Origin of the sequence: Streptomyces sp. NPDC088733 (assembly GCF_044751185.1) — a bacterium.
GTDB lineage: Bacteria > Actinomycetota > Actinomycetes > Streptomycetales > Streptomycetaceae > Actinacidiphila.
In genome coordinates, this window is record NZ_JBIVLH010000030.1 from 1 (window position 1) to 56,912 (window position 56,912).

Sequence of the window (56,912 nt, forward strand, 5' to 3'; positions counted from 1 at the left end):
CCCCAGTGGCCGAGCAGCCGGGGCTTGATGTGCTCGGGGCGCAGGGGTTCGGTCAGCAGGGGATTGGCCATCAGGTAGATCTGGCCGACGGCCAGATAGTTCGCGGCACGCCAGTGGGCGTCCAAGGCTGCGAGTTCTGCTGCGGGAATCTCGTGCGACGACATGGCTCCTCCGGAACGTCACGGTCGTTCCCTGCAGCCTGTCTCCGCCCGGGGCCCGTTGGGTAGGGCCGGCCGGGCGACCGCCGGGGCCGGACGGCCCCCCGTGGCCCCCTGCGACGGTACTCCCGGGGCCGCTCCTGCCCCGTTCCCGCCCGGACGCCGGGCCCGACGTCCGAGCCGGCAGCCGGAGAGCCGTGAGGGTGGCGCGGCACGACGGCCGCCGGGGCTCCCGCCCGGCCCCAGTGCCCACGGGAAGGTGCCTTCTCCAGTCGTCCGGACGGGTACCGACATGCCTGCTCGTCGCAATATCTGCGCCGGCTCGCATTCCCGGGGCCAGGATGGGCGCATGCGGAAGTCGCGGACGTGGCGCAGGACGCTGCCGGGGGTCGCGGTCGTGACCGGGTACAGCAGGTCGTGGCTGCGCGGTGACCTCCTCGCCGGGCTGACGGTCGCCGCCTACCTTGTGCCGCAGGTCATGGCGTACGCGGGGCTCGCCGGGCTGCCGCCGGTCGCTGGACTGTGGGCGGCGCTGGCACCCCTGGTGCTCTACGCGGTGCTGGGATCGTCCCGGCAGATGTCCGTCGGTCCGGAGTCGACAACCGCGCTCATGACGGCGACCGCGGTCGGGCCACTGGCCGCGGGCGACCCCGGGCGGTACGCGGTCCTGGCCGCGGCGCTGGCGGTGGTGGTCGGCCTGCTGGCCGTGGTCGCCTGGGCCGCGCGGGTGGGATTCGTCGCGGACCTGCTGTCACGGCCGGTACTGGTCGGCTACCTGGCGGGTGTGGCGATGATCATGATCGTTGATCAGCTGCCGAAGCTGACGGGTGTACCCGTGACGGGTGCCGCGTTCTTCCCCCAGGCAGCGTCTTTCGTCGCGCACCTGCCGCAGGCGCAGCCGCCCACCGTGCTCATGGGCGCCTGCGCCCTCGTCTTCCTTTTCCTGGTGAGGCGCTGGGCTCCGATGGCCCCCGGCCCACTGCTGGCGGTGGTGTTCGGCACGGTCGCGGTGTCCGTCCTCGGACTGCGCGGGCACGGTGTCGCCGTCATCGGGGAGGTGCCCTCGGGCCTGCCCAGCGCGTCGCTGCCGGAGCCCGACGACCTGCCGAGCCTGGTCCTGCCGGCAGTCGGTGTGCTGCTGGTCGGCTACACCGATGTCATCCTGACGGCCCGGGCCTTCGCGGCACGTGCCGGACACGGCCTCGATCCCAATCAGGAACTGCTGGCGCTCGGCGCCTCCAATCTCGGAGCGGGTGTGCTGCACGGCTTCCCAGTGAGCAGCAGCGCCAGCCGGACCGCGCTCGGGGATCAGGCAGGCAGCCGCAGCCAGGTGTACTCCCTGGTGGCCTTCGTGGCCGTGGTGAGCGTGCTGCTCTTCCTGGGCCCGCTGCTGTCCGGCCTGCCGGACGCGGTGCTCGCCGCGATCGTCGTCTTCGCCGCCTGCCGGCTGATCGACCTGCCCGGTTTCCGGCGGCTGGCCGGCTTCCGACGCCGTGAGTTGCTGCTTGCCCTCGCGTGCCTGCTCGGTGTGCTCGTCCTCGACATCCTGTACGGCGTACTGGTGGCCGTGGCGCTGTCGGTCGCCGAGATGCTGTCCCGGGTGGCCCGTCCGCACGATGCGATCGAGGGCCTCGTCCCCGGACTCGCCGGGATGCACGACGTGGACGACTATCCGCGGGCCCGCACGATTCCCGGCCTGCTGGTCTACCGCTACGACTCGCCGTTGTTCTTCGCCAACGCCGAGGACTTCCGTCGCAGGGCCCTCGACGCGGTCGACGCCCAGGACAAGCCAGTCCGCTGGTTCGTGCTCAACACCGAGGCCAACGTCGAGGTCGACATCACCGCACTGGACGCGGTGGACGCTCTCCGTCGCGAACTGATCGACCGGGACATCGTGTTCGCGCTCGCCCGGGTCAAGCAGGACCTGATGGACGACCTGGACGCCTACGGCCTGACCCAGGCGGTAGGGCGGGACCGCGTCTTCCCGACACTGCCGACCGCCCTGTCGGCGTACGCCGCCTGGGTGCGAGGACGGCAGGACAGCGCCTGAAAGCGCGGCTGCGTTCGCGGTCCCGGGCCGAACCGTTTGACCGGGAAAGCCGGTCGGCCGTCCGCTGCGACGGGACCACCCCTGACCCCGCATGTATCCCCGGCGACTGCCACTACCTGACCGGAAGAGCGTTCGATACCTTCCCGATGCCGCTATGTTGAGAAGCGGAGAGACCCCCCTCCCGTGCCTGATGGAGGAATCCATGGGGATGGAGCCCGACAAGGGTGAGCAGCGCCTGCCGCGGCTGCAGCTGGACGAATTGCTGGACGAGTTGCAGGTCCGTATCGATGCCGTGCGCGGGACGCGGGACCGTGTGCACAGCCTGCTGCAGGCCGTGCTGTCTGTGGGGCGCGAGCTGGATCTGTCGCAGGTGCTGCGCCGGATCGTGGAAGCCGCAGTCGTGCTCGTGGACGCGGAGTACGGCGCGCTCGGCGTGATCGGTGAAGACGCGACGCTGTCGCAGTTTCTCACGGTGGGGATCCCGGGCGATCAGGTCGAGTCGATCGGCCCACTGCCTTCCGGTCACGGGATCCTGGGCGAGCTCATCCGCCACCCCGAGCCTCTGCGGCTGGCGGAGATCTCCGAGCACCCGGCCTCGTACGGCTTCCCGGCGGACCACCCGCCGATGCACTCCTTCCTGGGCGTCCCGATCCGGGTCCGCAACGAGGTGTTCGGGAACCTCTACCTGACCGAGAAGCGCGGCGGAAAGGAGTTCGACGGCGAGGACGAGGCCGTGCTGTCGACGCTCGCGGTCGCGGCAGGTGTCGCGATCGACAACGCCCGGCTGTACGAGGAGGCCCGGTCCCGGCAGCGCTGGCTGGAGGCCAACGCGGAGATCACCGCCAGTCTGCTGTCCGGCGCCGAGGAGTCGCGGGTGCTGGAGCTGATCGTCGAGCACGGCCGGCGCATCCTGGGCGCGGACCTCGGCGCGGTGGCCCTGCCGGTCGAGGGGACGGGCGACGTCCGGATGGCCATCGCCACCGGCATCGACGCCGCCACGCATCGAGGACTCGTTCTGCCGCGTGAGGGGTCGTTCGTAGGGGCCGCGATGGCGCAAGGCGAACTGATCACCAGCTGTGAGGTGGGGCGGGACCCCCGCGTCACAGCGGGGCCGCCCCGGTTCGACGGCCTGGGGCCCGCGGTGGCCGTTCCCATGAGCACCCCCCACGGCGTTCGTGGGGCGCTGCTGCTGGCCCGCGCTCAGGGCGAACCGAACTTCACCGAGATCGAGACGGCCCCGCTGACGGACTTCGCGGGATCCGCCGCGCTGGCCATGGAACTGGCGGAGCGACGCCGCTCCGCCGAGCAGCTGGCCCGGCTGGAGGACCGCGACCGCATCGCCCGCGACCTGCACGACCTGGCCATCCAGCGGCTGTTCGCGACGGGGATGACGCTCCAGAGCGCGGTCCGCTTCGTCGACCACCCGCAGGCCAGCGAACGGCTGCTGCGCGCGGTGGACGACCTGGACGAGACCATCAAGATCATCCGATCCACGATCTTCGGGCTACGCGCCCACGACGCCGGGCCCGGGCGCAAGGGCCTGCGCGTGCGGGTCGCGGGCGAGGTGGAACGGGCCGTGCCCACGCTCGGCTTCACCCCGGCCCTGCGTATGGAGGGCCTGATCGACACCGACGTACCGGCCCCCGTCGCCGAAAACGTCGTCGCCGTACTGGGCGAAGCGCTGTCGAACACCGCCCGGCACGCCGAAGCCAGCTCCGCGGAGGTGTCCCTGGTCGTCGCCGACGGCGACGTCACCCTGACCGTGACGGACGACGGCATGGGCATCCCCGACCGCGGACGCCGCAGCGGTCTGGACAACCTCGCTGAGCGGGCCCGCGCACTGGGCGGATCGTTCACCGCCGGCACAGGCGCCGGCGGCGGAGCGCTCCTGCGGTGGCGGGTACCGCTCGACAGGTAGGCGTCACCGCAGCCCCTCCAGGACCTCCGCCGCCGGCCTGCGGGGACTCGCCGCTCCCTCGGGACCGTAGCCGAGCCTGATGAGCATCTGGACGTGGACCGGTCCGCTGCCGGTACTGCGCAGCTCCCAGCGTAGGTCCGGCCACTCCAACGCCTGGTGCAGCAGCGACGCCCGCAGCCGGTGCGTCGTGGCGACCAGCAGTACGCGTTCCAGTGCCTGACCGGCCCGAAGCCAGTCTGCGGGCCGGTCGTCGGCAGTGGACAGGACGGCGATGAGCGGGCGCTGTTCGAAGGCGGCGGCGGGCACATGGTTCTCGGGTCGAAGCCCGGAGAAGTCGCGGACGGGCAGCCGACCCGAGGAGTCCAGCGGGCCGAGGACTGCGGTCGGCAACCCGTCCCGCGCGCCGTCGCGGATCCAGCCGCGGCTCTCGGTCCGGCGCGCGGCGTCGGAGGCGTCTCGTCGTTCGGCTTCCGCGGTCAGCTCGAGCAGCCTCTCCGTCTCGTCCGCGTCCGGCAGGTGCAGCGCCGCGCCTTCGGTGCGCGCGGAGTCCGTCAGCTCGGCGAGGACGGGTCCCGGTGGCCGGTGGGCCGAGAACGGGGAGCGGCTGCTGTGCCGGCGCCACAGCGCCTGATACAGGTCCCCGCGGTGCTCCGCAGCGGCGCGGGGTGGACCGGCCAGGCGTACGGAGGCCAAAAGGTCCGGCTGTGCCGGCACCGGCAGCAGCCGGACGACCGGTTCCCAGCCGAGGTGTGCGCTCGCGACGCGCAGATTGAACACCGCGGCGCCGACGGACAGATGCACGGCCCGGCCCATCGGGTCGGCCTCCCTCAGTCCCCGCTCACCCGCGGCCCGCACAAAAAGCGTGGCGGTCTCCGGCTCCAGCCGGAAACGCCACGGCTGACTGTTGTGGAACGACGGTGCCGCAACCGCGGCGGAGATCAGCTTCTCCAGGACCACCGCGTCGAGAACCGAAGTCGCCATGGCACTCTCCCTCCACCCGGAACCTGTCTCAAGGTTCCGGCCGGGCCGTGCCGGACGGTAGGGGCCGACCGGACCGGAGCGAGGGGCCACGTGGCCCGATCTCAAGGACGGGGCTCGGTGCCCCCCGTGCCCGTACCCTGGTGCTGAGTGGCGAGGACGGCGGCCTGAATGCGGCGTTCGACGCCCAGTTTCGCGAGCAGCCGGGAGATGTGGTTCTTCACGGTCTTCTCCGACAGGAACAGCCGGCTGCCGATCTGGCGGTTCGTCAGGCCCTCACCGATGAGTTCGAGAATCTCCCGTTCCCGCGGGGACAGTGCGGCCAGCGTCACGTCCTCCTGGCTGGTGTCGGGGTCCTCCTGGTGGCGCAGACTGCTCATCAAGCGAGCGGTGGTGGCCGGGTCGAGCATCGACTGGCCGGAAGCCACCGTCCGCACGGCGGAAATCAGGTCGGCCCCCTTGATCTGCTTGAGGACATAGCCCGCCGCACCGGCCATGATGGCATCCAGCAGCGCGTCGTCGTCGTCGAACGACGTCAGCATCAGACAGGCCAGTCCCGGCAGGCGGGAACGCAGTTCGCGGCAGACCGCGATACCGTCCCCGTCCGGGAGACGCACATCGAGGACCGCCACATCGGGGCGCAGGGCCGGACCCCGCGCCAGCGCGTGGTCCACCGACCCCGCCTCCCCGACCACTTCGATGTCCGGCTCCGCGTCGAGCAGGTCGTGCAGACCACGCCGCACCACCTCGTGGTCGTCGACCAGGAACACCCTGATCGGCGTCTGCGGTGTGAACTCCCCTGCACCGGTCATCCCGGCCCCCTGCCCTGTGTGGCGTTCCGTCCCGACGATCGTCGCCCATGAGCCGTACGCGCACCAGGGCCGAACGGACCCAAGAAGTCAGGGGGATCGGCCCGCACGGCCCCTGCGGTCTGCCATTTCGGCCCCTGCCGCGTTCGGCCGGCCCCGTGCGATCGTCGCGGTACGAGACAAGGGGGCGTGGCCATGGACGCGACGACGGTGCTCTGGCGTCAGCGGCGGAATCCGCTCCGGCGCCGATCGGACGTTCTCGCAGCGTGGACGGGGGTCGCGGCAGCCTTTCTGATAGCCGTCGGAGCACCGGCGGTGGGCGCAGTCACCGCATTCCGCGCGGAGGATTCCGCACTCCGGCAGGGACAGGACATGCGTCGGGTCGCCGCCGTGGTGACCAAGGACGCCCCCCATTCCGTGCCGAACGCGTACACGGGCTCCCGCGGCAAGGTCGAAGCACCCGTGCGATGGGCCGCTCCGGATGGCTCGGTGCACACCGGAAGCGCCCGGGTGGACTCGGACAGCCCGGCAGGTTCGATCACCGTTGTCTGGGTCGACCGGGGCGGTCGGATCCAGCAGGTGGCCCCGCCGACTCCCGGGCAGGCGCGGGTACAGGCGGTGGTGTCGGGAATCTACGGGGCCGTCGGAACGAGTGCGTTGCTCCTGGCGGGCCGTTGGGCAGTGCGGCTGCGAATCGACAGGCGTCGCGCCGATGCCTGGGACCGGGAGTGGTCAGAGGTCGAACCTTCCTGGGCACACCGCCGGGCCTGAACGCTCCTGCCGGTGTGCCACCGGTAGCGGCATTCAGTCGATCGGAATGAGAACCACGGGGCAGTGCGCGTGATGGAGCACCGCGTGTGTCACGGGGCCCATGCGCATTCCCAGTGGGTCGCCTTGCCGGCGCCGGGCGCCGACGACCAGCACGTCCGCCGACCGGCTCGCCTCGACCAGAGCGGCGGCGGCCGGGCCGGGGACGGTGTGTACCCGCACCGCGACGTCGGGGAACTGCTCGGCCTGCTTGGCCGTCGCGAACCGGGCGAGGTCCTCGTGCTGACGGGCCTGGGCCGGCACGTCCTGCCGCGGTGAGACCGGCCACTGACCCATCCGTACCAGCGGGCGGGTCCATGTGTGCAGCACCCTCAGGCGGGAGCCGCGCCGCGTGGCCTCTTCGAAGGCGAAACGGACGGCCCCGGCATCACCGTCGTCCTTGAGTCCGAGCAGCACCTTGTCGTGCCGCAGCCCGCGTCGCGCGGCCGCATCCTCACTGCGGACCACCAGCAGGGGGCCCGCCGTACGGGCGGCCACCCGAAGTCCGACCGAACCCAGGAGCAGTCCGGCGAATCCACCGAGACCACGCGTGCCGATGACCGTCAGCGACGCGGTCCGGCTCAAACGGGCCAGCGCCGTCGCCGCCGGTTCGGCCGACAGCTCTCGCGCGATCGGCACGCCGGGGCGACGGTCGGTCACGCGCAGGGCGGCCAACTCCAGGAGGCTGCGGGCCGCCTCGACGGGCGGACGGTCGCGGTCGGCCTGCAGACCGAAGCCGACCGTGGCCGGATCGACCCACGGCAACCCGTGCACGATGCGGAGAGCCGCCGACCGCAGATCGGCTTCGTCCGCGGCCCGGTCGAGAGCCCTGGTCGCCGAATCCGAGCCGTCGACGCCGACCACAACCTCCTCGGGAGACTGGTGGGCCTGCTGGTGTTCGGCATGGGGTCCGGTCATCTCGGCCTCCTGTGACGGACGTTCTCACCTGTTCTGTGCCGCACTCGAGGACCTGCTGCCCGGTGCCGGTCCCTCAGCCGATCACGATGCGCCGCCCGGACACCGTGCCCGGAGTGATCGTGAGCCACAGGTTGCGGCCGCTCCCGGCCCACGGGCCGGTGCGGGCCCGTTCAGCCAGACGTCGCACGCCTGCCGGGTCGGTGACCGTTCGGGCGACACCGCGGATCAGCACGCTCCAGCCCTGGCCGAGCCTGTCGTCCACGTGGTCGGCCTCGAACGCGCACCTGGTTCCCGACACCGCCGCGGGGGTGGCCCCCGGGTGGGTGCGAAACGCGATGGTGCCGTCGACGACCGTGTAGTTGACCGGCAGGATCGTGAGTCCCTCGGGCATGAGCAGGCCCACCCTGCCCACCCCGTGTGTGGACAGCAACTCCCAGCACTCCTGACGGCTCAGATCGACCAGCTCGGCGCCCCCGGCCGCCTGCCCGCGGCCGAGCGGCGGATCGGCACTCCCGCTCAACGCGGCAACGCTGGTGTCCAGCGCCGCGGCGAGATCCCGGAGCTCCGCGCCGTGCGGGGCAGCGGTGGGTTCGAGCTCCACGTACCGAAGGTGGTCGGGAGCCATCCTGGCGCGCGCGGCCGTCTCCTCCCGCGATAGGCCGAGTTCGTGACGGCGCAATGCGATCCGCCGCCCGATGTCACCGGCACCCGCCGGCGGTGTGGTGGAGTGCTCCGCCATGACCGATCACGTCCTTCCTCGGTGCTCGGTGGGCCTCGGCTCCCGACGGCCGGGGCGGAATGCCGCGGCCCACCGAGCACACCCTTGAGTGGCTCCCTCGGTGCTTGCCAGGACACACTCCACGTACCCCGGACCGCAGGTGCGGGAGACCGGACTCACGGCGGCGGGCCGCTTCCATCGCTCTGTCAGTGGAAGCAGGGGTTCCCTCTGCCAGGATCACGGGCGGCAGTCGTGCGCCGCATGGGCCTACCGGGTCCGTTTCCGAGGCTGTCCGGGCCTGCCGGCACCCCGTTCCCGGCACATGGCGACCGGTGGCTTCGAAGTCGCCGCACTCGATGCAAACCAACCGGACACGAGCTTCGGCGGGAAAACACGGCAGCCAAGCGCCGGCCACGTACCGGTGCTGTGCGCGTACAAGGACAGAGGCCACAGCCCCCGCGAGCTGCCGGGCGGGCCGGTCCTGGGCATCCGCCCGAGTACCGCGAGGAGACGCTCACTCCGAACGAGAGCAGCACCCGGTCATGGTCACCGATGGAGGCCAGAGGATCGGTCGCATCATCGGGTGACCGCAGCGGTTGATCCGCCGCCGGCCACCGGCGCCGGTGGCCGGCTCGGTCGCGCGCCGGACACCCGTACGGGCACAGGGTCGCAGCTGGACGAGGGCGGGCCTGCCGGAACCACTCCGGATCGCCGTGCGCACCCGCCACTGGGCTCGACGGCCGGCCGGCGTGCGCCTGACCTGTCCCGCCGGCCGGGCGCGGAAGACCCCAACAGAGGACGGGCCTGGACCGGTCGACGCCCGTCCGTGGAGCGCTCGGAATCATCCGGTCGACGAGCTTCTGCCTGCGCACTCGCGTGCGACCGGCGACGCAATGGGCAGCGGCCCGCGGCGGGGCGACGTCGTTCGGCCCGGCCCGGCCCGGCCCGCTGCTCCGTCCGCGGCACCTGCCGCATGGGCCACCCGGTCCCACGAACAGGACCAATCGCCCCTCCCGGCGTCCGGACGGAACGCGGTGTGCTGGATAGCAGGGCATGGCGTCCTGGGAGGCACGAGACGCGGCGGCACCGATCCTGCCTCCGCATCCGAGCGTGCCGCCCTTCACGCGGTGCAGTGCCGCTGCATCCCCGACGCCTGGACGGCACCACCCAAGGCCATCCAGGTCCTCGATCCTCGTCAGGGAAGGCATCATGAAGATCTCCGCATTCATGAACGCGCCCGTGGCCACGGTGTCTCGCGGCGCAACCGCCCGGCAGGCCGCCCTGCGGATGCGGGACGCGGCGGTCGGCTCGGTCCTCGTCACCGAGGCGGACCAGGTGCTCGGCGTCGTCACCGATCGCGATCTCGCGGTGCGGTGCCTCGCAAGCGGCGGTGACCCGGACACACCGGTCTCGGAGCTGATGTCGGCTCCCGCCGTGACGGTGGACATCACCGACGACGTCTCCGCCGCCTATCGGGCCTTCCGCAGGTCCGGCGTGCGGCGACTGCCGGTGGTGGACGGCCACCGGCTTGTCGGAATGGTCACCGTCGACAACCTCTTCCTCGACGTCTTCCAGCGCCTGAGCGACCTGCTGGCACCGACGGCCCGTACGGTGCTGAAGGACCCGCCCGACCCCGAAGGCATGCAACCGGCAGCTGCCGCGGCACTGGCATGCCACGGTTGACCCGCCGGACAGGGAGCGACGCCGTGCACGGCGGCACCACCGAAGGAGCCACCGCCACAGGGCACCGTGGACTGTCCCAGCGGGAGGCAAACGAGCTGCTGGCCCTGCACGGCCCGAACCAGGTTTCTCCGAAGCCGCCGCCCGCGCTGTGGCGGCGGGCCTTCCAACAGCTGCGGGATCCGCTCATCGTCGTCCTGCTGGCGGCCGCGGCCCTGACCCTCGCCACGGGCGACCTTCCCGACGCCGGGGTCATCCTGCTCGTCATCACCGTCAACACCACCGTCGGAGTCGCTCAGGAGGTCAGGGCCGAGCATGCCGTAGCCGCCCTCACCGCGCTCAGCGCGCCCTCCGCCCGCGTCGTACGCGACGGCACGGAGCTGCGAATTCCCTCCGCGGATGTGGTGCCCGGCGATGCCGTGCTGCTCGGCGAGGGGGACATCGTGCCCGCGGACGGCGAGGTGACCGAGGCCGCCGCGCTGCTCGTCGACGAGTCGTCCCTCACCGGGGAGTCCGTCCCCGTGGAGAAGGGGCCGGGGCAAGAAGGCGGCACGGCACGAGCGGGGACCGTTGTGGTGCGGGGCCGCGGCCGGATGCTGGTCACCGCCACCGGCGAGGCAAGCGCGATCGGCAGGATCGCCTCTCTGCTCGCTGCCACTCCCGGCTTGACGCCGTTGCAGCGCCGGCTCGCCGGCTTCGGCCGTGCACTGGCCGCTGTCATCGTCGTTCTGTGCGCGGTGGTCCTCGCTCTCGGACTGCTGCGCGGGCAGCCCGTGGAACTGATGGTCGTGGCCGCGATCAGCCTGGCGGTGGCGGCGGTCCCTGAGTCCCTCCCTGCCGTGGTCACCCTGGGATTGGGCCTCGGCGCACGTCGGATGGCCGCCCGCCGAGCCATCGTGCGTCATCTGCCCGCCGTCGAGACCCTCGGATCCGTCACGGTGCTCGCCACCGACAAGACCGGCACCCTCACCGAGGGCAGCATGGGCGTCGAACGGCTGTGGACCCCGGTCGGGGAGGCCGAGGTACGGGGCAGCGGCTACGACCCGGCCGGACAGGTACTGCGCGACGGCAATCCCGTCGGCCCGGACGAGGCTCCCGATCTGGCGAACCTGCTGCGCGCGGCGATGCTCTGCAACGACGCGTCCCTGGAACCTCCGTGCGGCCGGGACGAGGACATCGCTTGGCACGCCCTGGGCGATCCCACCGAAGCCGCACTGCTGGTGGCCGGTGGCCGGCTCGGCCTCGACCGCTCCGACCTCGGCCGGTGGTCCCCGCGGGTCGCGGAGGTGCCCTTCGACAGCTCCCGCAAGAGGATGACGACCGTGCACGGCAGGTCGGAGGGCGGTCTGCTGGTCGTATCCAAAGGAGCGCCCGAGGTCATGATCCGGCCGGAGGTCCTGCACGACGGTGCCCGGCTGCGGGACACGGCGGCCGAGCGTGCGGAGCAGTTGGCCCGTGACGGCTACCGGGTACTCGCCGTCGCCACGGCCGTCCGGCCCCGTACCGGGGGCACCACGACGGCGGTGTGGGAGGACGACTCGATGTCCCTGCTCGGACTGGTCGCCATCCTCGACCCGCCCCGCCCAGGAGCCGCCGCTGCCGTCGCCGCCTGCCGTGACGCCGGTATCAAGCCGATCCTCATCACCGGCGACCATCCCCTGACCGCGCGAGCGGTCGCCACCCGGCTCGGCATCACCGGCCCGGCGGCCGGAGACGAGGCCACCTCGGGTGAGCACCGCGGGGCGGCCATGACGGACCTCACCGCCGCGCGCGTCCATGCCCGGACGACCCCGGAGCAGAAACTCGGAATCATCCAGGCCTGGCAGGCGGCAGGCCACGTCGTCGCCATGACCGGAGACGGCGTCAACGACGGTCCCGCGCTGCGCCAGGCCGACATCGGTGTGGCGATGGGGCGGCGCGGCACCGAGGTCGCTCGTCAGGCCGCTGACCTCGTGCTGTCCGACGACGACTTGGGAACTGTCGTCGCGGCCGTCGAGGAGGGTCGCAGGGTGTACGCGAACGTGCGGCGCTTCCTGCTCTACGGGCTGTGCGGGGCAGTGCCGAGATCCTCGTGATGCTGCTCGGTCCCTTCGTGGGCATGGCGTTGCCCCTGCTGCCCGCTCAGATCCTCTGGATCAACCTGCTCACGCACGGACTCTCCGGCGTGGCTCTCGGCGCCGAACCAGCGGACCCGGCCGCCATGCACCGGCCTCCCCGCCCACCGGGCGAGAGCGTGCTCGGGGCGGGACTCTGGCCGCGAATCCTGCTGCTGGGGTGCTTCGTCACGGCTGTGACCCTGCTCACCGGAATCTGGGCCCGCGAGACCGGGCGGCCCTGGCAGTCCATGGTCTTCCTCGTTCTCGGCGCCACCCAGCTGGGTATCGCCCTGGCGTCCCGAGCTCGTCACGGTTCGCTGGACAACCCCTTCCTGCTGGTGGCCGTCACCACCGCGCTCGGGTTGCAGATCGCCGGTGTCTGCCTGCCTCCGCTGCCTGTGCTGCTGGGCACGGAACCCGTCTCGGCGGGGGACCTCGCCATCGCCTGCAGCCTGTCCGTCCTGGGATACCTGGCGATGCGCCTCCAAACGCGGCTGTTTCCGGCCCGCTGAATGAACCCGGGCCCCGCGGGGCCTGTGGCGAGCGGCCGCTGTGCCGCCGTGCGGCCGGGACCCGGGCGGACTGCCCGCGGCAGAGCCGCTCAGGAGGCGAGCCTGTCGAATCCCGAGGTGCGCCAGGTACGGCCGTCGGGCAGGACGGCGAGTGCCTCGTACCCTTCCAGCGATTCCAGCCAGTCGCGGGATTCCTCACCCCGTGCGAAGGCCGCGGTCGCGTAGGCGTCGGTCATCGTCAGGCGGGATCCGACGACGGTGACCGAGGCGAGCCCCGCGGCGGCAGAGCCGTCATGGGGATCGAGGATGTGGGCGCCGCGTTCCGCGGTGCCCGAGGTGGCGACGGCCAGGTCTCCGTTCGCGATCACGACTGTGGCCAGCTCCGCGGGACTCAGCGGATGGGCGACACCGATGCGCCACGGTGTTCCGGAGGCGGCCTGGCCGCGGACCTGGATGTCACCGCCGCCGTTGACACAGGTGTGGCGTGCGCCGGCCTCGTGGAGCAGCCGGGAGGCGTTCTCGGTGGCCCAGCCCTTAACGATGCCGGAAGGGTCGAGGGTGCCGTCCGCCACGGCACTGAACCAGCCCTCGGTGTCGCGGTTCGCCCGGGCGCACAGCGAGAGCACCTCGTGAACCTCGGACGGGCAGTCGGCCAGGCGGATCTCGTCGCGGCCGAGCCTGCTGACGGCGCTGTCGTGCCGGTACGTGGAGAACACCGCGTCCACGGTGTGCAGGTGGCGGACGGCCTCGCCGAGGGCACGGTGGATCGCGGTGGTGGGCCTGTCCCGGATGTCGAAGGAGAAGACGGTGCCCATGACGTGCTCGACGTGTCGCAGACCCTGCTCAGTGTCACGCACGGGCCTGGTCCAGAGCGCTCTGCAGGGACTGGATGTAACCCTGGCTGGTGTAGCTGGCGCCGGACACCGCGTCGATGTGGGCGCTTTGGGCGCCCAGTGCCTCCTGGGTCAGGCGCGGCAGGGCGTAGAAGGCGATCTGCTGGTCGCGGCCGTTCTCGTCGGGTGCCTGGAGGACCCGGACAGCGGTGATCTTCCCTCCGGTGAGGGTGGCAGCCACCTGGACCGTCCCGTATCGCGTGTCGATGGGAGCACCGGTGAAGGTGCCACTGGTGGCAGCGGTCCCGCCCGAGGCCGCCTGTTGTCCGGCCGGCGGTGCGGAAGAGGTCGGCAAGGGGGCCGCCGGAGCGTCGGCCAGAGGAGCCGGATGATGGGGTTTGAGGGAGAGCAGCGCAACGATCAGGGCGCTGGTCCCGGTCGTGGTGAGGACGGCTCGGCGCACGGCGGTTCTCCTCAGAACGCGAACGACTCGTGGTGGATGCGGCGCGCCGGCACGCCGGCCTCGCGCAGGGCCCGGACAGCGGCTTCCGCCATGGGCGGGGGGCCGCAGAGGTAGACGTCGTGGTCGGCCAGGTCGGGAACGAGACCGGTCAGCCCCTGTGCCGTCAGGGGTGAGGAGTACCGTTCCGGGGTGTCGACGACGTAGTGGACGGTCGCGCGACGGCGCTCGGCTATCGCATCGAGTTCGCCGCGCAGCGCGAGGTCTTCGGGGCGGCGTGCCCGGTAGACCAGTGTCACCTGGCCCGGCAGGGTCTCGAACAGGGCCCGCAGAGGTGTGATGCCGACGCCGCCCGCCAGCAGCAGCACCTTGGCCGCGGTGCGGCGGTTCGCGGTGAAGCCGCCGTAGGGGCCTTCCGCCCAGACACGGGTGCCGGGGGTCAGCCGGGCCAGCGCCCGGCTGTGGCCGCCTGCCGCCTTCACGGTGATGCGCAGGTGCCGCGGGTGGGCGGGGGCGGACAGGGAGTACGGGTTTGCGGTCCACCACAGGCCGCGGGCGAGGAAGCGCCAGCGCAGGAACTGCCCCGGGACGCCACCGAGTTCGTCCAGGTGCTCACCGCCGAGGTGGACGGACACGACGCCCGGCGCCTCCGGCCGGACGGCGACGACCTTGAGCCTGTGGCGCAGCCCGCGCCGGACGGGGACGGCGAAGCGGTACCAGGCGACCAGGGCGGCGACACAGAGGTACAGCGCGTACCAGGCGGCCTGGGCGGCCCGGTTGCCGACGAAGTCGGCGCCGTTGGAGAGCTGGTGGCCGAAGGAGAGGAAAACCGCCAGGTAGGTGAGGAAATGCAGGTAGTGCCAGGTCTCGTAGCTCATCCTCCGGCGGGCCGCACGGGCAGAGAGGACCGCTGTGGCGAGGAACAGCAGAAAACCGGCCGTGCCCTTGAGCAGGTCGGGATAGTCCAGGACCAGGGTCGTGGTCTGCCCCACGAGGGAGCTGTGCGAGGCCAGGGAGTAGCCCCAGATGATCAGCAGGGTGTGGGCCAGGGCCAGCGACACGGTGCAGCGTCCGCCCCACGCGTGCCAGCGGGCGAGCCGGTCGGTACCGACACCGTGGTCCACGAGTGGGACCCGGGCCATCAGGGCGAGCAGGACCGCGCATGCGTAGCCGGCGAGGAGCCCGGTGATGCGGCCGGCACCGGTCAGCCAGCCCACCGCGCCGACGACGGAAGTGGTGTCGCTCCACCACAGCATCAGGGTCCCGGCGGCACCCGCCCAGATGGCGAGCGGCGCGAGCACCGGGACGATGCTGCGGGTCGGCCGCCGGTGCTGCACGTGCCGGCCCTCGTATGTGGCACTCGTGGATGTCGTGGCCATGGAGTTCCCTGGGGCTCGATCGGGTGTCGGCGCGCCCAGCATCACCACCGAACCTCTGCGTACCCTCTGAACCGGGGGCCGCAGCGCCGTTTCAGAGGAAACTCAGAGGCTTCCCCCGCCGACAGGGGGGCAGCTCACGAGAGATGCTGGACGGACCATGGAAGAACGCAGTACGCCGCCCCCCGCCCTGCGACGTCCCGACGGCAGCCCGGTGCGGATTCTGGTCGTCGACGACGAACCCGATGTCACCGACGTGCTGTCCGGTGTCCTGACCGTCGAGGGCTGGGAGGTCCGCACGGCCGCCGACGGGGCGTCCGCACTGGCCACGGCACGGGAATTCCGCCCCGATGCGGTGATCCTGGACTGGATGCTCCCCGACGCCGACGGTCTGCACGTCCTGCGCGAACTGCGACGCAACGCGCACCGCGTGTGCGTGCTGTTCCTGACCGCCCGCGACGCGATCGAGGACCGCGTCGCCGGGATCACGGCCGGCGGTGACGACTACGTGACCAAGCCCTACAGCCTGGAGGAGGTCCTCGCCCGGCTGCGCGGCCTGCTGCGCCGGGCCGGCATGACCGCGGAAGCCGACGCCGGCCTCCTCGTGGTCGGCGATCTCACGATGGACGAGGAGGCCAGGGAGGTCCGCCGCGGGGGTACGGCGGTCGAGCTGTCCCGTACCGAGTTCGAACTCCTGCGGTTCCTCATGCGCAATCCGCGCCGTGTGCTGGCCAAGGCCCACATCCTCGACCGGGTCTGGGCCTACGACTTCGGCGGCCGGGCTCACGTCGTCGAGCTCTACATCAGCTACCTGCGCAAGAAAATCGACACGGGACGCCCCCCGATGATCCACACCGTTCGCGGGGTGGGCTACGTCCTCAAGCCGGAAACGCCATGAGACGGCTCCCTCCGCGCACCCTGCGCGGTCAGCTCACCGCCGGTCTCCTCGTCCTGCTCGCCGTCGCCTGCCTGGCCGTCGGCATCACCACCGTTTTCGCCCTCCGCGGATTCCTGGTAGGGCGGCTCGACGAGCAGCTCACGGCGGCCGGCGGCCGCTTCGCCGCCAGCCTGGAGCACGAGAGGGCCCCTGACGCGGACAACCGGCCGGACACCCGGGGACAGGCCGACGCCACCTTCGGTGCCCGGCTGCTCCACGGCGTCGTCACCCAGGCCGCGGTGGTCGACGACACGACGGACCGTCCCCTCCGGCTGCTCCCCGGTGACCTTCACGCCCTCACCCGCATCCCGGTCGACGGGACAGGCCACAGCATCCGCCTCTCCCCCATGGGCGGCTACCGGGTCGTAGCGGTTCAGGGCGACGACAACGACATCCTCCTCACGGGGCTCCCCCTGCACCCCGTGGAGGCGACGCTGCACCGGCTCGAAGCCGTCGAGGCCGGAGTGTTCGGCGCTGCGCTCCTCGCCACGGGCATCGCGGGGGCGCTGTGGGTGCGGGTCTCGCTGCGCCCCCTGCGCAAGGTCACCGAACAGGCGACGGACGTCGCGCGACTGCCTCTGGCCGACGGCGACGTCGCCATGCCCGAGCCCCTCCCGGACTCCGACCCGCGCACCGAGGTCGGACAGGTCTCGGTCGCGCTCAACCAGATGCTCGGACACGTCGAAGACGCCCTGGTGCGCCGCCAGGCCAGTGAGGAGCGCCTGCGGCACTTCGCCGCCGACGCCAGTCACGAGCTGCGCACCCCCGTCGCCAACATCCGCGGCCACGCGGAACTCACTCTGCGTCGGAACGGCCCCGTTCCCGCCGACATCCGCCACGCCCTGGAACGCATCCAGTCCGAGTCCCACCGCATGTCCCTCCTCGTCGACGACCTCCTGCTCCTGGCCCGGCTCGACGCGGGACGTCCCCTGGAACACGAGGACGTCGACCTGACCCTGCTCGTCCTGGACGCCACCCACGACGCCCGCGCCGCGAGCCCCGGCCACCGCTGGCTCCTGGACCTCCCCGAGGAGCCCGTCACCGTGACCGGCGACGCCCACCGCCTACAGCAGGCGGTCGGCAACCTGCTCGCGAACGCCCGCACCCACACCCCGCCCGGCACCCAGGTGACGGTCACCCTCACCTCGGACGAGGGCGGTGCCTGTCTGACCGTCAGTGACGACGGACCGGGCATCCCCGAGGACCTCCTGCCCGAGGTCTTCACCCGTTTCGTCCGCGCCGATCAGGCGCGCTCGCGCAGTACCGGCAGTACCGGACTCGGGCTCGCCATCGTCCAGGCCGTCGTCGCCGCCCACCAAGGCACCGTCCACGTCAGCAGCCGCCCCGGACACACCGCGTTCCGCGTAGTGCTCCGCCCATGAGACGGCCGCCCGGGCTCGCCGGTCCGCCACGCCCCGCGCCTTACTGGACAGCCTCACGGACCTCCCGTTCGGTGGCCGCGTGAGAGACGACGAGGAGCTCGTCGCCGGGTTGCAGCACCATGTCCGCCGCCGGCACGGTCGGCCGACCGTCGCGGACGACCGTGGCGATCACCGTGCCCTCCGGCATGGGAACCTCGCCCAAGGGGCGCCCGGCGGCCCGCGATGCCGCGCTGATGGCGGTTTCGATGACGTTGACCCCCGCCTTGCTCAGGCGCAGCAGCGCGACGGTGTCGGCGGCTCCCGTCGCCTCCTCGATCAATGAGATCAGCGGTGTGGCGGCAGGCACCGCCGTGTCGACTCCCCAGCCGCTGCCGAACAACCACGTGTTGTCCTCGTCGTTGACGCGAGCCACGACCCGGGGGACCCCGAAGTGTCCCTTGGCCAGGAGGCTGACCACGAGGTTGTCCTCGTCCTGTCCCGTGGTGGCGACGAGCAGGTCCGTGTTGAGCACGCCGGCGTACTCGAGAAGGTCCGGGTCGCAGGCGTCACCGACGACCAGCCGTACGGCGAGCCTCTGGTCCAGTTCGGCGGCACGCGCCTCGTCCTGCTCGATGACGGTCACCTCGTACCGGGCGGCGGCGAGCACTTGGGCTACCTGGGCGCCGAGTCGTCCGGCGCCGGCGACGATGACTTTCACGTCCCGAGCTCCTTGTCGAGGAAGCCGCGCAGGCGGCCGAGCGCGGTGGCGGCGACGGTGAAGGTGACCTGGTCCCCGGGCTCGGCCAGGGAGTCGTGCGAAGGGACGAACGAGCGTCCGCTGCGAGTGACCTCTGCGACGCGGATTTCTCCGTCGACCTCGAATGCCGACAGTGGGCGACCGGACATGTAGCGGGGCAGTCCGGAGCGGATCAGCAACGTCTCGCCGTTGCCGAATCCCCGTTCAGGCGCGAGATGCCGGTGCAGCAGTAGCTGGTGCAGCCGGTGGACCGCCCAGCTGACGCCGCTGATGGTGCGGATACCTAGTTCGCGGGAGAATTCCGCACGGCGCAGATCATCGACGCGTGCCAGGACCAGGGGTACGCGGTAGGTGTCCCGCGCGACGCGGGCGACGACGATATTGGTGTTGTCCGCGCAGGTGACGGCCACCAGGGCGTCGGTGTGTGCGGCGCCAGAGGACTCCAGGGCGGCTCGGTTGTAGCCGTTGCCTTCCAGGAAAGCGCCGCGGAAGCCTTCCCCCAGGCCCTGCTCGGCCTGGGGACGACGGTCGATGACGCGCACGTCGTGGCTTTCGGCGGTCAACCGGACGGCGAGCGCGGCGCCCACGCGCCCGCACCCCACGATGATCACCCTCATCACCGTGCTCCTTCCTGGCTCGCTGCTACCGGGAGCGGGCGGAACCGCCGCAGCCACCACTTGCGCAGTTCTTCGGCGGCCAGCAGGAGCGCCCCGAAGCCGGCGAGCAGGGCCCAGTCGGCGAGATCCAGCGGTGCCGTGTGGAAGACGGCCTGCAGAGCAGGCGCGTAGGAGATGGCCGCCATGAGTGCCACGCCCACGAATCCTGCGCCGATGAGGGCGGGATTGGACCACAGGCCGATGCGGAAGACGCTCTCGCGGTCGGTGCGTACCGCCTGGGCGTTGAAGAACTGACTGACGACAATGCCGGCCTGGACCATGGTGATCGCCTCCCGGTAGACGGGGTTGTCGGCGGTGAAGTCGGGGTACGGAATGCCGGCGGAGTGGATGTGCCAGAAGAACACCGCGCACACGCCGAGGGCCTGGATGCTCCCGAGGAAGAGGAACCGCCGCAACACGGCCGCGGAGAAGAGCGGTTCGCGTCGCGAACGCGGGGGGCGATCCATCACATCCGGCTCGGGAGGTTCGGCACCGAGCGCGAGAGCGGGGAGAACGTCGGAGCCGAGGTCGATCGCCAGGATCTGCACCGCGGTGATCGGGACGAGGGGAAAGCCCACGAACGTCGCCACCAGGATGGGCAGCAATTCGGCGATGTTGTGGCTGAACAGGTAGATCAGGAACTTGCGGATGTTGCGGTAGACGGACCTGCCAAGCCGAACGGCAGCGGCGATCGAGGCGAACGAGTCGTCGACCAGCACCATCTCCGCGGCCTCCCGTGCCACGTCGGTGCCGCCGGCCCCCATGGCCACGCCGATGTCGGCGTGCTTCAGCGCCGGAGCGTCGTTGGCTCCGTCCCCGGTCACGGCCACCACCTGGCCGGCGTCCTGCAGCGCAGTGACGACGCGCATCTTGTGCTCGGGGCTGACCCTGCACAGCAGCAACTCCGCCGGGCGGCCTATTGCTTCGCGCAATGCCGTGTCGTCCATGCCGTCCAGATCGACGCCCGTCATCACCAAGGGTTCCGCGGCGCGGACGATACCGACGCGTCGTGCGACCGCCTCGGCCGTGAGCGGGTGATCACCGGTGACCATGACGATCCGTATCCCCGCACGCCGGCATGCGCTGACCGCCTCGGTGACCTCCGGCCTCGGCGGGTCCTGCATTCCGGCCAGTCCGAGGAACACCAGATCCGATTCGGCTGCCTCCTGAGAACCGATGTCCCGCCCGGCTTGTGTGCGACGGGCGGCCGCGAGCACCCTCAGTCCCCGGGAGGCCATGGCGGCGTTCGCCTGGAGGACGGCGGTTCGTGCCGCTTCGGTCAGGGGTTCCGGTGCGCCGCCTCCATCGATGTGGGTGCAGCGTGCCAGGAGCTCCTGCGGCGCGCCCTTCACACAGATCTCCCGGCCACCGTCCGGCAGGGCATGGACCGTGCTCATCAGCTTGCGGTCCGAGTCGAACGGGAACTCGGTCACACGCGGCGTGCGCAGCACCTCAGCCGCGGTGTCCACTCCCGCTTTCGTGGCGGCCACCAGGAGCGCTCCCTCCGTGGTGTCGCCCAGGACCCGCCATCCGTCCCGTCCCCGCGGAGGGACCACCCGGGCATCGCAGCACAGGGCGGCCGTCCGCAGCATTTCGCGCACCGCCGTCGGCTCCGCCACGGCGCCGGTCGGCGCGTAACCGACACCGGAAGCCTCGTGCCACGCCCCGCGGGCCCACAACCGGACCACGGTCATCTCGGCCTGTGTGAGGGTGCCGGTCTTGTCGGTGCAGATCACCGTTGTCGATCCGAGCGCCTCCACCGCCAGGAGTTTCTTGACCAGCGCATGCCGTCTGGCCATCCGCCGCACGCCGATGGCCAGCGACACCGACAGCGTCGCGGGGAGCCCCTCGGGAACAAGGGCGACCATGACCCCGAGCGCGAACACGAAGGACGCCACCACAGACTGCCCCGAGGGGACACGAATCGCGAACAGCAGAGCGCCGATGACCACAGCTGCCAGCGCCACTCTCCGCGCCATGGCGGCGACCTGCAGTTGCAGGGGGGTTCGCTGACGCGGTGCCCGAGCGGTCATGCGGAAAATGCGGCCGAACTCGGTCGCCGCGCCCGTCGCGAAGACCACTGCCTTCCCCGCGCCCGACACGACGTCCGTCCCCATGAACAGACAGTTCCGCGCCTGCAGCAGGGGGCCGGGGGCCACTTCATCCGCGGTACGCGGTATCGGATCGCTCTCCCCGGTCAGCGCCGCGTTGTTGAGGGCGACGGCCCGGGCTTCGACCAGTCGGCAGTCGGCGGGTACCGCGTCGCCCGCGTCCAGGACCAGTACGTCACCGGGCACCAGTTCCCGTACGGGCACCACCTCGCGCTCGCCGTCCCGCAGCGCGGTGCAGGTGTGCGGGACCATCGCCTGGAGGGACTCCGCCGTGCGCTCCGCCGAGTACTCCTGGGTGAAGCCGATCACCGCGTTGAGCAGCACCACTCCTACGATGGCCAGGGCGAGTTGAAGCGTCCCCCGATCGTGGGGGCTCTGCAGTCCGTATGCCAGGAACGTGATGACCGAGGCGATGAGCAGCACGATCGCGAACAGGTCCGTGAACTGGGCCGGCAGTCGGCGCCACAGGCCTCGACCGCCCGTTGCGGGCATTTCGTTCGGACCGTACCGCCGCAGGCGGGCCGTCGCCTCGGCAAGCCCCAGTCCGCGAGGCGAACTGTCAACGGCCGCCCACACCCGTTCCGGCGGGAGGCAGGGCAGCGGAGGCGCCGTCGTGTCCACGTCGAGGGCGCTCTCCCGACACTCAGCTGCGAAGCGAGCCATCGGCGATTTCGTGGACATGGGGCTCGACGGACCGTCGTTGTGTGTCGTCCAGCCGGTACGTCAGCCGGTTCACCACGGCGACGACACCGTCTATACGGCGGGTCAGACCTTCGGCAAGGGGGATCTCACTGCGGCGCTCCAGCCGGCCCTCAAGGATGACGACCCCGCCCTGGACGCTCACCGCGAGGGCGTGCGGACCGAGCCACAGAGCCCGGATCGCCACCTCGTCGACCACTTCTGCACGGATGTCGGCGTCGGGGCGCAGAAACATCTGGAGCAGGTCTCCGCGGGTCACGATGCCGACGAGGCGGTCCTCCTCATCGACCACGGGCAAACGGTTGACCTTGTGTTCGGCCAGGGCGCGGGCCGCGACGGCGACGGCATCGGTCGCACGGACGGTGACGGCCGGTGCGGACATCAACTGCCCTGCGGTGCGCTCGTGAAGACCGCCCGCTCCGGACCGTGCGGACTGCTGACGGGCGGAGCCCTGAGGCTCGGCCTGCCGCGCCGCCAGGTCCGTCTCGGAAACGACCCCCAGCACCTTGTCGTCGTCGTCCACCACGGGCATGCCGCTCACCCGGTACCTGCCGAGCAGTGCGGCAATGTCCCTGACCGGGGTTTCCGCCCGCACGCTGACGACATCCGGGGTCATGACGTGCCCGGTCTTGCGGAGCCTCATCGTCATCTCCTCCCGGCCGCGGCGCGGCCTCAGGCGGGGCGGCGGCCCCCTCGCCGTCTCGGTTCAGCGTGGAGCGGCCGCGCGCCTGGAGGTGTCGTCGGCCTTGAAACCGAGACGCGCATGGACGTCCACGACGCCGTCCACTCCACGGCACAGCTGCGTCACGACGGGGATCAGGCTCCTGCGGTCCACCACGCCGTCCAGTGACACCTTTCCGTCGGTCACCGTCACGGCGACGGCTCCCGGGGCCAGGCCGAGAGTCCTCACCAGCACGTCACCGGTGATCTCCTCGAGGATCGCGTGGTCCCTGCGCAGGAACAGTTGCAGCAGGTCCGTGCGGCTCACCACCCCCACGAGCCGACCTGCCTCGTCCACCACCGGCAGCCGCTTGACGTTGTGGCGTTCCATGACACGTGCCGCCTCCACGACCGACCACTCGGACCGTGCGACCACCACCGGGCTGCTCATCAGGCCCTCCGCGGTGGTGGCGTCGATGCGCAGGCGGTCCTGGGGCCGCGGGTGCGGGGGCGGCAGCAGGCCGGCCGGGTCGTCCTGTCCCGCCTCCTTGCGCAGCAGGTCGGCCTCCGACACCACCCCCACGGGCCGTCCGTCGTCGTCGACCACGGGTACGGCGGTGATCTCGTGCTCCGTGAGCTGCTTCGCGATGTCCTTGAACGACGTGTCCCTGCGTACTGACACGACGCCCTTGGTCATCAGGTCGCCGACGTTGCGATGACGCATCGTCTCCGCCTCCTGCCTGTACCCCGATGCCCGCCCTCTGCGGGCTCTGCGGTGCTGCACCTCCACTGTCGAACCGTGTGCGGGGTTCCGGCATGGGCCAGTGGGGCCATGGAGCCGGCCGAGCGGCCCAACAGAGCGAGCGGCAGCCGGCGGCTCGGCGTGCACGCCGGGTCCGGAAAGCCCGCTCCATGGGCCGCCCGGCCCCCGGAGACGGGACCAGCGGCCCCTGCCCGGCCCCCGACGGTGCCGGGAACCTGAACCCGTCGGACCTACCCCTCGAACCCGGTTCGCCTGTGCGCCGGTTCATCAGGAGGCACTTCATGTCCCTTGCCGTCACCGCGGGAGTCGACGGATCGCCCGCCGGCCTGGCCGCCGCGGACTGGGCCGCCCGCGAGGCCCGGCTCCGAGGCCTTCCCCTGGTCCTCGTCCACGTCCACGACTGGCAACCGCGGGCGTACACCTACGCGCCCCTGGCCGGTGGGACCGCTCCGCCGGACGCCGGGACGCAAGCCCACTGGGCGGAGCGCGCTCTGCGGGACGCCGCCACCGATCTCGGGCGCTGCCATCCGGGCCTGGAGGTCTCCACCCGGCACCTGGGCGGGGAGCCCGCCGCGGTACTGGCCGCCACCGCGCAGGAGTCGGAACTGCTGGTGCTCGGCTCGCGTGGCCTCGGCCCGGTGACCGGCTTCCTCGTCGGCTCGGTGGCCTCCGCCACCGTCGCCCGCGCCGCCCGCCCGGTCGTCCTGGTGCGGGCCGGCGACACCGAGGGAGGCCCCACGAGTGGCCGCTCCGATGCGGCGACGTCACGCGACGTGGTGCTGGGACTGGACCTGACCCGTCCGAGCGAAGAGCTGATCTCCTTCGCTTTCGAGGCCGCTTCACTGCGCCGGGTCCCCCTGCGTGTCGTGCACGGCTGGAACCTGCCGCCTGCGTACGGCTATGACGCCGGAGCCGCCTACGCGGAGCTGCAGAAGGAGATCGCCGTCACGGAGGCGGGCGCTCTGGCGCAGGCACTGCTCGGATGGCGGGAGAAGTACCCGTCGGTGGCGGTGTCCGAGCACTCCCTCCTCGGAGGTGCCGTACCGCTCCTGCTGGACGCCGCGGCAGACGCCTGCCTCGTCGTGGTGGGCCGTCGTATCCGCCGGTCCGCTGCGGGCATGCACGTCGGTCCTGTAGCGCACGCGATGCTGCACCACTGCGCCGTCCCCGTGGCGGTGGTCCCGCACGCCTGAAACGGCCGCTGCGTATGGGCGCGCCTCTCACGGCGCGGCGGAAAGCGTCGGGCCGCAGAGCTCAGGCTTGGTCGGGAACGACGGCCACGGGGCACGGCGCGTGATGCAGCACGGCATGGTTCACCGGCCCCAACTGCAGTCCGGCGGGACCGCGCCGGCGCCGCGCGCCCACGACCAGCAGGCCGGCGCCTCCGGCGGCATCCAGCAGCGACTTGTGTGCGCGTCCCTCGGGCATCAGACGCTTGACGGGTACGTCGGAGAAATCAGCCGTCGGCCGCCTCAGAGCCTGGTCCAGCCGTTCCAGGGCCACGGCGTGATCCTTGTGGGCGGCCGAATCCTGCCACCCCTCCCAGTCGGGGCCCACACCGTGCGGCGTCCTCCAGGCATGGACGGCCAAAACGCCCCAACCGCGCAGTCGTGCTTCTGCGAAGGCGAACACACAAGCGGCGTCCCCTGACCCATCGGCCGGATCGATGCCCAGGGCGATCCACGGCCTGTCCCCCGGATCGGCACCGTCGCCGCGGATCACGACGACCGGGCAGGTAGCCTTCGCCGCCACCGTCAGACCTACCGAACCCAGCAGTTGAGAGGCGAACTCGCCGCGGCCGCGGCTGCCGACCACGATGGCGGCGGCCTGGTGGCTCAGGCGCAGCAGTGCTTCCTCCGCCTCCTCGGCCAGGACCTCGCCCGAGACCTCGATCCCCGGCCGGCGCAGCAGCGCGCGGTGCTCGGCCGTGGCCAGGATGTGCTCGGTCATGCCTCGCTCGGCCGGACGGCCTGTCCCGAGGGACCGCGCGGCTCCCTCATAGCGCTCCCAGAGGGAGGCGTACACGATGCGCAGTTCTGAACCGTGCAGGGCCGCTTCATCGGCGGCCCAGTCCACGGCGATGAGCGCGGCATCGGAGCCGTCCGTGCCCACGACCAGGGGAAGCGGCATGATCGCCACCACCTTTCTCCTGCTTTCACCCTTTTATCAGTTTCGGGATCGGCAGCTCCCGAAAGACAGAGGCTGCCCGACCCTGCCCGGGGTCCGGTCGGCCGGAGTACAGGTCCTACCGGCCCATGCGCCGCCCCATCGGGACGAGGGAGAGTGATGGCGAGGGACGGAGGACGGAGAGGAGAGCAGTGATGTGGCACCGAAACGTCAGTGACCTGATGACGACGCCTGCGGTGAGCGCGCGCCCGGACACGGCCTTCAAGGAGATCGCGAAACTCCTCGCGGAACATGACGTCACGGCGCTCCCGATCGTGGACCACGACGATCGTCCCGTGGGAGTCGTCTCCGAGGCGGACCTGATGCGCAAGGCGGCCGGGCACCGCGATCCGGCCGATCTCATGCCGCCGCCGTACGCTTCGCCCGCGGACCGCGCGAAGGCCGAAGCCATTACCGCCGGCGAACTCATGACGAGCCCGGCCGTCATAGCCCGGCCCGAGTGGACCGTCGTGGAAGCCGCCCGGACGATGGAGCAATACCGGGTAAAGCGCCTGGCCGTGGTCGACGAGGTCGGCTGCCTGGTCGGGGTGCTGAGCAGGTCGGACCTGCTCAGGGTGTTCCTCCGGCAGGACCGTGCGATCCGCGACGAGATCAACTCCGAGGTGCTGGGCCGTGCCTTGCGGCTGTCGCCCCTGGCGGTCACGGTGCACGTGGTCGACGGCCGCGTGACCCTGGAGGGGACGATCGAGCGGCGGAGCCTGATCCCCGCCCTGGTCGCGCTGTGCAGCGGCGTCGACGGGGTCGTCGACGTCCGTGAGCACCTGCACTACCACGAGGACGACTCCAGCCGTCCCGCGCCGACTCACCGCCAGCCCGCCTGACCCGCGGGTCTCATCCCGCTGCGCCGCCGTTCATCCCTGGCGACTGGCGACCGCTGAGCAACAGAGAGGCATGATCATGACCGGCAACACCACGTCCCATGCCCGCGGCGACATCGGCCGGCGGGTCGCCCGGCGCCGTGAGGAGCTGGGGCTGTCACGCGACGAGGTCGCCCTCAGGGCCGGCCTCTCCACCGGCTACCTGCGTTTCCTCGAAGAGGAGGCCACGGCGGCTCCCGCCATGGGAACGCTGCGCGGCCTTGCGGCAGCATTGAGCACCACGGTCGTCGCACTCAACGGAGGCGAGGCAGATCTTCCCCCCGGACGGGGACAGGCTTCCGCGCACCCGCGCTTCCTGGAACTCGAACCCGACGAGTGCCGGGAGCTGCTGGGCACTCACGGCGTGGGTCGTGTTGTCACGCTCGCCGACGACGGTGTGGCGGTGCTGCCGGTCAACTACAGCATCGTGGGACAGGCCATCGCGTTCCGGACGGCGACCGGGTCCGCACCCGCCGCCGTAGCGGGCACCGATGTCACCTTCGAGGTGGACAGCATCGACGAGGCCCTGAGCCAGGGCTGGAGCGTCCTGGCTCGCGGCCACGCCCGGGCCGTGGCGGGCAAGCAGGCGGCGGAAATGGAACGGCTGGCCTACACCGGCCCCTGGCCCGGCAGGGACGACCGCGACCTGTGGATACGCATCGACGTGAACGACCTCACCGGGCGTCGCATCGAAGTCCCGTGACACACGGGCCCGACACCCGGCGAGCCGGGAGGGGCCGAAGCGGACCGCGCCAGGAACCTGCGGGACCGGAACAGGGATACGCCGGTGTCGGCCGTGGAACCACGAAACACTCGGAGGCAGTCATGACCACCAGGCGCACGACCGGCCTCCTCGACGCGTTGCCCCCGACTACCCGCGGGCGCCTGACCGAACTGTCCCGCGAGGTCAATCTCCCCGAGCGGACCCGCATCTTCGAAGAGGGGCAGCGAGCGGACCGCTTCTGGGTCGTCAGGACCGGTGCCGTCTCCCTCGATCTGCACGTGCCCGGCAGGCGCGCCGCGGTCGTCGAAACCCTGGGACCGGGCGATCTGCTCGGCTGGTCCTGGCTCTTCCCGCCCTATACCTGGCATTTGGGAGCACAGACCCAGAGTCCCGTCCGGGCGCTGGAATTCGACGCGACGATCGTGCGGGCACTGTGCGAGGCCGACGCCGAATTCGGCCGTGATGTCTCACGGCGCGTCGCGGAGATCGTCGCGCATCGGCTGCAAGGCGCCCGCACACGTCTCCTCGACCTCTACGCCCCTTACGGGAGCGGCCAACGCGGATGACACCGCCGGGGCGCGTCCCCGTGACAGAAGGAGGATCCCGTGCACGGGAGCCCGCACATCGTGAGCGACGTCATGACACGAACCGTGGTGGCCGTCGCCCGCGGCGCATCGTTCAAGGAAATCGTCGAGACAATGGCGAAGAGGAAGGTGAGCGCCGTCCCGGTACTGGAAGGCGACGGCCGCGTGATCGGCGTGGTCTCGGAAGCCGACCTGCTTTCCAAGGAGGAGTACCGCGACAGCGACCCGACCCGTGCCGAGCAGATGCGCCACCTTGCCGAACTCGCCAAGGCGGGCGCCGTGACCGCCGAGGAGTTGATGAGCGCCCCTGCCGTATGCGTGCACACCGACACCACCCTCGCCCAGGCCGCACGCGCCATGGCGCAGCGCCGGGTCAAACGCCTGCCAGTGACGGACAGCGAGGGCATTTTGTGCGGCGTGGTCAGCCGGGGCGACCTCCTGAAGGTCTTCCTGCGGCCCGACGAGGACATCGCGGAGGAGGTGCGCCGTGAGGTGGTGGCGTATCTGTTCCCCGGACAACCGTCGCCGGTGCGCGCGGACGTGAAGGAAGGCGTCGTCCGCTTCTGCGGTACGCCGCACGACACGGCCCTTGTGCCCGTCGCGGCCCGCTTGGCGCGCGCCGTGGAAGGCGTCGTGGACGTCGAGTGGGACTGAGGGTTCTCGGCCGCAACCGCTCCGCCGATCAGGCCACGGACGGCCGCGGCGGCGTGGCGTCCGCCGCGCGGAGTGAGCGTTCCAGGAAAGCGAGGACACCGGGAGATGGGTGACAAGAAGCGGCAGCGCCGCCTGTCCCTGGGCGCCTACGAGCGGGAACTCCTCCGCCTGCAGATCGAATTGGTCAAGTTGCAGGAGTGGGTTCGGTCCGAGGGCCACCGGCTCGTCGTCGTCTTCGAAGGCCGCGACGCGGCAGGCAAGGGGAGCACGATCAAGCGCGTCACGGCACGCCTCAATCCACGCATGGCACGCATCGCCGCTCTCCCCGCGCCGACCGAACGTGAAAGCACACAGTGGTACTTCCAGCGGTACGTCGACCACCTGCCGGCGGCCGGGGAGATCGTGCTGTTCGACCGCAGCTGGTACAACCGTGCCGGCGTCGAGCACGTCATGGGTTTCTGTACCCCCCAAGAGCACGCGCGCTTCCTCCACCAGTGCCCGATTTTCGAGCGGCTGCTGATCGAGGACGGCATCCTCCTGCGCAAGTACTGGTTCTCCGTCAGCGACGACGTCCAGGAACAGCGCTTCAGGGCCAGGCTGGACGACCCGACCCGCCGCTGGAAGCTGTCGGGCATGGACCTGGAGTCCATCACGCGCTGGGAGGCGTACTCACGTGCCAAGGACGAGATGTTCGTGCACACCGACATCCCCGAGGCCCCCTGGTTCGTCGTCGAGAGCGACGACAAACGCGCGGCGCGCATCAACATGATCGCGCATCTCCTGTCGAGCATCCCCTACGAGGAGGTTCCGCTGTCTGCCATCGAACTGCCACGGAGGCCGCCTTCGACGGGCTATCAGCGTCCACCGCGCGACTTGCAGACGTTCGTGCCGGACCACGCGGCCGGCCTGTGCGAGTAGGGCTCTCGGGCACCTTCCACCGACGTGTCCACGGCGTACCGCGCTCGTGCCACCCACGGGCCCGGGCATCTACCGGCTCGCCAGCGGTATCCGGCGCCTGCCGTCGATCATTGGTTCCGTGCGTCCCGGCGCCGGCTCTCCGCCTCGGGTCCGGGCACGGCCGGCTGCTGCTGCTGCTCCTGGCCCCTGACGATGACGATCGGGCACGGTGAGTGCTGGGTGCAGTGCTGTCCCACCGATCCGAGCAGCGCCTCGGCGAACCCACCGTGTCCGCGGTTCCCGAGCACCAGCAACGAGGCCCCTTCGGCCGCCGCGAGCAGTACACCGGCGGGCGTGCCGTACTCCACGCGGCTGTGGATGGTCACTGCCGGCTCCGCCCCGGTCACGGTGGCGATGGTGTCGTCGAGGACCTGTGCCGCCGCGCCATCGAGATTCAGGTCCTGACCCATGGGGGGCATCCAGCCGAACGAGCCGTAGAACTGCGGGTACTCCCACGCGATCACCGCGTCGATCACCCCGTCCACCAGCGACGCCTGTCGTACCGCCCAGGCGAGCGCCTCCTTCGAGGACGGTGAACCGTCGACACCGACCACAATCCGTGGCCTGCTGTCCTGCTGCGTGTTCACACTGCCTCCTCGGCGAGGGTCCCGTCGGCGCGACCGCCCGACCGTCCGTGACGTGGGGTCTCATCGTCGCTCCTGCCGTCCGGGTGCGGTACGACGACGACCGGCGAGCGCGCGTGGTGGAGAACGCCCTGGCTGACCGATCCCATCAGCATGCCGGTGAAGCCGCCGAGGCCGCGCGAGCCGACGACAACTCCCCTGCAGTCGGCCGAGGCGTCGGTGAGCGCCTGGACGGGGTGCCCCCGTACGACCTCCTGGCGGAGGTCCACGTCCGGATGGCCGGCGGCGGGCCCTGTCAGCGCTCGGGCCAGGGCCTGCCGTGCCTCCTCCTCCACCGCCGATCTGTTCGGGCTGCCGAGCAGCGCCGAGTGCCAGGCGTATACGGCATGCAGGCCCACACCGTGCAGGGATGCCTCGTCGAAGGCGAAGTCCACGGCCGCCGCCGAATGCGTGCTGCCGTCCACACCGACGACCCAGTGCTTCTGCGTCTGCCCCGTGGCTGCCGACTCCGGGACGACAGCCACGGGGCAGCGGGCCTGGGCGACCACCGGGAGGGTGACCGACGCGGAATGGAACAGATCCTGGGCGGTGGCCGGATGCCGGGAGCCGAGTACCACCAGGGCTGCGTCCTGGGCCTGCTCGCGCACCACCCACACGGGATCGCCCTCGGCAAGCAGTGCGGAGACCTTCACGTCCGGTTGCCGGGACTCGGCGAACGCCACAGCCTCGGCCAGCAACTGCTCCCCCGCCGTGTGCAAGGCGGCGTTCCACTGCTCCCAGGAGGGAAGGACCTCGTTCGTCCGGTATCCGGCAGTCGGAACCCCCTGGGCGTGCAGCAGGACCAGCGGAAGCCGTCGCCGCGCGGCCTCGTCGGCTGCCCAGGCCAGCGCGGACCGCCGCGCGGGTTCCGGAGCGACACCGACCACGATGGGCCTGTGACCTGGTGAAACCGTCATCGTTGCCTCCCAGGCGCACTGGTTCCCGTGCGACCCTCGCCGCGTCACCGTCGCCCACGGGACCAGCGTTCGCACGCATTCTGAAAGGGACCCTTGTCCCGCGCCTGACGCGGCGCGTCGACGGATCACCGACGGGTTCGGCGCCGCCGGGCCCGCACGTCCCAGCGTGTGCGCGGACCTGCCGAGCCGCAATGCCGCGGAAGCCTCACCGGAGGCTGGCACGGTTCGGTTGCGTCGGCGGTTGTCCCAGGTCCGGGCGCGACACCGTCCGCATCGCGGGGCGATGCTCACGAGTGACGACGCAATCGGCACGCCGCCCGTCGTACGCCTTGCTCGGCCATGGGGCCGTTCGGCCCTGGGGACGGTACTGCCCGGCACTGACGTTTCCGTCCCTCCCCTGCTGCGCTGGGAAGGTGACGGGCCCGTGTTCCCTGTCGAGCGGCCGGACGGCATACGCCGGGCGCTGTCGGCCTGCCGGCGGAGCGGAGTGGCCGCCGGGACCAAAGGCAGTGTCGTGCAGTTGGGGGAAGCGCGCCGCGTCCACCGCAACCCGGAGGACCGGTCGTGGCGACGGCAGGGGGCGGCACCCGCAGCATGCGGGGTCCGCCACGGATGCGCACCCAACCGCGCTTCCGCGGACGCGGCCCTCGGTCGAGGAGGGACACCCACCATGACAGCCGGATTCCCAGCAGCGGCCTCTGCGGACCTGTCTGATGGCGGACCGGGCAGGCGGCCCTCATGCCGGGCGGTCCGGCGTCCGCCGGAGCCGCCCCCGCCGACTGGACCGACCGGGTGGCAGAGGTTCCGGAGACGGCACGGGCAGCGACCGTACGCCGCCACGACCGCCGGCGTCCCCGCGGTCGCTCGGGGGAGGGAGGAGCACAGCGGTTCCCGGTCCGATCCGCCTTGCGCACCGCCGGCCCCGCATCGGGGCGTCCCGGATCGCCCGATCCGGGGCACGACGGCAACTGCCCTGCCCGGTCCCTCCGGGCCCGGGGGACGACGGCCGGGACGGCAACCTGGCCGAGCCCGATGGCTGGGGGCGGCCGCGGTCGTGGCGGCGGTCGTGTTCGCCGGCTTCCTCCACCGTAGTGAGCTCGCGGAGGCGTACGCCCTGATCGGCAAGGTGCGCGGGTCGGGACTGGCGGTGGCCGTGGCCTGTGAGGCCCTGTCATTGGTGTGCTTCGCCGCAGTGCCCCGACGGCTGCTCGCAGTAGCGGGGGGGCGGTGGAGCTTGCGGACGATGACGGCTGTCGTTCTCGCCGGAAATGCCGTGGCTGGTGTCCTCCCCGGTGGCGCAGCGTTCGCCAGTGCCTGGGTGTACGGCCAGTTCCGTCGACGAGGTGTCGAACCGACGCTCGCCATCGCGACGCTGGCGGCCGCCGGCGCGCTGTCGGCCCTCGGCCTGACCGCTGTCGTCGTCGCCGGGATCTTCAGTGTCGGCGCGACGGGCACCTCGGCCTTCGTCCGCCCCGTCGCGGGCGTCCTTCTCCTGGGCTGCGCCGCCGTGCTGACGGTCGTGGCGCTGTCCCGCTCGCCCCGCATGCGCGACGCGGCACATTCTGCGTGGGTGTCCGCGGGCCGCCGATCGGCACGCGTTCGCCGTGGCCAGCAGGCACTGGACCGGGTCGCGGTCCAGGCCCGCGCGCTGCATCCAGGAGTCCGTACCTGGCTCCGGCCCGCTTGCTGGGCACTGCTGAACTGGCTGTTCGACGCCGCCTGCCTGGTCGCCTGCATGTGGGCGCTCGGCATCGGCGTGCCTTGGCACGGCCTGCTCCTCGCCTACGGACTCACACAGCTGTCCGGCAGTCTGCGCCTGACGCCCGGCAGTCTGGGCGTGGTCGAGGCAGGTCTGTCGGCGCTGCTGGTCGCGTGCGGGCTCGCGCCCGGATCGGCGATAGCCGTGACCTTGCTGTACCGGGCCGTCAGCTTCTGGGCGGTGCAGCCCGTCGGGTGGGCGGCGTGGTGCGCGGTGACCGCGCGGCGGGTGTGACCGTGCGCAGGCGAACCCACGGTCGCCCGCGCCCTGGTCCGCCGCGCCGCTCCGACACCTGTCGCGCCAGGTCAGTCGACAGCCGGCTCGACGTCCACGTCCAGGTTCAAGAAGTGCGCGGCACAGGAGATGCACGGGTCGTGATTGCGGATGATCCGCTCGCACACACGGGCCAGCTCGATGTCGGAGAGGCCGCCACGGTCGAGTTCCCGCTGGACGAGGCGGCGCAGGTCGTCCTCGATCGCTCCCTGGTTCTGGGCTGTCGGCGGGACGATCTGTGCCCGGGCGACCCGGCCTTCACCGTCCAGTACGTACGCGTGATGGAGCAGCCCCCGCGGGGCCTCGGTGGCTCCGTGTCCCGCGCCGGCCCGGGACGGCACCTCCATGTGGGGAAGCGGCGGGGGTTCGTATGCGTCGATGATGCGCAGTGCCTCGTCGACCGCGTACAGCACCTCCACCGCCCTCACAATGATGCTGCGGTAGGGGTTCGGGCGGAAGCGTTCACGGTGCGAAGGCGGTGCGCCGGAGGGCGGCGGTGGTTCCAGCCCGGCCTCCCGAGCCGCCTGCCGGGCCACGGGGGAAAGCAGGTGCCCGCTGATGGCGTAGCGCGCCAAGGACCCCGTCAGTTGGACCCGGCCGTCCAGCCGCGAGTGCAGCGCGGTGGAGTTAGGGACCTGCTCCTCGATGACGTGTGCGGAGAACTCCTCAACGGAAATGGTCCGTGGCGGGAGCGTCACGTCGGCGGGCAGCACGGTGGGGACACCGGATTCGATGGCGTACGTGCCGGGCTCGGCGAGGGCGAGCAGGTCGGCCTCGCATCGTGCCTCGGGAAAGTCGAAGCCGGCGACCCAGCGGACCGTGTCCCACGCGTCGTCCAAAGCCGCGCGGAGTCTCTCGGCCAGGGGCCGCAGTTCGGAGCGGGTCGGAATGCGGTGAAACCCTCCCAGACGCACGTTGACGGGATGGACCGACCGCCCGCCGAGCAACTCCATCACGGCGTTGCCCGCCTGTTTCAGCCGCAGTCCCCGCTCCACGTGGGGCCGGTGGTCGCGGGCCAGGCCGATGACGTCCTCGTGGCCGAGGAAGTCCGGGGCGTGCAGGAGATGGATGTGGAGCGTCTGGCTCTCGATCCACTCCCCGCAGTAGAGCAGGCGCCGCAGGGCGGCGAGTTGGCCTTCCACGGCCACTCCGCAGGCGTCCTCCACGGCCCGGCACGCTGTGAGTTGGTAGGCGACCGGGCAGATGCCGCAGATCCGCGAGGTCAGGTCGGGTGGCTCGGTGTGTGCACGGCCGCGTAGGAATGCCTCGAAGAATCGTGGCGGCTCGTAGATGCTCAGCCGGGCTTCGGCGACCATGCCCTGCCGGATGCGCAGCCGAAGGGCCGCCTGACCCTCGATGCGCGCCAGCGCCGGAAGGCGCACCACGAGTGACTCGTCACGGGGCCCGGTCACGACGCTCCCTCTTCAACGGCGGTGAACGCGGTCACGTTGAACGTGTGCAGGAAGCGCCCGACGTCCCCGTCGCTCATGCCGTCACGGCGCAGGAGCGGGACGAGCGCGGGGAGGTTCACCGTTCCCGCCGGTCCGAAGCAGCCGTAGCAGCCCCGGCCGTACGCCGGGCAGATGGCGCCGCAACCCGCGTGGGTCACCGGACCCAGGCACGGCGTCCCCCGCGCCACGGTGACGCACACCGTCCCGCGGCGCTTGCAGGAGAAGCAGACGCTGTGGTTCGGGATCCCGGGTCGGCGGTCGGCCAGGAAGGCGGTCACGACCTCCAGGAGCTGACCCCGGTCGATGGGGCAGCCTCGCAGTTCGAAGTCGACCCTGACGTGGGACGAAATCGGGGTGGAGGTGGCGAGGGTCGCGATGTAGTCGGGCCGTGCGTAGACCGTCTCGAGGTATTCCTCCACGTCGGCGTAGTTCCGCAGCGCTTGCACCCCGCCGGCCGTGGCGCAGGCCCCGATGGTCACCAGGTGGCGGGAGTCCGCACGGACCCGGCGGATCCGCGCGGCGTCCTCCGGAGTGCTGATCGATCCCTCGACGAGCGCCAGGTCGTACGGTCCGGGCGTGATCTCGCCGGACGCCTCGACGAAGTGGGCGATCTCCAGTTCCTCGGCGAGCACGAGCAGTTCGTCTTCGCAGTTCAGGAGTGTGAGCTGACAGCCGTCGCACGAGGCGAACTTGAAGACCCCCAGGCGGGGACGGGTACGTACGGGGCGGGTGGAGGAGGAGGTCATGTCACAGTTCCCGTACGGTGAGCAGTGGCCGGGCGAGGTCGTAGGGAACGACAGGGCCGTCGCGGCACAGCAACAGCGGCCCCAACTGGCAGTGGCCGCAGTGACCCGTGGCGCACCTCATGTTGCGCTCCAGGGACACCTGGATGCGGTCCGGCCGCACCCCGAGGTGGATCAGTCTGCGGGCGGTGGCACGGATCATGACCTCGGGCCCGCAGACGAAGGCGGTGGTCTCCTCCGGCGTGAAGCGGGCTTCGTCCAGGAGTGCGGTCACGACTCCCACCCTGCCGCGCCATTTCCCAGTGGGCCGGTCCACGGCGACAGCGGCGAAGTGGCACTGCCACGAAGGGAATTCATCCTGGTAGAGCGCGTCCTGGGGGCTCCGCGCACCGGCCAGGACGTTCAGCCGCCGGTATGCCCAGGGCCGGGCGAGAACGGCGTGTACCAGGGGACGCAGCGGGGCCAGGCCGATCCCGCCGGCCACGATCAGCAGGTCGTGCCCCTCGGCGGCGTCCACGTCCCATCCGACGCCGAACGGGCCGCGCACGCCGACCGGTGCTCCCACGGGAAGGCCGCACAGAGCCCTCGACACCGCGCCGACGGCCCGGACGGTGATACTGATGCGCCCGTTCGCCGTCCGGGACACCGATACCGGGATCTCGCCGACGCCGAAGGCGTACACCATCGCGAACTGTCCCGGTGCGAAGGGCGGCAGCACCCCACCGGCCGCCGCCTCCAGGTCGATCGTGACCGTGTCGGCCGTGTCGGGGCGGCGCCCGGCCGCGCGGAAGGGGAGGGGAAGGGACATCACGCCGTCGATCCGCCTCCGCGCGGACCGTACAGGTCGAGCAGCCGGGTGCGGGTCGCGCGCAGCCGGTGCCCGATCGTCTCCGCGACCAGGGTCACCAGTGACATTCCCAGCGCGGGGTGCTCGACGCACATCGCCCGGACCGCGGTCGCGTCGAATTCCCACGCCGTCACCGGTTCACGTGCCTCTGCCCCCAGGTGCCACTGCCGGGGAGGGCACAGCCACGACCAGCCGAGCAGGCCCCCCTCCCCCACGGTTTCGACGACGTCCCGGCCACGGCCGGGGGCCTGGACGTCAAGGGCGACGCTGCCCGTACGGATGATCCAGAAACGGTCGGCCTGCTCGTCCTCTTCGAAGATGCGCGCGAAAGCGGGGAACTGCACGGGCTGGGCGAGTGTCATCAGCCGTTCCCTGTCTTCGACCGGCAGTGCGCCGAGGACACCCTTCTCGGGGTTCGACGCGGTGGGCAGGCTCATCGAAGGTGCCCCTTCCGCGCGGCTTCCTCGTGCAGGGCGTGCGCTTCCTCGGTCAGATCGATGCCGGTGGGGCACCAGACGATGCACCGTCCGCAGCCTACGCATCCGGAACTGCCGAACTGGTCGTGCCAGGTACCGAGCTTGTGGGTCAGCCACTGGCGGTATCGGCTGCGGGGCGACGCGCGCACGGGTTCGCCGTGCAGCGCGGTGAAGTCCAGGTCGTAGCAGGAGTCCCAGCGTCGCCAGCGTTCGGCGTGGTCGCCGGTCAGGTCCGTGACGTCCTCGCTGGTGGTGCAGAAGCAGGTGGGGCAGACCATGGTGCAGTTGCCGCAGCTTAGACAGCGGGACGTCACGTCGTCCCAGCGGTCCGCCTCCAGGTTGTCGCGCATCAGGGTGCGTAGATCCACCGGTGGCATGGACCGGCCCATGTGTTCGGCAGCGTCGCCGACGGCCTTGGCCGCGGCAACCCGTGTGGCGTCGTCCGCGTCGCGGCGGGGAAGCTCGGCGAGCACTGCGGCGCCCTCCTCGCTGCCGCTGCGGCACAGCAGGCGGTGGCCGTCGGCGTCCACCACTTCGGTGAGCGCCAGGTCGAATCCTTCGTCCGCGGCGGGGCCGGCTCCCATGGAGACGCAGAAGCAGGTCGCCCCGGGTTCTGTGCATTCGACCGCGATCAAGAACGCCGCCGAGCGTCGCGAACCGTAGACGGGGTCGCGGTGCTTTCCGCCGGTCATCACCCGGTCCAGGATGCGAATAGCCCGCAGGTCGCACGGGCGTACACCGAGGAAGGCGTACGCGACGGCCTCCGGCTCCTGCGGGCGCACCGTCACGTCTCCGCCCGGCTCACGGTCCGCGGTCCACTGACGAACCCGCTCCGGATGGAGGAAGGACTTCCACGACTGCGGTCCGGCGCTGTGCGCGAAAGCCGCCGCGTCAGCGCGCTGCCGAATCCTGTACCGGCCCGCCTCCAGCTCGACCCCCCATCCGTGGGGCAGTTCAGCAGCTGACTCCAGCTCGGCAAGAACGATCGCACCGTCCCGCACCGTGGGGCCCACCACCGTACGACCCCTTTGGCGCAGAACCTGCACCAGTACTTCGAGGGCGGCCGGGTCGAGGACCGCCGTGTCCTGCTCCCGCGTGGCCGCGACGCCGTCCGGGCCGTCCGTCATTCCGGTCCCCTCAGCCTCCGTGACCGGGTCCCGAGGGGCCCGGCGCAGTCGTCCGATCCACTGGACCACGCTCTCTTCGCGGTGGTGCCCGGCCACGCGGGATGCCGGCGGATTTCGCCCTTACGGCCCCTGGCGGGCACCCGCGTGCCGGGCGAGGTCGGCGGCGATGCGCAGTGCGAGCGGCCGTACCGCGTCCGCGACCTGCGGCGTGAGCCCCGTGCCCATGGACCGGTCGGCTCCTTCGACCGCGTACACCACCATGTCCCCTGCTCGACGCCCGAGGCTCTCGGCGAGACGCAGGGCGTGGACGAGTCCGAGGCCGTGTGTGCTGTGCTCTTGAGTGACCGGTGACGGCACGCCGCCGGCCCCAGGACGCCAACGGTGAACGCGCCCGGGACGGGGACGGGGAGGGAAACAGGCATCGACGACGACAGCCCGACGGGAGTTCTCCCACATGTCCATCAGTTGCGCAGGATCTCCGGCCGACTCGCGCAGCTCCGTGCTCGGTGGAAGCGCCACCGTGTCGTCCCGAAGTGCCTCGATGACTGCCCAGCCGACGCCGTCGTCGCGCCGGAACACATTGCCGATCCCGATGACCACCGAAGCCGCCGTACCCGGCATGGCCGTGCCTCCTTCCGGGGCCATTGGATCACCTCACGCCGCGGACCGCCTCTGGACGGGAGGATGTCCGGGCGCGGGAATGCCGGCCGTGTTCTCACGGCTGTCCCGTCGCAGGGACCGGAACGACCGCCACCGGGCAGTATGCACCGTGCAGCAGGGCGCGGGTGACCGGGCCGAGCCGCGGCCCGGGCCCTCCTGCGCGGCGATGCGCGGCCACGACGACCACGTCGGCGGTACGCGTGGCCTCTAGAAGCACGTGGGGCGCCGTACCGTGGACCGTTTCGATGTCGGTCGCGACTTCCGGGTGGGCCTTGCCCAGCCGAGCGACCGTCCGGATCACTTCCGAGCGCTCCGTGAACCCCGCGGAATACTCGCCCGCCCGCTGCCTTCGGGCCGCGGTCGGCTGGGAGGTCCAGGTATGCAGGACGGTCAACGGGACGTGACGGCGGTCGGCCTCGGCCAATGCGAACGCCGTCGCCTCGGTGTCGGCGTCGCTTTCCAGGCCCAGCACCACGTGACCGTGTCCAGTGGGTCGCGCAGGTGATTCCCCACGCACGACGAGCAGCGGACAGGCCGAGCGCCCGGCCACATGGAGGCTCACCGAGCCGAGGAGCGCGCCCGTGACAGCGCCGTGGCCCCGGGTCCCGACCACGGCGAGACCCGCGTCGCGAGTGCGGCGCACCAGAACTCCCCCGGCGTGCCGGTCGACCAGCGAGGTACTCACCCGCAGGCCCGGGCGCAGTTCGGCGGCGCGTGCGGCGGCCGACGCGAGCAACGCCTGCGCGACGTGGTAGGGGCGGATCCCCTGGCGCGCGGCCTTGCGGTGGCCGCCCCAGGGCTGCCCGTGCAGAATCTCCAGCCGCACATCACGCCTGTCGGCCTCGGCCACCGCGGCGTCAAGCGCACGCCCGGAGGCCGGCGAGCCGTCCACCCCGACCACCACGTGGCCGAACAACTCCGGGTTGGGCGGCGGCTCCCACCACGTGGAGCCCAAGTCCTGGTCCGGTTCCGCGTCCATCGTGCCCCTCCTTCGCTCCCCAGGCGCGATGCTTCATCGGCCGTCGAACCCAGCGTGAACGCGGTGTGCCGGCGGCGCCCGGGGCCGGACGGCCCCCATGCACGGGCCGAAGCGCCCCGTGTCGCTCGCGGAACCGGATTCCGCGTCCGACGGCAGGATCTGATGGCATGTCACATGGCCGCGGTGGGACGGTGAGGAGCGCCCGGCAGCCCCGGACAGCCGAGGAAGGCGATTCGGTGGCTGTCAGACTCGGTCTTTCCCTCCGGCAGGAGGGTGTCCCGGCCGGCCGTTCCGCAGCGGTCCGACCACGTAGGGCCGCATCATCTCGTTGTCCTCGTGTTCGAGCATGTGACAGTGCCACACGAAGCGGCCGGGCCGGTCGAACGTCGCCTTGAGCCGGGTAACGGTGCCCGGGTATGCGATGGCGGTGTCCTTGTAACCGCGTTCCCAAGCCTCCGGCGGCGAGACGGCTGCCCGCCCTGACTTCTGCCGGTCGACGATCTGGAACTGGACCTCGTGGACATGGATCGGGTGCGCGTCCGCCGTGAAGTTGTGGATCTCCCAGACCTCTGTTGCTCCGAGGGCGGGGTTCTCCGTGGTGGAATCATTCCACCGCATTGGGAGTGGCTTACCTCGGTCGTCGACGGTTCCGAGCAGGAGTTGCCGGGGCCCGCTGTGCGGCAGGACGGCGGAACTCTGCTCGTTGAGGGAGAGCCGACGAGTGCGGTCGGCCGGCCCGAGCGGCTCCAGTGAAGGCAGCGTCAGATGTTCCGGCGGCACGCTCGTGTCCGGCGAGGTGAGGGGGCGGACGTCGAACCTGAGGACCTGCCCGGTGGTAGCCGGATCGGCCGAGGCGAAATCGACTCCCGCCCTTCCCCCTTTGAACGCGGTGTCCGGGCCCTCGTTGATGAGATACAGGGCCGTGCCCACGGGCACCGATGTGAAGTCGATGATCACGTCGGCGCGCTCCGCAGGGGCAATGAGCAGTTGCTCGCGCTCGACGGGCGACGGGAGGAAACCTCCTTCGCTTCCGAGCTGCCAGAAGACCAGGGCCGGTTTCACGGGTCGGCTTGCGACCGGGTCGGTGACGACTTTGAGGATCAGGTACCGCGCGTTGCACCCGTTGAGGGTGCGGAATCGGTAGCGGCGGGGTTCGACGTCGAGGACCGGCCATGTCGCACCGTTGGACACCATCGCGTTGCCGAAATACTCCGGGTTCCAGATCGGCGGGACATCACTCTCCGGCACATACGGGCCGTTGAATCCGTCGAAGGCGGCACGGCTCGCGGGATAGAGGAGACTGCCGTCGGTGTGGAACGACCTGTCCTGGATGACGAGCGGGATCTCGTGGTACTTCCGGCCCGGCGGATCCCCGAGGCGGGGGGCAGGACCGGGCAGGACGCCTTCGGGGAGGTCTGCCGGACCGCCTCGCAGAAGGTAGAACCCGGCCAGACCGGCGTAGACGTTCAGCCGCGTCACGCCCAGGGCGTGGTCGTGAAACCAGAACGTCGCCGCCCGCTCCTCGTTGGCGTACTGGAAGATGGCATCTCCGGCGGTCCACACGACGCCGTAGGCGGTTTCGGCCTTGTGCCGAAAGTCGTCGTAGAACGTACCGACGTGGGCATACCGTGCCGGGATGTCGACGGCGTCAGGAAGGTACCAGGCCTCGGGGTATCCGTCGCTCTCCTCGGTGTTCCGCCCACCGTGCAGGTGCGTCACGATCGGCACTGGGCCGCGGTACGGGGCTGGTGTCGAGTCGAACATCCCGTGTCCGTCCCGTCGACCGGTTCCGCCCGGCGGGTTCGCCCAGTGCAGCGTGGGGTCGACAGGCAGGAGGTGCGGCAGGCATCGGCCCGCCGGATCGCGCAGCTGGTTCTCCCACCGCACTCGCACCGGCGTACCGGACCGCGCCTCGATGGTGAACGCGGGGTAGTGGAAGGTCCCTGGGTGGTGTGGGGAGCCGTACCCCCACACCGTCGTCGCCGGGAGACCGGGGGGCAGTACCTGCTGCCGGAACTGGCGAACCGCGATGGTGTAGTGATGGACCCCTTCCTTCGCGGTCGGGTCGGACTGTGGCATCACCGGGGGGATGACCAGTTGTCTCTTGTACTTCCCAATGTGCTTCGGATCCAGTACGGTCCGGCCGATCAGTGGCACCTGCAGGGGTGACGGCGCGCTCCCACCCAGGTCCGGGATCAGAGCGAAGGCCCCTCCGGCTACCACGGCCTGGATGACACGTCGTCTCGTAACCACACCGTCGCCTGCCTGCCCCGTCGACCATTCCCTTCGTCCCAGTGTGTTGCAAGGGGGGCGTCCGAACGTCGATGAGGTACGCCGAACAGGTGTCATCGCCCGAGCCGTGCGGCCCGCGCACCGGGGCATCTCCGGCAGGGGTGGAAGCGCACAGCAGGGTATTGCATCAGGGCACAGCGGCCTGAGACGGGCCGGCACGGTGATCCGGTCCCTCTTTGTGCAGGGCATCCAGGACCACCGGCCCATCGACGGTCTCGTGAGCAACCAGCAGCCCTGTCAGGGAATCGAGAGCCGCGCGATGACTGCGCAGCATGGTGACAGCGCGTCTCTCCGCATCCGTGACCAGGCGTGCGGTCTCCATGTCGACGATCCGCTGGGTGCGTTCCGAGTAGCCCCGGCGGGATTCGTTCCGCTCCTGCTCGGCAAGGTAGCCGGTGGCGCCCGAGCCATAACCGACGGGGCCGAGAACGGCGGATAGACCGAATTCGGTGACCATGCGCGCCGCGATTCGAGTTGCTCCCGCCAGGTCGTCCGCCGCTCCGGTGGAACCCTCTCCCAGGACGACGAGTTCGGCGGCACGACCCCCCAGCCGCACGCAGAGCAGGTCTGTCAGGTAGCCGTGTGTGTACAGGTGCCGATCGGCCTCGGGGAGTTGTTCGGTGGTGTCCAGCGAGGGTCCTGACGGAAGGATGGTGACCTTGGCGACCGGGTCGGCGTGTGCGCACAGGGCCGCGACCAGTGCGTGGCCCGATTCGTGGACGGCCACGGCGTGCCGTTCCTCGGGGAGCAGTGCGTTGGAGCTTTCCCGACGCCCCAGCAGTACACGGTCGCGGGCGCTGTCCAGGTCAGAGGCCCCGATGACCGCTCGGTCGTCCCGCACGGCGTTGATGGCTGCCTCGTTGACCAGATTGGCGAGGTCGGCCCCGGAGAATCCAGGCGTGGCCCGTGCCACGACGTCCCAGTCGACGTCCCGGTGCATGGTCTTTCCGCGGGCGTGGACTGCGAGGATCGCGGCCCGTTCGCTCTGGTTGGGCAGCGGAACCGTCACATGCCGGTCGAAGCGGCCGGGCCGAAGCAGGGCTGGGTCCAGTGTGTCCGGACGGTTTGTGGCGGCGAGCACGACGATGCCGCTGCTCTGGTCGAAGCCGTCCATTTCCGCCAGCAGCTGGTTGAGAGTCTGTTCGCGCTCGTCGGCGCTCCCCGAGCCGGTGCCACCGCGGCGGCTGCCGACCGCGTCGATCTCGTCGATGAACACGATCGACGGTGCTCTCTTGCGCGCCTCACCGAACAAGTCGCGCACCCTGGATGCCCCGACGCCCACGAACATCTCGACAAATGCCGAGCCCGTCACGGACAGAAACGGCACTTCGGCCTCTCCGGCCACGGCACGCGCGAAGAGTGTCTTGCCGGTTCCCGGCGGCCCCACCATGATCACTCCGCGCGGCCCCTTGGCGCCTGCCGCGGCATAGCGGCCGGGGCGGCGGAGGAAGTCGACGATTTCGCTGATCTCCTGTTTGACACCCTCATACCCTGCGATGTCGTCGAAGCCGGTATGAGGGCGCTCGGCCTCGATGATCTTGGCTCGGGACCGGCCCATGGTGCCCTGAGTGCCGGCCAGGGGTCGCGCCGCCTTCCTTCCGCTCCACCAGAACAGGGCTCCGATGATCAGCAGCGGGAGGACGAAGACCAGCCAGGGCGTCCAGCCCCCGGTTCCGCTGGTCTGGGTCGCGGTGATCTCCACGTGCCGGGCCCGCAACTGGGCGTCCAGCGGGCTGGTGTCCAGGGCGACCGGGATGCGAGTGGTGAACTTGGCGCCGTTTTGCAGCGTGCCGTCGACGGCGCCCTTGTCGTTGACGACCACGGCCTTCACTTGTCCGGCGTTCACCTTGGCGACGAAGTCGCTGTACGGGAAGGACGGAGTCCGCTGTGCCGGAGCACGGGCGATCACCACGAGGACGACGATGAGGGCGGCGAGTGGAATGAACCAAGGCCACCACGGTGCCGACGCCTCGGGGACTGGGGGTGGCGGCTCCCGCGGCGGCCCCGACTTCGCCGAACGTGATGCGTGGCGTCCTGGCAGACGGACCCGTGTGAGCAATGACCTGCTCCTCAGCGAGGGTGCACACACGGAACGGACCACGGTCGTCCCGGTGCGCGCTGGCTGCTTCCAGCATCGGTCATGAGCGAGCAAGCGGCACGTCGCGAGGACAACGCCTTGTGACCGACGAGTTCCGGTCGCCGTGTCGCGCCCGGACGCCGCGGGTGCGCCACCGGTGACGCCGCCGGGGCCGGGCGGACGGGCAACCAGCCACACCGTCGTTCGTCCCGCCCCATCCGCCCTCTGCGGACCGGCCAACCGCGGCACAGCCTTGCTCGACAGCGCCGAACGGCCTCGACCGCGCGACGCGCCTCGGACGCCCGGCGGCGGTGGCCGAACGTCAGCCCGGTTCCCTTCGTGGTCGGCGGAATGGCTGTGCCAGAGAAGTGGCCGGCGGATGAATCGACACCAGTGCCTGTTCCACAGCCGTCTCGAGATCGCCGCCGGTGTCAATCGGAACGGCCTCCGGCCACGGAGCTTCGTCGGCTGCCATCGCAGCGGCAACGGCAGGCCCGGCGTCGGAAGCCCCGGGGCCACGGGTCTCCAGCCGAGTGGCCGCCACTGCGCTGGGAACGCTGCAGCGCAGAGGCACCAGATCCGCACTGGCTTGAACGGCTACGCCGGCAGCCGCTGCACGTTGTCCCGAGTCGCACCAGGTGGCGTCCAGGACAACCGACTCACCGTGACGCAAGAGCGCTGCGGCACGGTCGAGGAGGAGGGCGTAAGTACGCGCCGTCCACTCAGACGTGTACAGCCCTTTGCGGTACCCCGCAGCCGCCGCGGTCTCCGCGGGAAGGCCCGCCAGTTCCTTGCGGAGCCGGTCGCTGCTGAGCAGCGTCGCTCCGAGACGGTCGGCCAGCGCCCCGGCAAGCGTGGACTTCCCGCTCCCGGGGAGGCCTCCGACGAGCGTGAGACGGACGGCGGCTGTGCGCAGGTGGCACAACGCGGCGGAGACGAGCCGCTGCGATGCCGCCTCGGCACCGGCCGCCCCCTGCCGCGCCTGGATCAGCGAGACCTCGGCCCGCACGAACGCGCGATAGGCTACGTAGTGGTGCCACAGCGAGGGAGGCGCAGGGTCCCCGGAGCACTCCGCGTATTGGTCGAGGAAGTACATCGCGGCGTGCGGGGCACCGAGCTGTTCCAGGTCCATGGCGAGGAAGGCGGCGTCGTCGAGCCCGTCGAGACGCCGTAGGTCGTCGTCGAACTCCAGGCAATCCAGGACACGCGGGCCGTCGTCGAGACAGAAGACGTCATCGGCGAGCAGGTCGCCGTGTCCGTCGACGACACGCCCCTGCTTGATGCGGCGGGCGAACAACGCCTCGCGCCCAGCGAGGTAGCGCCCTACAAGTCGCTCGATCTCGTCCACGTCGCCGTGGAGCAACTCGTCGCCGGCCGCCGCCCGGAAACGGGCGAGGTTCGCAGACCAGCGCGATCGCAGGGCGTCGCGGGTCCCCTGTCGGTCCACCTCGGGACGTCGGGGGGCTTCCGCGTGGCGCGTCGCGAGCAGGCGCGCCAGGGACCGTAGCGCCTCCGTCACTGGGACGTTCTCACGCACCAGGCGGGACAGTCGACGGTTCGCGGGCAGGCGGCGCATCACGACCGCCGGTTCGGGAGTTTGTGCGTCCGGGCTGCGGAGCTCTCCCAGCCCCAGATAGACATCCGGGGCGAAGCGCCGGTTCAGATCAATTTCCCGCTCACATGCGGCGCGTCGGGCCGAAACGGTGGTGTAGTCGACAAACCCCAGATCAACGGGCTTCTTCAGCTTGTAGACGTGGTCGCCGAGGAAGAGCACGACGGCCGTGTGGGTCTCACACACCTCCGCGCGCGGAGCCACCACCGCTCCGTTCGCGCCACCTGGCTCGTTCATGCGTTGCCTCCATAACAGGGCGGCGCGCTCGGCCGCCTCACTTACCCGCGGGCCGTCGGGTATCCGGCTGCCGACACCGAATACCCCCGTGGGGAGGGTTTTCCGGTGTCCGATGCCCTCGTCCCGTACCAGGCAGAAGGGAGCCCGTGGCCTCGGGAGGGGTCGGAGTGGCGACGTCGGCGACGTCGATGCGTTTCGGCGGGGTCGGCGCACCCTGAAAGTCGTCACGCTCGGGCAACTCCGTGCTCGTCCTGTTCCCATGGTGCAACCTGGCCAGGTACATCACAGCTCGACGGGACCGCCCGGCGGGACAGAACACGGGACCCTGGTGGAGCTGCTTCTCCAGCCCCGCCTCGGACCTCGCCGGCCCCAGCACGGCCTGCCGATGAACCTCGTCGCTCGGCCAACGGAACCGCGACCGCCGACGGTGACATCCTCGACGGTAGGAGGTGCAGAGCCGTGAGCGAAAACCGCATACCCTCCCAGGCGCCTACTGGCACGCCGAAACCCGAGCCGGGCGATGTGGCTCGCCGTGTGACGCAGCGCTGCGCGATGCTGGGGATCAGCCGTGAGGAGGTGGCGCGTCGAGCAGGCATGTCCCCGCACTATCTGGAACTGCTGCAAGAAGCCGGCGCCGACTTCGATCCCGCAGGCCTGCTCCGGATTGCCGCGGCCCTGGACACCACGCCTAACGAACTGCTCGAGGGCGCCGCCGACCGGCCTCCCGGGCAGGGCCCCAGCTCATCTCATCCGGTTCTTCAAAAACTCGGCCCTGAGGAGTGCCGGGACAGGCTCGGCACACACGGAATCGGTCGCGTCGCGATGGCCACTTCGGAGGGGCCGGTGGTCTTGCCGGTCAACTACACCGTCCTTGCGGGCACCATCGTCTACCGCACGGATCCCGACGCGGTGACGGCTGCCGCGCCGGGAACCGAGGTCGCCTTCGAAGTCGATCACATCGATGAGGCGATGAGCTCGGGGTGGAGCATCCTGACCGTCGGCAGGGCCGAGCACGTCGACGATCCTGGCGTCGTACGGCAGCTATCCGAACAAGCGGAGACGGCCCCATGGGCCGGCGGGAAGCGCGACCTGTGGGTCCGCATCAATCCCAGGCAGGTGACTGGGCGAGTGATTCGAACCTCCTGATCGGCTCGGCATGTCGACGCGGGGAAACGGTACGCGGCCTCCCGGCCGGGATTCGGCTGCTCCTGACCAGCGGAGTCGGCGGTCGGCGGCGACAATGAGGAGAGCCGTAAATCACAGAACGCGCGTCCCGGAACCCCTGAGACCCAGGATGTCACCGAGGCGGGCACCGACACCGATTCACGGGGAGGCCGCCATGCACCATCGCACCGTCGGCGATGTGATGACCCGCGAGGTCATCACGGCAGGTCTGGACACCCCGGTCAAGAACATCGCCGTGCTGCTGGACCGGAACGAGGTCAGCGCCGTGCCGGTGATCGACGCCGCACGGCATGTAGTCGGGCTCGTCTCCGAAGCGGACCTGATCCACAAGGAAGCGGCTCGCCCTGACCCACACGGTCACCTTGCCCAGACCCAGCGGACTCCCGCAGACCAGCACAGGTTGGCGGCAGAGACCGCACAGGCGGTGATGACCTCAAAGCTGTTCTCCGCACATCCGGAGTGGACGGTGCCCGAAGCGGCCCGCGCAATGGAAGAGCACCACGTGAGGCGTCTCCCGGTGGTCGATGAGGGGGAGCGATTGATCGGCATCGTCAGCCGCAGCGACCTGATGAGCGTCTTTCTGCGCGCGGACACTGCGATCCGGGAAGAGATCGTCGACGAAGTGCTTCGACACGCGCTCTGGCTGGACCCTCGGGACATCAGTGTGGAGGTGGAGGACGGCGTCGTCACACTCCGTGGAGAGGTGGAACGGAAGAGCATGATCGCCCTCCTCGACCGGCTGTGCTGGTCGGTCGAGGGAGTGGTCGCCGTGCACACAGTGCTCGACTACGGCGTGGACGACCCGGACGTTCCGACGGCTGATCCGGGCCGATGATCCGGCACTCGTGTATACGGTGCGCTCTGCCCGCGCGCCCGGGGTGAGCCCTGCGCCGTGTCCTGGCAGCGATCGGGGCCTCCGTCGCGGCCCGCATCGATCGGGTCCGTGCCGTGATACGCCGCGTGGCGTGGACGCTTCTGGCCCTGCGGCCCGGCGGTTTCCCCTGCGGTCACATGCCGTTGGGGGCGTGCGTGGCCAACACCCGCGAGTACGTCGCCATGCTGCTGCGGCCCCGCAATCCCCGAAGGTCTCAATGAAGGAGAAGACCTCGGCGCGGGCGGTGGCCCGGTCAGGCCAGGTACGGGTGCCGAGATCGCCTGGACCGACACGACGGCGATTTCCGACCCATACGACACGCCGTCGCTGAACGTCACCACCGATTACGGGGCAGAGCCGTTGGCGGACGGACCCCGCGATATCACGAGATGACAGCACGGCCAACTCGCTGATTCGCATCGAAGCTTGGTCTCACTCAATGCAGGACTTTCAGTTGTCGCCATGGAGGAACGCGTGCCTGAGCAGTTTATGAGTGTCAAGGAGACGGCGGTGTACCTGAACATGTCGGTTGCCTGGGTGTACCGAGAGGCGCCTCGCGCAGGGCTTGTGCCCTACAGGTTCGGGCGCGGGCCGAATGCGAAGCTGCAGTTCAAAGTGTCGGAAGTCCAGACATGGGTGAAGCAGCAGCAGGTGTCCGCTGTGTAACTCGGGCCGATTGGTGAGGAGGGCCGTCCCAGCAGGAGAGGGATAGGCCCTCCTCACATGTTCAGGCAGTCAGACCGATGTCGAGGATCTGAGCCGCGCGGCCGATGGAGCCGGGCATGAGGTGTCGGTAGATCTTGAAGGTGATGTCGAGGCTCTTGTGGCCCATCCACTCGGCGACATCGGTGATGGGGATGCCGCGGCTGAGGCAGTTTGAGGCGAAGAAGTGGCGGAGGCCGTAGACGACCATGCCTTCGGGGATGTCGACTTCGCCTGCCTTCTTGATCCGCTGCCACCGGTTTTGCAGGCAGTAGTACGGGAAGGGCTTACTGATGTTCTGGGGGTCCCGGAGAAGATAGCCGTCCACGGTGCCGTGCTTGTCCGCGTACAACTCGAGGGTGGACTTGACTCGGGCCGGGAGTGGAACGTCACGGTAGTCGCCGGCCTTGCGGTGCTTGAGCGGCGCATAGGCCTTGGTGGTCTGGTTGACCTGCTCGGTGACCCGGTAGACATCGTCAGCAACGACGTTGTTGATGTTGACCGCGGCGGCTTCGCCATTTCGCAGGCCACAGCCGCTCATGAGATCGACGATGAGATGGAAGGCGTCGTCGCCGACCGTGCGTATGCCTTGCAGCTGTGCGACGGAGGGGATGACAGCGCGCCTCGGGTCGTACTGCGGTGGCTTGACGCCGTCGAAAGGGTTCTCGTCGTAGAGGCCGAGTCGGTGCGCGTCGAGAAGGATCGCCCTCAGCTTGTCGAAGGCGTTGGACTGCGTGGCCAGACCGACCCCGTTTCGTTCCATGGTCTGGATGAAGGTCTCCACGACCTTGTGGTCGAATGTGCCCATCCGACGGCTCCGGAACGCGGGGTAAAGGTGGTGTTCCAGGAGTGAGTGGAGGTGCCGCAGAGAGGCCGCGCTCAGGTCGCGCTGGCCCGCCTCCCAATCGGCGACGTACTCCCCGAACGGCATGGCGCCATATTTCTGGATCCGCTCGGCCTTGCGCTGGCTCTGCGGGGAGTTCTTCCGATCCTGGTAGACCTCGGCGAGCCGGGCTTTCGCCTTCTCCTGGGTGGTGAATCCGGATTCCTGGCTCTGCTTCCCGGCCGCGTTGCGGTACCTGATCTTGTATGTGTGCGGGCACCTGGTCCAGCGGGACTCGGGGTGCTCGCAGTCCTTGAACACGGTGCCCATGCCGCGGATGAGGCTCATGGTTGCCATTGCCGGTCTGACTCCTGGGTGTCATGCTGACGGTTTGCTGACACCGGATGATCGATCAAGCCCCTGACCTGGGACGAAACGCCGAAGCTGTGATATGTGGTGGAACTTCATCGGGCGCTCGCACCAGGACATCGCGGAGGCGCGTGAGGCGTGGGAGAACGCCGACGGCCGCTTCGGCGCGGTCGAGGGCTACCCCGGTGACCGCCTCCCGGCCCCCGTGCTCCCCAACGCCACCCTGGCATCGCGCGGCAACCCGCCCCTCAGGAACGGATCCTGACGAAGCGTCACGCAACACGCCGGGGCCTGGCAGGCCCCGGCGCGTGCGTCCCGACCCGCTCTCAGGCGGTGGCCTCGTCGAGGAGTTCCAGCACGTGCCGGTACGGGCGGCCGGTGGCCCGGCTCATGCCCATCTCGCAGGTGCGGTTGCAGGAGGCGTACGCGTCGTACGTGCCCGCGGTGATCTCGGCGGCCTGGGCGGCGGTGGCCGACGCGGTGATCTCCGGGTGGAGCAGGCCGCGGTCGCCCGCGAACGCGCAGCAGCCCCAGTTGTCCGGCACCGTGACCTGGTCGCTCACGGCGGCCGCGACGGTGCGCAGGGCGCCGTCGATGCCCAGGTGCGCGGTGGAGCAGGTGGGGTGCAGGGCGAGGCTGCCGAGGCGCCGCGGCTCGGGCAGGGCCGGGAGCAGGTGCTCGGCGGTGAAGGCCACGCTGTCCACGAAGCGCAGCGCCGCGAAGCGGGCCCGGTCGGACTCCGGCAGGGCGCCGGGCAGTTGCTCCAGTCCGTGCGTGCAGGACGAGGCGTCGCTGACCACGGGCAGCAGGCCGTGGTCGCTCGCCTCCCAGAGCACGTCCAGGGTCCGCTCGGCCATGGTGCGGTGCCCGTCGGTGTAGCCCTTGGACTGCCAGGGGGTGCCGCAGCACAGGCCCGCCAGCCGGTCGGGGACGGTCACGGCGACGCCCGCGCGCTCGCACAGCCGCAGGAAGGCCGCCGCGGAGCCCGCCGACCCGTCGGAGGGCCCCTCCGGGGCGAAGACACTGCCGATGCACGCGGCGAAGAACACCGCCTTGGCGCCTTCGGGCCGCCGTCCCGCGGGGCGGGCCGGTCCGCCCTTCGGGATGTCGTCGGCCCAGGCGGGGACGAGCTCCCCCGCGCCGAGCCGCCGCACCACGCCGGTGGCGGCACGCAGGGCCGGGTCGGGCAGGACGTGGGCGGTGTTCAGCGCCGCCCGTACGCCCTTGACGGCGGTCCCCCAGTGCCGGGCCGCGGCGTTCCCGGCCCGCTGCGCGGCGGGCCCGTGGCGCTCGGAGCGTAGCCGCTTCATGACCGCGCCGGTGTCGATGGTGACGGGGCAGGCCGTGACGCAGAGGCTGTCGGCGGCGCAGCTGTCGACGGCGGCGTAGGCGTAGTCGGCCTCCAGGGCGCGGCGGCGTTCCTCGTCGCCGGCCGCGGTGGCGAGCGCGATCTCCCGGCTCAGCGCGATGCGCTGCCGGGGCGTCGTGGTCGCGTCGGCGGTGGGGCAGACGGGCTCGCAGTAGCCGCACTCCACACAGGCGTCCACGGCGGGGTCGACCTGCGGGACGCTCTTGAGGCTGCGCAGGTGCGCGGCCGGGTCGTCCTCCAGGAGCACGCCGGGGTTGAGCACGTTGTGCGGGTCGCACAGGCGCTTGACCTCGCGCATGACGTCGTACAGTTCGTCGCCGTACTGGCGGCGCACGAAGGGCGCCATGGCGCGGCCGGTGCCGTGCTCGGCCTTGAGGGTGCCGCCGGCGTCCAGGACGAGGTCGACCATGGCGTCGGTGAACCGGGCGTAGCGCTCGGTCTCCGCGGCGGAGTCGAAGTCCTGGGTGAGCATGAAGTGCAGGTTGCCGTCGCGCGCGTGACCGAAGATCACGGCGTCCTGGTAGCCGTGCCGGTCAAACAGGCCGATCAGTCCCTCGCAGGTGCCGGTCAGCCGCTCCATGGGCACCGCGATGTCCTCCAGCAGGGCCGTGGTGCCGGGGCGGCGGGCGCCGGCGACCGCGGTGTACAGGCCCTTGCGCAGGTGCCACAGCCGGGCCCTGACCCGGGGATCGCGGACGAGCGCGGTCCCGGTGACGGCGGGCAGGCGGTCCAGGACCGGCTGCGCGCCGGCCACCCGCTCGTCCAGCAGTTCCGCGCTGTCCTCGGCGAACTCGACCAGCAGGGCGGCGTGTCCGTCCACCCGCAGTCCGCGCAGTTCGTCCACGGGGTCCGGGGACTGCTGGGCGACCCGCAGCGACGCCGCGTCGAGGAGTTCGGCGGTACGGGCACCGGCGGCCAGCAGTGCGGGCAGGGCGTCGGTGGCCTCCGCGAGGCCGGGCAGCACGAGCAGGCCGGTGGCGGTGTGCGGCAGGAGGGGCACGGTGCGGAAGACCGCCTCCCCGACGAAGCCGAGGGTGCCCTCGCTGCCGATCATGAGGTGGGCGAGGATGTCGGCCGCGCCGGAGTGGTCGAGGAACGAGTTGAGCCCGTAGCCCATGGTGTTCTTCATCGCGAACAGCCGCTCGACGGTGGCGCGCGAGGCCGCCGAGGCGCGGACGCGGTCGCGCAGCCGCAGCAGTCCCGCGTGGAGTCCGGGCTCGCGGGCGCGCAGCGCCTCGTCCGCGTCGGGGGCCGCGGTGTCGACCACGGTGCCGGAGGGCAGCACGAACTGGAGGGACTCCATGGTGCGGTAGGCGTTGTCCTGCGTACCGCAGTTCATGCCGCTGGAGTTGTTGGCGACGAGCCCGCCGATGGTGCAGGCGCTCTCGCTGGCCGGGTCGGGGCCGAGCCGGCGTCCGTACCGGGCGAGCCGCGCATTTGCCCGACGGACCGTCAGACCTGGTTGCAGCCGGATGCGTTGCCCCTCGTCCAGCACCTCCGCGCTGCGCCAGTGGCTGCGGACGTCCACCAGGATCCCGTCGCCGCCCGCCTGCCCCGCCAGGCTGGTGCCGCCCGAGCGCAGCGTCAGCGGCAGGCCCGCCGCCCGCGCCCCGGCCATCAGCGCGCCCACCTCGGCGGCGGACGCGGCCCGGACGACGGCCTGCGGGGTGAACAGGTACGGCGACGCGTCGTGGGCGGCCGCGACCCGGCGGGGCACGTCGGTGGTCACCCTGGCCGGGTCGCCGACGCACGAGGCCAGGAGCCCGGCCAGATCGGGGGCCCGGTCCCCGGTGGACGGCGCGGTGGAGGGTGCGGCGGCGGCGGAGTGGCTCATGGGTCCTCGGGTGCTCGGGTCCCCGGGTGCGGGGACGGGCGGTGGTGGCGCGACCGGGCGGTCAGTGGGCGGGGCCGGTGACGCGCATCAGGCGGGGCGCCCGCTCGGCGGGCTCGGGCAGGCGCAGCGGCGACAGCCCGGGGGTGATGCTGCCGAGCAGCGTGGCCCGGCGGGCGCCGGTGCCCGAGGGCAGGGCGCCGGGCAGGCCGTTGACGGTCAGGAAGCCCAGTACCGCGAACGCCAGGGCCTCCTTGGCGTCCGACGGTATGCCCAGGTCGTCACTGGGGCGCAGCGGCACGCCCGGCAGCTCCCCGGCGATCATGTCCATCAGGACCGGGTTGCGGACGCCGCCGCCGGAGACGACCAACTCGGTGACGCCGTGGGCGCGGCAGGCCTCGGCCACGGTGACGGCGGTCAGCCGGGTCAGGGTGGCCAGGACGTCCTCGGGGGCGAGCGCGGCGGCAGGCAGCGCGTCGAGGGCCCGCAGCAGATAGGGCAGGTGGAAGAGTTCCTTGCCGGTGCTCTTCGGGGCGGGCCTGCGGTAGTAGGGGTCGTCCAGGAGCAGGGCGAGGAGTTCGGCACTGGTGCGGCCGGCGGCGGCCCGGCGCCCGTCCTCGTCGTAGGCGGCCGCCCCGTCGGTGAAGTGCCGCACGGCGGCGTCCAGCAGCGCGTTGGCGGGCCCGGTGTCGAAGGCCAGCGGCTCGGCGCCGGGCGCGACGACGGTCACATTGGCGATACCGCCGAGGTTCAGCGCGGCGGGGGTGCCGGGCAGCCCGCGCAGCAGCAGGGTGTCCGTCATACCGACCAGCGGGGCGCCCTGGCCGCCCGCGGCGACGTCGCGGCTGCGCAGGTCGGAGACAACCGGGAGGCCCGTGGCCTCGGCGATCCAGGCGGGCTGGCCGAGTTGGAGGGTGCCGCGGACGGTGCCCTCCTCGACCCAGTGGTGCATGGTCTGGCCGTGCGAGACCACGAGGTCGGCCGCGCCGTCGCACAGTTCGCGCAGGGCCCGCCCGGCGGCGCCGGCGAAGGCCTGGCCGATGCCGGTGTCGAGGGCGCAGACGTCCTGCGTGGTCGTGGCCGCCGGGGGCAGGGTGGCGGCGATGAGGTCGCGCAGGTCTTCGGGGTAGTCGGCGGAGAGGTGCCCGAGCGGCCGCAGCAGCAGGGTGTCGCCGTCCAGGTCGAGGTCGGCGGCGGCCGCCTCGATGGCGTCGTAGGAGGTGCCTGACATGAGGCCGATCACACGCACGGTGCCTCCTGACGCGGGTGCCGCGGGCCGGGCCGGTTCGGCATGACTGACTTCTCCCTGTGCTGGTCCTGAACGGGGGCGGTGCGGGGCCGCCGCGGTGGGCGGCCCCGCACCTCATGGGCGGGGCGTGCTCACTCCCGGCCGGCGACCGCCGCGACGCGGTCCGGGCCCGGGCCGGGCTCGCCGTCGTCGCCCGCGGGGAGCACGGCGGTCTCGGGGGCCCGGTGGAACAGGCTCATCAGGCCGCCGACCACCAGGGTGACCACCACGCCGATGGGCACGAGCCACTGGGCGGCGATCGCCGTCGGCACGGTCGCGCCGGCCACGGTGACGTCGATCTTCACCCCGCGCACGATGTACGTCATCACACCCACCGTGACCAGGAAGGCCACGATGGAGTCGATCTCGTTGGCCCGCCGGACGAGCCGTCCGAGCAGGAACGCTCCGAGCAGGGCGCCGTAGGTGTAGCCCGCGATGGTCAGACCGGTGAGGTAGACGTTGCCCGTGTTCGCGCTGAAGGCGCAGGCGAAGACGGCCATGAGCACCGCCCACACCAGCGTCATCACCCGGGCGAGCTTGAGCAGGTTCTCCTCGGAGGGCGAGCTGCGGAAGAAGCTGTGGATGATGTCCGACACCGTCGAGTTCGACATCGAGTTCAGCGCGGAGGACAGCGAGCCCATCGCGGCGCCGAGGATGCCGGCCACGAGCAGACCGGAGATCACCACGGGCAGGCCGTGCAGGATGAAGTTCGGGTACAGGTTGTCGGCGCTGGCCAGACCCAGGTCCGCGAAGCCCTTGCCCTTGTTGTAGGACCACAGGAGCGCGCCGACCAGCGAGAAGGCCGCGAACTGGACGGTGACGAAGACACCGGAGGCGATCATGGCCTTCTGGCCTTCGCGCAGGGTGCGGGTGGTCAGGATGCGCTGGACGATCAGCTGGTCCGAGCCGTGGCTGGCCATCGCGAAGATCGCGCCGCCGATGATCGCGGTCGGCAGGGCGAACGGGCTGGTGAGGATGTGCGCGAAGTCGAAGTTGGTGTCGAAGAGCTTGAAGTGGCCCGAGTGCAGGGCGTCGGAGAAGCCGGAGCCGCCGACGTGGCCGGAGAGCACGGCGATCGCGAGGATCGCACCGCCCAGGTACAGGCCCATCTGGATGGCGTCGGTCCAGATGACCGCCTTGATGCCGCCGAGGTAGGTGTAGATCACGGTGATCACCGTGAGCACGACGATGATGACGCGGTAGTCGGCGTGCACACCGAACTCGTCCAGCAGCAGCTTGATCGGGATCGCCGAGGCGAACAGCCGGACGCCTTCGGCCAGGAGCCGGGTGAAGACGAACGTCACCGAGGCGAGGCCCTGCAGTTTCAGTCCGAATCTGCCGCCCAGGTACTGGTAGGCGCTGACGAATCCGCCGCGCTTGTACAGGGGGATCAGCACGGTGGCCACGATCACGCGGCCGATCACGTAGCCGAGGGCGAGCTCGACGTTGCCGAAGCCCTGCCCGCTGTAGGCGCCGCCGGGCACGCTGATGACGGTGAGCACGCTGGTCTCGGTCGCCACCACGGAGAACGAGACGGTCCACCACGGCATGTGGCCTTCGCCGACGAAGTAGTCCTTCGCCGTTTTCTGCCGTCCGGCCTTCCGCAGTCCGATCACGGCGATCGCGATCAGATAGACAACGACCACCACAAGGTCGAGTTGGCGCACGCTCACTCCTGAATAACGGCCGGCGAGGTCACCGGCAGGGTGGGGACAGTGGGGAGGTCGGTCGTCCGCCGTACGCGGGCGACGTGGGGTTCGTGCGGTGCCGAGGCGTCGAGCGCCAGCAGGCGCGCGCCGTCCAGCGGATCCCCGAGCGGGGGGCGCACGAGGAGGGGGCGCGGGGAACCGCCCAGTGCCGCGGCGAGCGGCCCGGTGAGCGGTTCGCCGAGACCGGTCAGGCCGCCGGTGACGGTGACCGGGAGTGCGTCGTCGCCGACGATCCGGCGTGCGGCCGTGAGCACGGCCTCGCCGAGCGCGGCGGCGGCGTCCGTGATGATCGTCGAGGCGATGCCGTCGCCCGCGGCGGCGGCGCGGGCCACCTCAGGGGCGAAGGACGCGGCGGTACGGGCCGGGTTGCCGTCCCTGCCGAGTGCCGCGGGCAGCCGGTCGGGGTCGCCGAAGCGCCCGGCGGCGGCGGCCAGCAGCGCGGTGTGCGGTCCGCGCCCGTCGTGGGCGCGGAGCGCGGCGCGCAGTCCCGCGGCGCCGATCCAGGCGCCGCTGCCCTCGTCGCCGAGCCAGGGTCCCCAGCCGTCGACGCGGGCGAACGATCCGTCGTCGCCGATGCCGATGGCGACGGAACCGGTGCCGATCGCCAGCACCACGCCGGTGCGGCCGCCCAGGGCGCCCGCGTGAGCGGTCACGGCGTCGCTGGTGACGGCCACCTCGTCGGTGGGCAGGTCGTCGAGGAGCAGCCCGGCCAGGGCGCGGGCCGCCTCCGGGGCGGTGGCCGCGCCGGCGGCGCCGACGCAGACGGCGTCGAGCCGGCCGCCATGTCCGTCCCCGAGGAGCGGGAGGACGGCGGCGCGCACCGCCGCGCGGGCCGCGGCCACGCCGTTCTCGGCGGCGAGACCGGGGGCCCCGGGCACCTCGTGGACGTCGTGGGCGACTCCGGTGTCACTGGTGCCGCCGGTCCACAGCACGGCACGGCAACCGGTCTTGCCCAGGTCCACCGCCACTGCTGCTGTCATTCGGCACGCCTTCGTGTCTGCAGGGATCCGACGCGTCGGGCGGTCACGTGACAGCCGGAGGGCCGGGTGACCGGCGCGGATCGCGGTGCAGCGAGTATCGGAAGGCCGACCTCCGTATGTCAATAAGTAACTTCGCGTAATGACTTTCGTAAGTTTTTGACGCACCACTGATGCAGGGTTAATGTGGCGCCCACCCCACAGGAGGGACCGCCCCCATGGCCCGCCAGGAACCACCCCGCGCACCGGCTCAGCAGCCGGCACCCCCGGCGGACGACGCCTCCGCCGTCGGCACCCTGGCGCGCATCCGTGCGGCCCTTCCGTCGCTGGCTCCTTCGGAACGCCGGGTGGCGGACGCGGTCCTGGCCGACCCGGCGCAGGCGAGCGAGCTGTCCATCAGCGCCCTGGGCGAGCGGGCGAACACCTCCGTCGCCACCGTGATGCGCTTCTGCCGGGCGATAGGCATCACGAACTACCCGCAGCTGCGCCTGG

Annotated in this window: 49 protein-coding genes and 1 pseudogene (1 of these 50 running past the window's edge); 19 read left to right on the top strand and 31 right to left on the bottom strand. The window is 71.1% G+C overall.

Annotated elements, in window-relative coordinates:
- On the bottom strand, positions 1–164 hold a 164-nt coding region (locus tag ACIP64_RS35880; RefSeq protein WP_401595681.1), incomplete at its 3' end, for a hypothetical protein.
- 343 nt (positions 165–507) lie between these two features.
- Between ACIP64_RS35880 and ACIP64_RS35885 the strand changes: the two genes are divergently transcribed.
- Both ACIP64_RS35885 and ACIP64_RS35890 read left to right on the top strand, forming a co-directional pair.
- Positions 508–2,208, top strand: coding sequence for a SulP family inorganic anion transporter (locus tag ACIP64_RS35885; protein ID WP_401595436.1), 1,701 nt, complete (start codon positions 508–510; stop codon positions 2,206–2,208).
- 202 nt (positions 2,209–2,410) lie between these two features.
- Positions 2,411–4,126 (top strand): GAF domain-containing protein, encoded by a 1,716-nt coding sequence (locus tag ACIP64_RS35890; RefSeq protein WP_401595439.1) that lies wholly within the window; start codon positions 2,411–2,413, stop codon positions 4,124–4,126.
- Between the two features lie 3 nt (positions 4,127–4,129).
- Here ACIP64_RS35890 and ACIP64_RS35895 read toward each other — a convergent pair whose 3' ends face one another.
- Positions 4,130–5,107, bottom strand: coding sequence for an Acg family FMN-binding oxidoreductase (locus ACIP64_RS35895; RefSeq protein WP_401595442.1), 978 nt, complete (start codon positions 5,105–5,107; stop codon positions 4,130–4,132).
- Between the two features lie 101 nt (positions 5,108–5,208).
- Entirely contained in the window at positions 5,209–5,916 is a 708-nt protein-coding gene (locus tag ACIP64_RS35900) for a response regulator (protein ID WP_401595445.1), read from the bottom strand.
- A 192-nt stretch (positions 5,917–6,108) separates the two neighbouring features.
- On the opposite strand from ACIP64_RS35900, the gene ACIP64_RS35905 reads away from it, so the two are divergent.
- Positions 6,109–6,684, top strand: coding sequence for a hypothetical protein (locus tag ACIP64_RS35905; RefSeq protein ID WP_401595448.1), 576 nt, complete (start codon positions 6,109–6,111; stop codon positions 6,682–6,684).
- Between the two features lie 33 nt (positions 6,685–6,717).
- Here ACIP64_RS35905 and ACIP64_RS35910 read toward each other — a convergent pair whose 3' ends face one another.
- Both ACIP64_RS35910 and ACIP64_RS35915 read right to left on the bottom strand, forming a co-directional pair.
- A complete protein-coding gene (locus ACIP64_RS35910; protein WP_401595451.1) occupies positions 6,718–7,638 on the bottom strand; it encodes a universal stress protein in 921 nt (306 codons plus the stop codon).
- 73 nt (positions 7,639–7,711) lie between these two features.
- Positions 7,712–8,377 carry a helix-turn-helix domain-containing protein gene (locus ACIP64_RS35915; protein ID WP_401595454.1) on the bottom strand — a complete coding sequence of 222 codons (666 nt, stop codon included), beginning with the start codon at positions 8,375–8,377 and terminating at the stop codon, positions 7,712–7,714.
- 1,188 nt (positions 8,378–9,565) lie between these two features.
- Between ACIP64_RS35915 and ACIP64_RS35920 the strand changes: the two genes are divergently transcribed.
- From ACIP64_RS35920 to ACIP64_RS35930, 3 genes are read left to right on the top strand one after another with little or no spacing between them, the layout of a single operon-like run.
- A complete protein-coding gene (locus ACIP64_RS35920) occupies positions 9,566–10,039 on the top strand; it encodes a CBS domain-containing protein (protein ID WP_401595457.1) in 474 nt (157 codons plus the stop codon).
- 23 nt (positions 10,040–10,062) lie between these two features.
- Positions 10,063–12,111, top strand: coding sequence for a cation-translocating P-type ATPase (locus tag ACIP64_RS35925; protein ID WP_401595460.1), 2,049 nt, complete (start codon positions 10,063–10,065; stop codon positions 12,109–12,111).
- A complete protein-coding gene (locus tag ACIP64_RS35930) occupies positions 12,084–12,644 on the top strand; it encodes a cation transporting ATPase C-terminal domain-containing protein (RefSeq protein ID WP_401595463.1) in 561 nt (186 codons plus the stop codon). Before ACIP64_RS35925 ends, ACIP64_RS35930 begins: the two co-directional genes overlap by 28 nt.
- Positions 12,645–12,733: 89 nt before the next feature.
- Here ACIP64_RS35930 and ACIP64_RS35935 read toward each other — a convergent pair whose 3' ends face one another.
- Genes ACIP64_RS35935 through ACIP64_RS35945 form a run of 3 tightly spaced genes read right to left on the bottom strand, consistent with a single transcriptional unit; the run spans position 12,734 to position 15,316 of the window.
- A complete protein-coding gene (locus tag ACIP64_RS35935; RefSeq protein WP_401595466.1) occupies positions 12,734–13,501 on the bottom strand; it encodes an FAD:protein FMN transferase in 768 nt (255 codons plus the stop codon).
- The gene (locus ACIP64_RS35940; protein ID WP_401595469.1) at positions 13,494–13,940 is read right to left on the bottom strand and encodes an FMN-binding protein; all 447 of its coding nucleotides are present in this window, start codon (positions 13,938–13,940) and stop codon (positions 13,494–13,496) included. Before ACIP64_RS35940 ends, ACIP64_RS35935 begins: the two co-directional genes overlap by 8 nt.
- Before the next feature lie 11 nt (positions 13,941–13,951).
- Entirely contained in the window at positions 13,952–15,316 is a 1,365-nt protein-coding gene (locus tag ACIP64_RS35945) for a ferric reductase-like transmembrane domain-containing protein (RefSeq protein WP_401595472.1), read from the bottom strand.
- Between the two features lie 157 nt (positions 15,317–15,473).
- On the opposite strand from ACIP64_RS35945, the gene ACIP64_RS35950 reads away from it, so the two are divergent.
- The gene (locus ACIP64_RS35950) at positions 15,474–16,211 is read left to right on the top strand and encodes a response regulator transcription factor (protein WP_401595475.1); all 738 of its coding nucleotides are present in this window, start codon (positions 15,474–15,476) and stop codon (positions 16,209–16,211) included.
- Positions 16,208–17,632: an ATP-binding protein gene (locus ACIP64_RS35955; RefSeq protein WP_401595478.1), complete on the top strand. Its 1,425-nt coding sequence runs from the start codon at positions 16,208–16,210 to the stop codon at positions 17,630–17,632. Before ACIP64_RS35950 ends, ACIP64_RS35955 begins: the two co-directional genes overlap by 4 nt.
- 40 nt (positions 17,633–17,672) lie before the next feature.
- Here the strand turns inward: ACIP64_RS35955 and ACIP64_RS35960 are convergent, their stop codons facing one another.
- The 5 genes from ACIP64_RS35960 to ACIP64_RS35980 form a co-directional block, all read right to left on the bottom strand.
- Positions 17,673–18,329, bottom strand: coding sequence for a potassium channel family protein (locus tag ACIP64_RS35960; RefSeq protein ID WP_401595481.1), 657 nt, complete (start codon positions 18,327–18,329; stop codon positions 17,673–17,675).
- On the bottom strand, positions 18,326–18,985 hold the full coding sequence (locus ACIP64_RS35965; RefSeq protein WP_401595484.1) for an NAD-binding protein: 660 nt from the start codon (positions 18,983–18,985) through the stop codon (positions 18,326–18,328). The genes ACIP64_RS35960 and ACIP64_RS35965 overlap by 4 nt, the downstream gene beginning before the upstream one ends.
- Entirely contained in the window at positions 18,985–21,816 is a 2,832-nt protein-coding gene (locus tag ACIP64_RS35970) for a cation-translocating P-type ATPase (protein ID WP_401595487.1), read from the bottom strand. The genes ACIP64_RS35965 and ACIP64_RS35970 overlap by 1 nt, the downstream gene beginning before the upstream one ends.
- Positions 21,779–22,477, bottom strand: coding sequence for a CBS domain-containing protein (locus tag ACIP64_RS35975; RefSeq protein WP_401595490.1), 699 nt, complete (start codon positions 22,475–22,477; stop codon positions 21,779–21,781). The genes ACIP64_RS35970 and ACIP64_RS35975 overlap by 38 nt, the downstream gene beginning before the upstream one ends.
- 63 nt (positions 22,478–22,540) lie before the next feature.
- Positions 22,541–23,218: a CBS domain-containing protein gene (locus ACIP64_RS35980; protein ID WP_401595493.1), complete on the bottom strand. Its 678-nt coding sequence runs from the start codon at positions 23,216–23,218 to the stop codon at positions 22,541–22,543.
- A gap of 320 nt (positions 23,219–23,538) precedes the next feature.
- Between ACIP64_RS35980 and ACIP64_RS35985 the strand changes: the two genes are divergently transcribed.
- Complete coding sequence (locus ACIP64_RS35985) at positions 23,539–24,450, top strand: universal stress protein (RefSeq protein ID WP_401595495.1); 912 nt, start codon at positions 23,539–23,541, stop codon at positions 24,448–24,450.
- 61 nt (positions 24,451–24,511) lie between these two features.
- Here the strand turns inward: ACIP64_RS35985 and ACIP64_RS35990 are convergent, their stop codons facing one another.
- Positions 24,512–25,387, bottom strand: a complete 876-nt coding sequence (locus ACIP64_RS35990; RefSeq protein WP_401595684.1) for a universal stress protein — start codon at positions 25,385–25,387, stop codon at positions 24,512–24,514.
- Positions 25,388–25,578: 191 nt separating this feature from the next.
- Between ACIP64_RS35990 and ACIP64_RS35995 the strand changes: the two genes are divergently transcribed.
- The 5 genes from ACIP64_RS35995 (at position 25,579) to ppk2 (ending at position 29,181) form a co-directional block, all read left to right on the top strand.
- The gene (locus ACIP64_RS35995; protein ID WP_401595498.1) at positions 25,579–26,265 is read left to right on the top strand and encodes a CBS domain-containing protein; all 687 of its coding nucleotides are present in this window, start codon (positions 25,579–25,581) and stop codon (positions 26,263–26,265) included.
- A 76-nt stretch (positions 26,266–26,341) separates the two neighbouring features.
- Positions 26,342–27,004: a helix-turn-helix domain-containing protein gene (locus ACIP64_RS36000; RefSeq protein WP_401595500.1), complete on the top strand. Its 663-nt coding sequence runs from the start codon at positions 26,342–26,344 to the stop codon at positions 27,002–27,004.
- A gap of 122 nt (positions 27,005–27,126) precedes the next feature.
- Positions 27,127–27,591, top strand: a complete 465-nt coding sequence (locus ACIP64_RS36005) for a Crp/Fnr family transcriptional regulator (RefSeq protein WP_401595502.1) — start codon at positions 27,127–27,129, stop codon at positions 27,589–27,591.
- 39 nt (positions 27,592–27,630) lie between these two features.
- Positions 27,631–28,263 carry a CBS domain-containing protein gene (locus tag ACIP64_RS36010; RefSeq protein WP_401595505.1) on the top strand — a complete coding sequence of 211 codons (633 nt, stop codon included), beginning with the start codon at positions 27,631–27,633 and terminating at the stop codon, positions 28,261–28,263.
- Positions 28,264–28,368: 105 nt separating this feature from the next.
- Entirely contained in the window at positions 28,369–29,181 is an 813-nt protein-coding gene (ppk2, locus tag ACIP64_RS36015; RefSeq protein WP_401595507.1) for a polyphosphate kinase 2, read from the top strand.
- Positions 29,182–29,288: 107 nt separating this feature from the next.
- On the opposite strand, the gene ACIP64_RS36020 is transcribed toward ppk2, so the two are convergent.
- On the bottom strand, positions 29,289–29,807 hold the full coding sequence (locus tag ACIP64_RS36020; RefSeq protein ID WP_401595510.1) for a universal stress protein: 519 nt from the start codon (positions 29,805–29,807) through the stop codon (positions 29,289–29,291).
- Positions 29,804–30,760: a universal stress protein gene (locus ACIP64_RS36025; protein WP_401595513.1), complete on the bottom strand. Its 957-nt coding sequence runs from the start codon at positions 30,758–30,760 to the stop codon at positions 29,804–29,806. The genes ACIP64_RS36020 and ACIP64_RS36025 overlap by 4 nt, the downstream gene beginning before the upstream one ends.
- Positions 30,761–31,430: 670 nt before the next feature.
- On the opposite strand from ACIP64_RS36025, the gene ACIP64_RS36030 reads away from it, so the two are divergent.
- Positions 31,431–32,753: a YbhN family protein gene (locus ACIP64_RS36030; protein WP_401595515.1), complete on the top strand. Its 1,323-nt coding sequence runs from the start codon at positions 31,431–31,433 to the stop codon at positions 32,751–32,753.
- Positions 32,754–32,824: 71 nt separating this feature from the next.
- Here the strand turns inward: ACIP64_RS36030 and ACIP64_RS36035 are convergent, their stop codons facing one another.
- From ACIP64_RS36035 to ACIP64_RS36080, 10 genes are all read right to left on the bottom strand, one after another.
- Complete coding sequence (locus ACIP64_RS36035; RefSeq protein ID WP_401595518.1) at positions 32,825–34,204, bottom strand: Ni/Fe hydrogenase subunit alpha; 1,380 nt, start codon at positions 34,202–34,204, stop codon at positions 32,825–32,827.
- Entirely contained in the window at positions 34,201–34,989 is a 789-nt protein-coding gene (locus tag ACIP64_RS36040; protein ID WP_401595521.1) for an oxidoreductase, read from the bottom strand. The genes ACIP64_RS36035 and ACIP64_RS36040 overlap by 4 nt, the downstream gene beginning before the upstream one ends.
- 1 nt (position 34,990) lies before the next feature.
- Entirely contained in the window at positions 34,991–35,794 is an 804-nt protein-coding gene (locus ACIP64_RS36045) for an FAD/NAD(P)-binding protein (RefSeq protein WP_401595524.1), read from the bottom strand.
- Entirely contained in the window at positions 35,794–36,270 is a 477-nt protein-coding gene (locus ACIP64_RS36050; protein ID WP_401595526.1) for a cyclic nucleotide-binding domain-containing protein, read from the bottom strand. Before ACIP64_RS36050 ends, ACIP64_RS36045 begins: the two co-directional genes overlap by 1 nt.
- On the bottom strand, positions 36,267–37,436 hold the full coding sequence (locus ACIP64_RS36055; protein ID WP_401595528.1) for a 4Fe-4S dicluster domain-containing protein: 1,170 nt from the start codon (positions 37,434–37,436) through the stop codon (positions 36,267–36,269). The genes ACIP64_RS36050 and ACIP64_RS36055 overlap by 4 nt, the downstream gene beginning before the upstream one ends.
- A 120-nt stretch (positions 37,437–37,556) precedes the next feature.
- Positions 37,557–38,057 carry a hydrogenase maturation protease gene (locus ACIP64_RS36060; protein WP_401595530.1) on the bottom strand — a complete coding sequence of 167 codons (501 nt, stop codon included), beginning with the start codon at positions 38,055–38,057 and terminating at the stop codon, positions 37,557–37,559.
- A gap of 94 nt (positions 38,058–38,151) precedes the next feature.
- On the bottom strand, positions 38,152–39,075 hold the full coding sequence (locus ACIP64_RS36065; RefSeq protein WP_401595533.1) for a universal stress protein: 924 nt from the start codon (positions 39,073–39,075) through the stop codon (positions 38,152–38,154).
- 243 nt (positions 39,076–39,318) lie between these two features.
- Positions 39,319–41,328, bottom strand: coding sequence for a multicopper oxidase family protein (locus ACIP64_RS36070; RefSeq protein WP_401595536.1), 2,010 nt, complete (start codon positions 41,326–41,328; stop codon positions 39,319–39,321).
- 166 nt (positions 41,329–41,494) lie between these two features.
- Positions 41,495–43,468, bottom strand: coding sequence for an ATP-dependent zinc metalloprotease FtsH (ftsH, locus tag ACIP64_RS36075; RefSeq protein ID WP_401595539.1), 1,974 nt, complete (start codon positions 43,466–43,468; stop codon positions 41,495–41,497).
- 298 nt (positions 43,469–43,766) lie between these two features.
- A complete protein-coding gene (locus ACIP64_RS36080) occupies positions 43,767–45,293 on the bottom strand; it encodes an AAA family ATPase (RefSeq protein ID WP_401595542.1) in 1,527 nt (508 codons plus the stop codon).
- A 459-nt stretch (positions 45,294–45,752) separates the two neighbouring features.
- Between ACIP64_RS36080 and ACIP64_RS36085 the strand changes: the two genes are divergently transcribed.
- A complete protein-coding gene (locus ACIP64_RS36085) occupies positions 45,753–46,439 on the top strand; it encodes a helix-turn-helix domain-containing protein (protein WP_401595544.1) in 687 nt (228 codons plus the stop codon).
- 193 nt (positions 46,440–46,632) lie between these two features.
- Positions 46,633–47,313, top strand: a complete 681-nt coding sequence (locus ACIP64_RS36090; protein WP_401595547.1) for a CBS domain-containing protein — start codon at positions 46,633–46,635, stop codon at positions 47,311–47,313.
- Positions 47,314–48,079: 766 nt separating this feature from the next.
- On the opposite strand, the gene ACIP64_RS36095 is transcribed toward ACIP64_RS36090, so the two are convergent.
- Complete coding sequence (locus ACIP64_RS36095; RefSeq protein ID WP_401595550.1) at positions 48,080–49,234, bottom strand: tyrosine-type recombinase/integrase; 1,155 nt, start codon at positions 49,232–49,234, stop codon at positions 48,080–48,082.
- 94 nt (positions 49,235–49,328) lie between these two features.
- Between ACIP64_RS36095 and ACIP64_RS36100 the strand changes: the two are divergent.
- Positions 49,329–49,511 (top strand): annotated as a pseudogene (locus tag ACIP64_RS36100) (pirin family protein); the annotation flags it as partial.
- Between the two features lie 61 nt (positions 49,512–49,572).
- Here ACIP64_RS36100 and ACIP64_RS36105 read toward each other — a convergent pair.
- The 4 genes from ACIP64_RS36105 to ACIP64_RS36120 all read right to left on the bottom strand — a co-directional run bounded on the left by ACIP64_RS36105 (position 49,573) and on the right by ACIP64_RS36120 (position 56,423).
- On the bottom strand, positions 49,573–52,449 hold the full coding sequence (locus tag ACIP64_RS36105) for an FAD-binding and (Fe-S)-binding domain-containing protein (RefSeq protein WP_401595553.1): 2,877 nt from the start codon (positions 52,447–52,449) through the stop codon (positions 49,573–49,575).
- A 61-nt stretch (positions 52,450–52,510) separates the two neighbouring features.
- Positions 52,511–53,695 carry an anhydro-N-acetylmuramic acid kinase gene (locus tag ACIP64_RS36110; protein ID WP_401595556.1) on the bottom strand — a complete coding sequence of 395 codons (1,185 nt, stop codon included), beginning with the start codon at positions 53,693–53,695 and terminating at the stop codon, positions 52,511–52,513.
- Positions 53,696–53,826: 131 nt separating this feature from the next.
- Positions 53,827–55,401: a sodium:solute symporter gene (locus tag ACIP64_RS36115; RefSeq protein ID WP_401595559.1), complete on the bottom strand. Its 1,575-nt coding sequence runs from the start codon at positions 55,399–55,401 to the stop codon at positions 53,827–53,829.
- A gap of 2 nt (positions 55,402–55,403) precedes the next feature.
- On the bottom strand, positions 55,404–56,423 hold the full coding sequence (locus ACIP64_RS36120; protein WP_401595562.1) for an N-acetylglucosamine kinase: 1,020 nt from the start codon (positions 56,421–56,423) through the stop codon (positions 55,404–55,406).
- Between the two features lie 215 nt (positions 56,424–56,638).
- Here ACIP64_RS36120 and ACIP64_RS36125 point away from each other — a divergent pair, with 215 nt between their 5' ends.
- On the top strand, positions 56,639–56,912 hold the 5' portion of the coding sequence (locus ACIP64_RS36125) for a MurR/RpiR family transcriptional regulator (RefSeq protein ID WP_401595565.1). It continues 686 nt past the right edge of the window; 274 of the gene's 960 nt are visible here — the first part of the coding sequence; it begins with the start codon at positions 56,639–56,641; its stop codon lies off the right edge, out of view.

Coding starts and splice junctions, on each gene's coding strand:
- ACIP64_RS36005 (WP_401595502.1), top strand. CDS start 27,127: ATGACCACCAGGCGCACGACCGGCCTCCTCGACGCGTTGCCCCCGACT.
- ACIP64_RS36040 (WP_401595521.1), bottom strand. CDS start 34,989: ATGACCTCCTCCTCCACCCGCCCCGTACGTACCCGTCCCCGCCTGGGG.
- ACIP64_RS36000 (WP_401595500.1), top strand. CDS start 26,342: ATGACCGGCAACACCACGTCCCATGCCCGCGGCGACATCGGCCGGCGG.
- ACIP64_RS36095 (WP_401595550.1), bottom strand. CDS start 49,234: ATGGCAACCATGAGCCTCATCCGCGGCATGGGCACCGTGTTCAAGGAC.
- ACIP64_RS35970 (WP_401595487.1), bottom strand. CDS start 21,816: ATGTCCACGAAATCGCCGATGGCTCGCTTCGCAGCTGAGTGTCGGGAG.
- ppk2 (WP_401595507.1), top strand. CDS start 28,369: ATGGGTGACAAGAAGCGGCAGCGCCGCCTGTCCCTGGGCGCCTACGAG.
- ACIP64_RS35915 (WP_401595454.1), bottom strand. CDS start 8,377: ATGGCGGAGCACTCCACCACACCGCCGGCGGGTGCCGGTGACATCGGG.
- ACIP64_RS36030 (WP_401595515.1), top strand. CDS start 31,431: ATGACAGCCGGATTCCCAGCAGCGGCCTCTGCGGACCTGTCTGATGGC.
- ACIP64_RS36105 (WP_401595553.1), bottom strand. CDS start 52,449: ATGAGCCACTCCGCCGCCGCCGCACCCTCCACCGCGCCGTCCACCGGG.
- ACIP64_RS35965 (WP_401595484.1), bottom strand. CDS start 18,985: ATGAGGGTGATCATCGTGGGGTGCGGGCGCGTGGGCGCCGCGCTCGCC.
- ACIP64_RS35900 (WP_401595445.1), bottom strand. CDS start 5,916: ATGACCGGTGCAGGGGAGTTCACACCGCAGACGCCGATCAGGGTGTTC.
- ACIP64_RS36120 (WP_401595562.1), bottom strand. CDS start 56,423: ATGACAGCAGCAGTGGCGGTGGACCTGGGCAAGACCGGTTGCCGTGCC.
- ACIP64_RS35890 (WP_401595439.1), top strand. CDS start 2,411: ATGGGGATGGAGCCCGACAAGGGTGAGCAGCGCCTGCCGCGGCTGCAG.
- ACIP64_RS35975 (WP_401595490.1), bottom strand. CDS start 22,477: ATGAGGCTCCGCAAGACCGGGCACGTCATGACCCCGGATGTCGTCAGC.
- ACIP64_RS36050 (WP_401595526.1), bottom strand. CDS start 36,270: ATGAGCCTGCCCACCGCGTCGAACCCCGAGAAGGGTGTCCTCGGCGCA.
- ACIP64_RS35905 (WP_401595448.1), top strand. CDS start 6,109: ATGGACGCGACGACGGTGCTCTGGCGTCAGCGGCGGAATCCGCTCCGG.
- ACIP64_RS36055 (WP_401595528.1), bottom strand. CDS start 37,436: ATGACGGACGGCCCGGACGGCGTCGCGGCCACGCGGGAGCAGGACACG.
- ACIP64_RS36060 (WP_401595530.1), bottom strand. CDS start 38,057: ATGCCGGGTACGGCGGCTTCGGTGGTCATCGGGATCGGCAATGTGTTC.
- ACIP64_RS35990 (WP_401595684.1), bottom strand. CDS start 25,387: ATGCCGCTTCCCCTGGTCGTGGGCACGGACGGCTCCGATGCCGCGCTC.
- ACIP64_RS36025 (WP_401595513.1), bottom strand. CDS start 30,760: ATGACGGTTTCACCAGGTCACAGGCCCATCGTGGTCGGTGTCGCTCCG.
- ACIP64_RS35920 (WP_401595457.1), top strand. CDS start 9,566: ATGAAGATCTCCGCATTCATGAACGCGCCCGTGGCCACGGTGTCTCGC.
- ACIP64_RS35910 (WP_401595451.1), bottom strand. CDS start 7,638: ATGACCGGACCCCATGCCGAACACCAGCAGGCCCACCAGTCTCCCGAG.
- ACIP64_RS36065 (WP_401595533.1), bottom strand. CDS start 39,075: ATGGACGCGGAACCGGACCAGGACTTGGGCTCCACGTGGTGGGAGCCG.
- ACIP64_RS35985 (WP_401595495.1), top strand. CDS start 23,539: ATGTCCCTTGCCGTCACCGCGGGAGTCGACGGATCGCCCGCCGGCCTG.
- ACIP64_RS35945 (WP_401595472.1), bottom strand. CDS start 15,316: ATGGCCACGACATCCACGAGTGCCACATACGAGGGCCGGCACGTGCAG.
- ACIP64_RS35980 (WP_401595493.1), bottom strand. CDS start 23,218: ATGCGTCATCGCAACGTCGGCGACCTGATGACCAAGGGCGTCGTGTCA.
- ACIP64_RS35950 (WP_401595475.1), top strand. CDS start 15,474: ATGGAAGAACGCAGTACGCCGCCCCCCGCCCTGCGACGTCCCGACGGC.
- ACIP64_RS35885 (WP_401595436.1), top strand. CDS start 508: ATGCGGAAGTCGCGGACGTGGCGCAGGACGCTGCCGGGGGTCGCGGTC.
- ACIP64_RS36080 (WP_401595542.1), bottom strand. CDS start 45,293: ATGAACGAGCCAGGTGGCGCGAACGGAGCGGTGGTGGCTCCGCGCGCG.
- ACIP64_RS36045 (WP_401595524.1), bottom strand. CDS start 35,794: ATGTCCCTTCCCCTCCCCTTCCGCGCGGCCGGGCGCCGCCCCGACACG.
- ACIP64_RS35895 (WP_401595442.1), bottom strand. CDS start 5,107: ATGGCGACTTCGGTTCTCGACGCGGTGGTCCTGGAGAAGCTGATCTCC.
- ACIP64_RS36090 (WP_401595547.1), top strand. CDS start 46,633: ATGCACCATCGCACCGTCGGCGATGTGATGACCCGCGAGGTCATCACG.
- ACIP64_RS35955 (WP_401595478.1), top strand. CDS start 16,208: ATGAGACGGCTCCCTCCGCGCACCCTGCGCGGTCAGCTCACCGCCGGT.
- ACIP64_RS35995 (WP_401595498.1), top strand. CDS start 25,579: ATGTGGCACCGAAACGTCAGTGACCTGATGACGACGCCTGCGGTGAGC.